The sequence below is a fragment of the Microcoleus sp. AT3-A2 genome (genome assembly GCF_036705685.1).
In the GTDB taxonomy this organism is placed as follows: Bacteria; Cyanobacteriota; Cyanobacteriia; order Cyanobacteriales; family Microcoleaceae; genus Microcoleus.
The window spans coordinates 1-56,533 of the sequence record NZ_JAUBVF010000008.1 but is presented as its reverse complement, the minus strand read 5'-3'; the positions used below and the strand labels follow the sequence as shown (position 1 = coordinate 56,533).

Sequence of the window (56,533 nt, the reverse complement as noted above, 5' to 3'; positions counted from 1 at the left end):
AGAATGCGATCGCCTCTCGGCAATTTCCGCATAAATCAGCGAGTCAATCTGCGCCATCTGCTGCAAAAACTGCCCCCACGGACTCCAAGATCCCAAATTTTGCTGCAACGGTTCAAAGAAAAATTGTATTGAGTACAGCTCAGAGGTAATCGCCTCTAAAAGGTTGCTGAGCAATTGTTTCAGGCGTTCGTAGCGCTCTCCCGGCACTAATCCAAACACGACTTGCAAGATTACTTGCAGCGAAATTTCTGACATTTCTTCGCGGACTGCGATCGCATCTGGGGCTTTCCAGTCGATCGTGTGCTTTTTCGTCAAATCAACAATCAAATGCCCTTGACTGTGCAACTGTTCCCGATGCAGCGCAGGCATTAATAGCTGTCGCTGTCGCAGATGTCGTGGCCCTTCATTCATAATTAGGGATTCATTTCCCACCAGGGGGCGAAATATGTTGGTCACTTTGCCAAACTCAAAGGCATCGGCTAACGTCGTAAACACCGCCTGAATCGCTTCTGGACGGCCCAGAAACACCACGGGGGGCGAAGAGGGGCCCAACACGCGGGCGGTAAATGTATCGCCGTATTTGGCCCAGGAGCGATCAAAAAATGCGATCGGGTCAGCTACCAGCGAAAGCGTTTGGAACAGAGCAGGAGAACGAGATCCGGTAGGCAGCGTCATTGCAAAACTGGCGATACACAATCTTTCTAGTGTATATCGATCGACCTTGCACCCTGAAATTTATCTGCGATCGATCGCGAAGGCAAGTAGCAAAAATAGTAATGCTATCGGGATCGATCGCAGATTGTATGGCTAGCTTCCCAGCCTAAACTGCTAAAAATTGTAGTTTTAGATGAAATGGATGCTAGCGATCATTTGTTTGGCATTCTGCTCACGAAAATCAAATGACTTTGGGATACAATTGTTGTAAAAGCTGGTAGCCAGTTGGCTGAATTTGTTATGACATTAACATCCCTTGTTGTTCATAGCGACCCCGAAATTCTGGGGGGAACCCCTGTTTTTGTTGGGACTCGTGTACCAATGAGAACCCTACTTGATTATCTTGAGGCTGGTGATTCATTAGACGTATTTCTAGACCATTTCCCTAGTGTCAGTCGGGAACAGACAATTGCAGCTCTTGAATTAGCAAAGGAAATGCTGACAGCCTATGCGAATCCTGCTTGATGAATGTGCCCCACGACCTTTAAAGCGTGAACTTGCTGATTACGAGATACGCACAGTTGTTGAGATGGGATGGTCAGGAAAAAAGAACGGTGAATTGCTGCGGCTTATGAGTCAAGAGGGCTTCACCATTCTGCTCACCACCGATCAAAATTTGCGCTATCAGCAAAACTTGCAGCAAGCTGGAGTCGCCGTTATTGTTCTTGTAGCATCGAGCAACAGACTTCCTGATTTACTTCCTCTAATACCAGATGCTCGTAACGTGTTGAATATCATTACTCCGGGGGAAGTGATTGAAGTCGGAGGTTCTTAAAAGTTTTTAGGCGACGCAGCACGACAACTCCCGCGCGCGATCGCACAGATGTTATGTGTTAGGAGCGGAGGTAGTCTGCTGCGGGTGATTGACACCGTTAGATCGCTCTATTCCTGCGAGGGTGGTTCTGCAGATTGTCTGGCTAGCCTCCCAACCTAACATGACTGTTTTACGCTCTACTCCCCAGCCATAGCCACCGAGTTCTCCAGATTCTCGAATGACTCGGTGACACGGAATTAGATAGCCGATCGGATTTTTACCGATCGCATTTCCTACAGCTCTAGCAGCAGTTGGGCGTGCTACCATTTGAGCTATAGTCTGATAAGTTGCGATCGCACCAAAGGGCAATTGCAAAAGTGCTCGCCAAACTTGGATCTGAAAGTTAGTGCCTTTTACCAACAGCGTTAGTGGTTTTTGCTCGCTGAAAGTTTCTGAATTGAAAATCCGGTCACGCAATGATTGAGTGGCTTGCTCATCACGAATGATTTCAGCGTTTTTCCATGCCAATCGCAGTCTTTGTTGGGCGGTTTGTTCGTCTGTTGTCTCCAAGAAATAAAGATTACAAATACCACGGGCCGTTGTAGCAATTAGAGATGTGCCAAACGGGGTATCATGAATGCCATAGCGAATTTGTAAACCTGCTCCGCCTGCTTTGAACTCCCCAGGTGACATTGCTTCCAAGTTCACAAATAAATCGTGCAATCGTCCGGGACTCGATAGTCTCACGTCCAATGTTAGGTCTAGAAGGCTTTTAGTCTGAGTGATTTTTGACTTGGCATATTCAACTGTCAGATATTGCAAAAACCGCTTGGGGCTAATGCCGGCCCATTGAGTAAATAGCCGTTGAAAATGATATTCACTAAGTCCTATGTGCTGGGCCACAGTTGCCAGATTGGGCTGGTTTAGGTGGTGTTGTCGCATAAAGGCGATCGCCCGAGCAATCCGGTGATAATCTTCGCTAGCATAGACACTCGCATTCTGCATCGAAATCATCTATCTAAGTCAAGGGAATTTTGATGTTTCCTTACTTTAGCCATAGAGTCGGCTCAAAGCCACCCGTTTCTTGCGGTGAATGCAATCAGTCGATTTTAGATTTTAGATTTTAGATTGAAGAGATTGAAGAGATTGAAGAGATTGAAAAAAGCGACCTCATATCGTTTCCGGTTGCATGGAAATGATCAAGTCAAGGTCGCGCAATTCCACATTCCCCCACGGATCACCTCCCACTCGCCATCATTCCGGTGTTACCGGAATTGATATCACCCTCCGCGCAACTGCGTCACCAAGTGAACTAATTCTGGTAAAATTAGCTTTTCCACAGCTAGTTTCACACCATTGCTAGAGCCGGGAAGAGAAAAGACTAACTTGCCTTGATACACGCCTGCAACTGCGCGAGAGGCGATCGCCCTCGAACCAATTTCTTGATAGCTCAAAAACCGAAATATCTCCCCAAATCCCGGTAAAATCCTGTCGAGCAAACTCTCCATCACATCATAAGTCGTATCTCGGGGAGCGATGCCCGTCCCGCCATTAAAAATGATTGCATCCACATCTTCACGCTGGGAAAAAGCCTGCATTTGCAATACAATTTTGGCCGCATCATCTTTAACAACAGTGTAAGCTACCACAGAGTGACCCGCATCTTTTAGCAACTTCTTAGTTAACAAGCCGCTACTGTCTGTTTCAGCCGAGCGCGTGTCGCTAACAGTAATGATAGCGCAATTTACGGTTATTTTAGATAAATCGGGGTGAGGAATTTGCGTCATATAACAGATGTTTAAGAAAAAAGAAAGAAGCAATAAGGAAGAGGAAATCAGGAAAAGGGAAGAGGGAATAAGTCATTAGTTAGTTGTGATTTGTTCGTTGTTAGTTATTCATTATCAAATAACTAATAACCAATAACCAATGCCCCCTGCCCCATTCCCCATGCCCTATTCCCCCTCAATTATGCCTTGCTAAATCCTAAGCCGTTTGTTTCCGAGTAGCGTTCCATGAAACGCATAAATCGATCCCATTCTGCGGAACTTTTCATTATATAAAGAGCTTCCAAACCTGCAGGCTGACCGTTGATGAACTTAGCATTAACCTCGCGAGTGATGAGTTCGCCTTCTTCGTCGATCATGTACATTCCAGTAATGTCTTCGGTACTGGTGCTGCTGAGAGCTTTGGGATTTTCAAAGATAAACGTGGCAGTGCCTTGCTCTCCGCTTTTAGAACGGGTTAGGCGCACTTCGGGCACAGCATCTTCGTCTATACCCCGAGAAAATTGAATTTTAGCCATAATCTGACAGTCGAACCTTAAGGATTGCTTAATTTCTTAATGTTTAATCATAAAACGATTCGGGTACTCGCAAATCAAGACTTGGGAGAGTGGGAGTGGGTGAGAGTGGGTGAGAGTGGGTGAGAGTGAGGGAATCGCAGACAAGGGCGAGGGGAGATGGGTTGATTTTTCTGAGATATTGCACCATTCTCAATAATCCTTTCAGGGCGGGCTCTCCTGCCCAACCCACAAGATAATCTAACCTGAGTTCGGGTTAAGCATAAGGGAGAAAAAAAGCATCGATATTGAGAGAAGGCTTCTTAGGATGAAGGCAATAAAGCGCACTTTCGCCGGGCTGGGTCGCAACCTGCCTCTGAGCAAAGATTATGAGGCGCTGCCGCCTAGCCCAGAAGCCTTCGTATATGTGTCCATGATCCGCCTCATGCTCAAGCGGCTCACCAAGCCAAAGCTGGCGAAACGCCAATTTCACGCCCTATGAAACACGCACTTATAGGGGTCGCCACAGAAAACCCAGAAAAAAAGTCAATTATAGGTATTGAACTATTATGTAGTGCGCTATATAATAGTGGTTGACTGGATTTAAAAATGGATAACAACTCGAACATCAACCAACGGCGACAGGTGGGGAGGCAGCTTTCGTTTGCCCTCTATAGTGCGTCGAACCGCGTCATTCGGCTCCATCGGCCCTTTCTTGAGCCTTTGGGCCTGACCTATCCTCAGTTTCTGGTCATGCTCGCTCTCTACGAGGGCACCCCGCGCACTGTTGGGGAAGTAGGGCAAGAACTCGGTATGGATAACGGAACCTTGACGCCGCTCTTAAAGCGCCTTGAGAGCGCGGGGTTGGTGACGCGCACCCGTGACCAACAGGACGAACGCCGCGTTCTTATCGATCTGACAGAAGCGGGCGAGGCACTCCGCGAGGCAGCGTGCTCGATCCCTGAAAAGATCGAGACGGCCTGCCGTCTCTCCGATGAAGACCTTGCTGAGCTTCGCGACACCTTGAACGGGCTAGGTCATCCCCGTTCGGCCAACGCCCCCGACTCGATTACCGAATGACCACATTTTTGGGATTCACCATGTCAAATACAACACCTGTACCAAGCAGCCCCATCGAATTAGCAAACGGGCCGTCGCAAACATTGTCTTTTAAAGAGACTGTGCGTGAGCGTCATTCTGTCCGGAGTTTCCTGCCAACCCCTGTCCCCGACGCTGTGCTCCGCTCGGTTCTGGAAGACGCACAACGCACACCCTCGAACTGCAACACCCAGCCCTGGCAGGTTCACATCGTCTCCGGCGCGACACGCGACGCGCTCAGCAAGGCTCTCCTTGCGGACGACGAGGCTGGTCGGATGACACCGGACTTCAGCTTCTCCACCGCCGATTTTTGCGGCGTCTACAGCGAGCGCTCAAAGGCGCAAGGGGCGGCTTACTATCAGGCGATTGGCGTCCCGCGCGAGGCGACCGAAGATCGTCGGCTCGCATCGCGATACAATCTGGAATTTTTTGGTGCGCCGCACGCCGCGTTGCTCTTCATGCCTTCCTTTGGCGACGATGTGCGAGTGGCTGGCGACATCGGAATGTACGGTCAGACGTTGTTGCTGTCGCTGACGGCGCACGGACTTGGCGGCATACCGCAGACGATGCTCGGCTTCTGGGCCGACACGATCCGCGAGCTGTTGGGCATCGATCCGTCCCTGAAGATGCTGTTCGGTATCTCGTTCGGCTATCCCGACAAGACGGCCACCGCCAATCGCTACCGGATCGACAAGGCCCCTATCGAAGAAAGCGTGACTTTCCACAATTAACAGACATTCACTAACAGACATTCACATTCAAAACGGAAGATTTACACGGAGGATTTACCATGAATAACACGAAGAAATTGAACATCGGAATCTTGGGCACTGGTCATATCGGGAAAACTTTGGCACGCAAACTCAGTGCGGCCGGACATGACGTGAAGGTGGCCAACTCTCGCGGCCCTGAGACGATCGAGGCCGATGTGCTGGCTTTCGGCGCACGCGCGGTCTTGACGGCCCAAGCGGTGGAGGACGTTGAGGTGGTGATCCTCTCGATCCCTCTCAACCGCATTCCCACAATCGCGCCGCTAATCGCCAACCTACCAGCCGAGACAGTCGTCATCGACACGTCCAATTACTATCCCCACCGCGACGACAAGATCGATGCCATCGAGGCCGGGCAGATTGAGAGCCTTTGGGTGGCCGAACAGCTAGGCCGGCCGATCGCCAAGGCGTGGAACGCGATCGGGTCTGGCTCCTTCGCCACCAAGGGCAAGCCTGCTGGAAGCCCTGACCGTATTGCCCTCCCTGTGGCTGCTGACCGCGAGAACGATCGCTCCGTGGCGATGGCCCTCGTCGAAGACACCGGGCTTGATGCTTTCGACGCGGGCACGATCGCCGATTCGTGGCGTCAGCAACCCGGCACGCCCTGCTATTGCACCGATCTCGCGCGCGAACAAATGGCGGCAGCGCTGGCATCTGCCGACGCATCGCGATCGGCAAAGCGCCGGGACTTGGCAGTTGCAGTGATGCAAGAGCGGCTTGGTGACGCCACGACAAATCCGGATGCCGATTTCGGGGTTCGTCTGAGCCGTGCGATTTATATGTAACGTGAGTTCGGGATAAGAAAGGGACAAGCAAGTAAGCTAAAAGTCATCACACCAAAGCTTTACAGGCTCGTCCCATGATTAGCTTAGAAGAACTATTTTGCGCTGTCGATGATTTCTGCCAAGTTTTTGAACCCAGATTGGGATTCAACTGATTACAAAGCCAAAGTGCAATATGAAAAATAAGCTGATGCCACTGATGGATAAGCTACTAACGCGCAAACGCTCCATCATTGAGACGATTATCGACCAACTAAAAAACTTCTCTCAGATTGAGCATTCTCACCCGTCGCAGTCCGGTCAATTTCTTAGTCAACTTGGTCTGTGGATTGATTGCCTATTGCCTTCATCCTAAAAAGCCTTCTCTCAATATCGATGCCTTTTTTCTCCCTTCTGCTTAACCCGAACTCAGGTTAATCTACTCTTTGTGGAACAGGCCGGAAAGCCTGTTCAGCGAGAATGGTGCAAGATGTGAGTTCACTCTAACAATTCTAGATTTTAAAGCGACAAAAAATTAAACACTACCAAAATATACTAGGGTGTCCTACCGGACGGGTGGCGGAATTTTTGCAGGGGCCGAATTATATATTTGGCACTTCGCCAGAAATCTTGCGGCCCCTGACAAAAACCCCGCGCTGGAAATTAGATTTTAGATTTTAGATTGGACAAGCTCGAGCACAAGTTCCTTGAAAAGTAGCTTGACAGCTTTGGCCGCTACACGCGATCGCACTAACCGCACCGGGCGACCGCTGAGTTTTTCCGCATCCATGATTTCTCCGAGCCGATCGCCTATGTCATTAGCAAGACGATTGCGAACAGGTTCAATTCTGGTGAAAATCCATTGCCAAAGCGCACGCCGACACAAATCACTACCGCCGCTAACTTTTGATTTATGCAAATCACCGCTAGATTCTTGAGATGGAGCATAGCCCAAAGCCTTACAAAATCGCCGAAGTGACAAATGCCGCTTGGTAGGTTTACCAGAATTTCGGCCTTTACGAATCTTCACATCTGGTTTACCATCCAACAAATAATTTTCAAACGGGTATATTTGCGACAATAAAAGAGCCTCAACGCGGCGACCAAACCCAAAACGGGCAAAAACTTTGCGGTAAGGCAAAAACTGCGGCTCTCCAACTAACTTAGAAAGTTCAAATTCTAAAACCATCTCTTCTCTCTGAATGTCACAGATGCGCGCAGCGTGTCGCCGAAGTTCGTCAGTAATTCCAAGTCCAATCGAGTTTTCCAACATCAAATCATACTTAACCGAATCTCGCTGTTCGCACAACCATCCCCAGAGGAGCGGAACTTTTTCGCCAGAACGCACCGATCGCACCAGAGCAACTTCAGGAAACTGCCAGGCTAAATCTTGGCGAGCACGGTTGATGATGGGTGATTGAACGCGATTGAGATGAGAAAGTCGCAAAACCAGGCGTCTAATTTCGACAATCGTTTGCGATCGCACTTGAACAAATCGCCGAGGAGCGTCAATGTAATCCCAACCATAAATCGCCAGGGCAAGCGCATCAGCATCATCATCTTTATCAGGCAGTCCAAGATGATGCTCACGAAATGACCGAAGTTCCTTGTGACCGACAAGCCGCACTTCTACACCAGCCCGTGCAAGCTGAGTTCCCCACAAAATTTGATAATTTACCCCCGTTGGTTCCATCACTGCGATCGTGTTATCTGTGTCACCACCAATCAATGCGAGCAGCCCAGTAATTCCAAAAGCCGTAGCTTCAAATTTGTGAAAGTCACAATCATAATAAAATTGTCGAGGTTCAGTTGGTTTCTCTGTTAGAAGACAAGCAGAAACTGAGGCCTTGCTAATATCAAGTCCAATAATTTGCATTAAGTTTTTTTAGGTGATAATTTTCCAAATCCCCATAGCAAAGCTTATGAATCACCCAAAGGCCAGAAGCCTAATTCACTCTTAAAGCTATAAATTGCAGGGGAAAATTGCAATCAATCAAATAGTAACCGAGCTTATGAACTCACAAAAGCCATTAGAGCTTGATTCTTTGTTAAAGCCCTAAGTTACAAACTGATTGACTGACGGATGATTTGGACTCAATCCGCTACTCAAAATGAGTTTCGGCCGCTAAGTCACACAGCCATCATCAGGCGGTTATTCAGACGAGAAAGGAATCGCACCAGCAAAACTGTGCCAAGCTTCAAAGGAATTTTGAGCTTGAGTCAAAATACCACCCGAACAACGATTATCCCAATCAAAATCACGAGGAATATCCGAAACATTAGGAGACTTAACCACTAAGAACTCCGCGAATAAATCCTCCAAAAACCAATCATCCAAGCACAAAATATCCCAAATCTGAGTAAGAGATTTGAACTTGCGGACACGCTGACCAAGACTAAGAAACCAACCGCCACCAGGACACTTGCACAAATCAAAACAAGCAGCTTGAGCAAGTGCTAAAACTCTTTTAAAACTCGGACGATTAACAGGATTAATGTCTTTAGCTCTGTTAATCATTTCAGTCTGAGCGCGAATGCGAGATTGCATCTGCTCATTATTCTCACGAAGCCGTGCAATCTCAGCTTGAGCAGCAGCCAATTGAGATTGCAAGTCAAATTGTTGTTCCATATCAAAACTCATGAGAAGTATCTTCAGAATCAAAAGGGATAGAGTCAATCTCTTCCTCCGCAACAAACAACTTCAGAAACAGATTTGAAAACTATAGGCTTATCACCGATAAGCAAAGAGCGAGAGGTAGGGTCAATATGCAAACGCCCTAAAAAGTTTTGAAGTTTATCAAGCTGTTGTGTTGCTATTTCTATTTTTTTCTCCAAAGAGTGAAGCGTTTCTTGTCTCCGGGAAATATGATTCTCCAAATCATCAAGCTTGAGAAGCATCTGATTTTCAGCAGCCGACTGGTGCAACAACTCATCAATCTGAGTCCTTAAAAAAGTATAGGCTTCAGAAAAAATCTCTGCATCAGAGGAAATTTCGATGTCGGCTTTACGGTCAAGCTGTCCCCAGGAATTGCGCTTGTATATAGGAGCGGTAATTTTAACGTTAATCATTGCAATAATTGGTAGTTGGTAATTGGTACGGAAAAAGCGATCGCCCTTTATGCTCCAAAAAGCGATCGCGCAAAGGAGCAAGATAGCAAGCTAGATGGAAACGAAAATCAAAAAGCATCACCTCCTGGAGGCGAACGAGCAGCGCCAACGCCATCAGCCAAGCGATGTTTGTAGCAAGGTATCGAAATAATGCGATCGGGAGCAATGTGAGTAACAGTGCTGCCATCACAGGCAATTGCAGGGACAGCACCACAAGGACAGCGCTTGACATCTTCAGCTAGCGGCCAATACCACTCTTCGGGGCAAGGTGCCCAGTAAACCATAGAATCTAAAGAAACTCCCAAAGGCTCAAAATTTTCAGCATCCCAAACAGACATCGCCTGACGAAAGTCATCGAGGCAATCAAAATCATCAGGGTCTGGCGGTTCATCAGTTGCCAGTACCTCGAAATCAAGCAAAGTCAGTTGCCCGTCGGCATCAGCTTGATAGTGGATTTCAGGCTGAGGGAGGAAGTAGCGAGCGAAAAATCTAGAAGAAAGAGCAACACCGGGGGGAGTTTTGGCCGCTGGTGCGATCGCCTCTTGAAATAAATCAGTTTCGACAGCGGGGAGATTTTCAATCAACGCCAGGAGCGGAAGCTCGACGCCAACAATCGCATCGATCCAAGTTTGGCGGCAACGCCGATCGCCCAACGGAACAATATCGAGCTCACAGGCGATCGACTTGAGTTCACCAAAGGTCTTTGCTTGAAGCTGTACGGCAGTGTAAGTGTACATAGGTTAAGGGAAAGGGCTTGAGCGTTGTAACACAAGCCCAACGAGATTTACAGGGGTATCTGAATGCAGTCATGGCAGACTAAACGCAGGAGAGTCCAGCGGGCAACTACCCGGAAGCTAGCTGGAGGCCTATGTTGTATCTACCTATCCATAGTTTAATATGGAAAGTCTGTATCTGTCAATATTAAACTATGGATTCATGCTAATATGAATCCAGAAACCAACAGTCAAAACAGCCAAGAAGTCACATTGAAGGGACTAATAGAGCAAGCTAAAACTACCCAAAGACAGTTAAGTAAAGATTGTGGCATCGCTGAAGTAACCATAAACTCATGGGTTGCCGGCAAAATCGTACCCAGATTCGATAACGCTGTCTTGGTAGGTCGCAGGCTAGGGGTATCTCTAAAAGTTCTAGCAAAGTCAATGCACATAGATGTAACGGGAGTGCCAGACGACTATAGCTTGATAGATCTCAAAAAAATCGCAACCAAGCTAGGCATTGAAAAAATAGAAGACTTACCTGAAAGCTATGAAATCTTGAAAAAAATGAACGATCGCAGCTAACCAACTCCCGCACCATCGGGACGAACATGAAAAGCAAGCTGCCGGATGGGGCAACGACAGCTTTTCTTTAAACACTTAAAACACCATGAACAAAATTGACCTAGAACAATATGCTGCTGAAATGAAAGAACTTGAAAAAGCAGATTTAGCAGCAGTTTACATTCATCCATTCGCAGCAATAGCCATAATCAGACAAATTCAATTAGCTACACGAATTCAATTAGCCTACGTTGATAATAGGGAATTAGAAAAAGTAAACAAAGCCTTGAATGAGGCTGCAATCAAGACAGCGAAAGGGCTTCAAGAATTATTTGATAAAAATTCAGAAGTGTACAAATCGCTAGAAATAGGATGGAATATAGAACGCAATCGCGCAATAAGACATGAACAGTAGCCAGCTTTCACTCTTTGACACAAGCGCCGCTACCGGAAGTGCATATAAAGCCGGTGACTGGGTAAAGTTGCGGAGAAAGCCAGCAGTCGCAGCATGGGTTAAACGCGGCGAAATTTTCCGAATCAGCCAAGTACACCCCATCAACGGCAGCCTGAAATTCTGGAATCCCCACATCAATCAGTGGGATTTTTTGTATCCAGAGGAAGTTAAATTAACTGTCGAGCCTGTTGTAGAGGAAATATCCCCCGCAGAGCAACCAATAGCAGAGCCTGTTGTAGGGGAAATTGCAGCGGCCAAGTTAATTGTCGAGCCTGTTGTAGGGGAAGTTAAAACGACGCAACTAACTGTCAAGCCTGTTGTAGGGGAAATTGCAGAATTAACTGTCGAGCCTGTTGTAGGGGAAGTTGCAGCGACCAAAAACTACTACAACTGTGACAAAGGATACAGCGGCAACGGCTGGCTCGAAAGCCACTACAAAATCCGAGTTAACGGCAAGCAACATTCCATCAACTGCCCTGAAACGGGATGCACGGGCCCTTACTACAGTTACCGCTGGATGGAAGGAAAGCGGCAACGGGCGAAATACTGTCCAGGAAGTAAATGCCCAGCAGTCAGAACAGCTCTCAGGAGCGGCGAACCAATTAGTAAAATCTTAGAAATTATCAACCAATGAAAATCTCAGAACTTCAAACTCGCTACGGTCTCGCCAGCAAACAGTCTGTGTACGATCGCATGAAGGCGCTGCAAATAAATCCAGTCAGCCGTGGGGAAATATCCAGTCAGGCAGTGGACGAACTGGACAAACTGCACAAGTTTATGAAAAGCAACCCAGGAGCTAAAATCTGGGAGTTTCCAAGGAATGTAGAATCTTTGTCTAGTGGACAACTAGACAATTCCACTGGACAAATAGACAAGTCTAGTGGACAACTAGACAACTTTAATGAAACGCTACAATTAGTTGAGGCGATCGCCCGCCACTTCGCCGCCAACCAAGACCCGCTGGCAAACTACAAAGCGCTGGAATATGCAGCCAATCACATAATCCTGCTACCGAGTTCCAAAATCAAAGAACTGACAGGGGCAAAACCTAGCAAAAGTCAGTTTCAAAGAGGAACTTTTATTTTTACCAAAACAGACAGCAAAATCGGGCGAGAAGCAGCTTGGAGGGTTCAGATGACAGCTAACGCATTCAGAGATGCAATGAGAAGCAAAACCGCAAACAATACCCGCTGGTTAGATCCTTAAGAGTCAGACACATCATCCCAATTGTCCCTACAACAAACTCTACATTAGCAGCTAGTAGCGACGCTGGTAAAACTTCAGAGCGCAAGCCAAGCACCGAGCTTGATAGCGATAAAAATCGCGTTCGCGTTTTAGCCGCGCAATACGCTGAAACAAAACACGGATAAAATATTGTCTCTTCATACAAAATATAAAACTAAATCAGACATATTATCACATTTGATGTTTTTTTATGAGTTATACCGGGTATCACTCACCCCGGTTGGCCTGCGGCGCCCTAAATCTTCACAGGCGCGGCCGGGAGGGCGGGCCATAAGCCGGCTCCCCCCCCGGCCCACGTTCTTAAGCGATCGGTTTATCACCGATTTAATTTTTTATAAGATATCTCTGCAATTCGTTTACAAGCTTCTTCGGCAATATAAGTAGGTAAGTTATCTATTTCTAGAAATGCAGATTTCAATATACGAGTTAACTTTTTCGTATAAACAGATTTTTTTTTCATCTCTTAATCATCAACTAAAGGACGAGCTTGAACAGGTGGATACTTATCAGTATATTCTAAATACCAATGAATCAAATCTGCTAAATCAATCATTTGTTGACGAGTTAAAGAAATATCAACAAATGAATATTTTTTTTCTTCGCTCTCAACTTGGCAACATAAAGTACCAATATACTGAGCAATCAAATTATCAGGAATTGCACAATTGCCAACCAAAACTCTAGAATCAGATTTCAAATAAAACATAGAAAAGAATATTTTTTACAAATTATAACTAATTCTGACCATCTTTCAACCCTCTTATCCCAGCCCACCATAAAGCAGTCGGGGTGCCGCTAGAATCAAACAGCTCATAATTTGAATCATAGTCAGAATCAATCTCACGCACAAACCAGGCAGTCTGCTGAATATTACCCCATTCTGTAAATCGCACGGCACCATGCTTTACAGACTCACGATGGACTATATAACTCCCATGAAGCACAACAGCACGACGAAGCCGACGAGGAATCAATCCCTCAATCTTATAAAAAAGGCGATCGGTAGCGCTACGACCTCGAATCCGACGCTTCCAAATTTGGTCATAAGTTGAAAATTCACTAACACCCCAGGGGTAATTATGAGTTTTAGAAAACTGAGATAACTCTTCTAATATCCAGTAATTCTTGAACCAAAACGCATCAGCCCACTGCAAGTGAATCTGCAATCCAATTTCAAATTTAAGTTGAGGATGTTGGGAGCGCAGCGCTAAAACCCATTCAGAAAACTTATCAAAAACTTGAGGGCGATCGAAAGTCGAAAAAGGTTCACTAATTATTACAGTCGAACCCAAGGGTAAATTCTTGAAAAACAAATCTAATCGTTTTAATTCTATATCAGGACGACTAAATATTAAATAATTATTGGTAAACCAATCATCAAGCGTAAACACTCTAAAGTGAGATTTGCGCTTATCACCATAATCAATTCTATGAGCAAAACAATTTGACTGCTTGCACCATTTAAGAAGCCGAGGATAAGGTTTCGCGTAATCAGACCTCAATTGATACTCAATAACAAAATAATTAAAATTATTCTCGATATTCAACCAAGATTTTCTCAACTTCATAGAAGGAACATCTTGGTCAAAAAGTCGAACAGAATCAACAACTGTACCTAACTCTAAAGGCAAATTAAATTTTTCAACAGGTTTAGTTAACCAATTTTCAATAGTTAACACATAAGCAATTAAGCCAGCAAATAAAATAATATTTAAAAATAAGCCAACTTTTAAGCCTTTAAAAAACAATTTTATCATTTTACTTTGTTACTCCAACCAGGACGCCAACCCCTGCACTCCACATCAGTAAATTCTGCATTCCAATAGCCTTTATCCCAGCCCGACGAACTTTCTAAATCCTTCCATTCTTCATCATTTAACTGCTTAAATCGATTGCCAGCAACTAAATGATGATACAAAGCACGAGATTGTAAAAAAGATTCAGAAATTTTAAAAGGATTATATTCAATCTTTAAACCATCAATATCACTGTAAGAATAGCCAATTAAAAAACACCCCTTAGATTGAGATGCAAACTCTGAAGGACTTGCCCAAATTGTTTGCAGCCAAACCTTTTTACCATCGCAATCTGGAGGAGTACAAGGTACCACTTCAGGAGTCCAAAAATTATAATGGCCACCATCTTCAAAACACCCAGAAGGAGCACCGCTGCCATTATTGCCCCAACAAAGCATATATGCCTCATAATTTTTTAAAGCATTTCTTTGAGAAATTTCATAAACTTGAGCATAATAATTATCACATTCCTCCTGAGAAGCAGGATTAATAATCCCTGCAATAGCAATAAGAACCGCAACAATTGGCCACAAAGTAGCCCCAATAGAACCGAGAGTAAACCCCACTAAATAAGCAGCAGACCTAGCACTCAACATCGAAGCTGAAACCACAACGAGCGGCGCAACTTCTGCAATCAACAATCTCAACCCACCAGCTAATTTTGCAAAGCGAAGCAACATAATTACCTCCTACTCGCTAACCGCCAAGCCTTGACTAAACCGGCGATGAGCATAACAGGTAATCCAGTGCTGTACATCACCACCGCAGCGTACCTCATAATCGGCGAATTCACCGAATCAATGGCACTAATCATTAATGCCGGAATCCGTATAGAATCAGGAGAACTTGGCATCAAATCGAGAACTTTATCAGACAAAGCAAGCCCACCACTTTTATTGAGCAAGCAATCATATTGCTCAAGTTCAGCAGCAGTCAGCGGTCGCCGCCAGGTATTAGCCAACCAAAAAGCATCAGGGTTAGCTTGTGACTGACTGCCGCTAGAACTGACAAGCTCCAGGGGCTTATCCTCAGCGCGTATATCACGAGTGTAAAAAGCCTGACAAAGACCAGTCAAATCAGTTCCAGGCGGCACATTCCCCATACCGTAAGCAGTGGAAATCATCTCACTGGTATTAGTCTGAATCATCTGAAAGGTGCACCAAGTGTACATTGGAGGCGGGGGTGCGGTAGCAATGTATAAAGGAAGAAGAAACATATTAATCACTAAATATAAATTTAATCCCAAGACCCATTATGACAAAAGGTTTAAGCGCATTTACGATCATCCCAGGAAGACAAATCCTTTCAAACTCCAAACCAGCATTAATTTGAAAACAGCCATCACCAATATTATCGAAATACGCTTGCTCGGCAGCGGTAGGGTTAACTATATCGATCGGGAACTTCTGGCTCATTTGAAATGAAAGCGGTACCGGCGCGGGACAAGTCAACCCACCAGCGATCGCCCCAGGAGTCTGAGCCAACATCAAAAAAACTCCGAAGGCAGTCACACCCAAAAACTTAGCATTTTCCAAAATAGTGCGGTGACGCGGCTTCATCCGCAACTTACCAGAAGCCAATTGCGATTGAATAAATTTATCAAAACGCTCTACACCCATAAACTCTTGAAGCATCGCCAAAGTAGCACAGTGGCGCCCAATAAACAAAATTGACTTTTCAATATCAAGATGAAGTATCAGGCGAGGAACCGTAATCGGCCCATATATATAACGTTTAAAAAATTCCACATCTTGACGTTGACGAACAAACTTTAATTCTCCAAAAACAAAACCATTAAGAAACTCAGGAAAATCAGAAACAGAACAATTAGCTAACTCTTTCATAATCGACTCAGCACGATCACGTTTGAACTCAACCTCAAGTCGATCATAATCTATCCCATTTATATTTTTCTCATAAATCCTAACAAAACGACTAGATTCGCGAGAGCCTAAATATACAGTTGTAAAATCTTTAGTGCTGCCAGTATTAGAAATCCTACGCACAGTACGATAGCCAAAAAGAAGACCATCCTCAACAAAAGATTCCCAGTTACGCATTGACAATCTAGGAACACCCAAAGGAAAATCTAAAGCAATGTCAATTCTATTGGCAATAAATTCTAACTCAAATTGACAAGAATATAAAAGTTCAGAAACTTGATGAAAATTCAAAGTAGAAACTAAAGAACCTTTCAAATCAACATAGTAAGCATAAGATTCATCAAAAGCACCGGAAGCAGGATAACGCATAGCCATTAAACTACCTTGAAATTCATAAGCTTCATGCCAAATCTTGTTTGCAAACATAAAATTAGTATCTCTAGGGTCTTTTGACTGTTGCTCTTTTTTTTCAAAAGGCAAACCAATAATTTCTTGAATTTGCTTAAGAATATTAGGACGATAACTTAAAACTTGAAAGCGCAGCCAATCAATACTAATATTACGAGGTAAGTGTTGCATACTACTTAAACATTTGAACGGGTAAATAAAACGAGCCTGCGAAACAAACAAACGCTATCAAAGGATTTCTAGGTAGAAACACATTAATCATTAATGAACTAATAAAACACAAAATTAGTCCGATAAACACCCTCCACATTATTTTATACCCATCTTTACTCTGTTTATCTAATTTATCCCATATTAAACACTCCCTAGTAATTCTCAAGTCTAATTTTTTCAATCCAGGGTAACTAGCGGCAGGAAGCATATTCCACAAAGGAATCAATTTCTTCTGAAAAATATGAGGCCCTGGAAAAGGAATGTCACCCTCTAACTTCCAAGCAACGAAAGGATAATTGTTACTAGCTTCATAAATCCGCTTCTTCTTGAATCTATCAGCTTTATAATATTGGTCTAGTTTCTCTTCAATTTCGTCGAAACTATGACCTTCATCAAGCAAATCCTGTGCAGAAAGTTCAACTGAGCAAGCAGAATCAATTATATAAGGCTGATAACCAAAAGACTTATCAAGCGACACTTTATCATCCTGTTTTTCCAACAAACCAAAACTGTCATAAATTTGAAAAGTTAAATTATCTAAAGCGCTGATAATTCCTTTCCAGTGTTTCGTAGCAAGCACCCAAACCTTAACAGGATTTTTGCGAACTTTAGGGTCTCTGAACCACACCTCAAACTCACTTGGCATGAATAAATGACAGTCCTTAAAAAGTAAACGCTCGTTACCTAATTCTTCACTCCAAATAGTAGTCCCCTCAGCGTATAAAATTTCTGAACAAATTTGATGAAGTGATGAATGCACCTGCGTAGGATATTGCGCCGCATACACTATATGCTGGCACATCTTGCGATTATTAGCTACTGCGTTAAAGGCTTCAGCAGGCAGAGTCCAGGACTGCGCGCTAGGAGCGTACAAACCCATCTCATCCAGCAAAATTACAGCCCTGCGAATCTGTAAAAATTGAGCAAAGTTTTTGTTGCTAGAAACGTAATAAATAATGCCTTTAGGAATGTTAGCCCAAAGCCATTTTAAATTGTTGATTTTACAGTAATAAGCTAGGGGCAATGGGTCGAGGTTAAAATTAGTCACTAACCGAAGCTTATATTTTTCGGCTATCCGCAATCCATGCTGTAACATCAACAAACTCTTACCCCGCCCAGGAAGTCCGTATATAGCGGTGAAAGGCAAAGTAACCTCCTTTAAATTAAAAGGCGATCGCCAAACACTCGCGATCGCCTTATCTAAATGGTTACGCTCCGAAATCTAAACGCGGCTTAAAACCATGTTTAGAACGCGAAGCGTAACCATAAACCCCATCGGGGCCAACGCGACCCCAAACGCCGCCAATCCAATACCATCAATGGCTTGAATCATCTCAATTGCATTGGTCACACCAGAAGCAATACTAGCAGCAGCAGCAGCAGCAGCATCACCACCAGGGTCAGCAAAAGCACCGCCAGCAGTTAAAACAGCCCCACCAACACCTAAAGCGGCACCAGAAACAGCAACAGATTGAGCTACTTTACTGTTCTGAGATTTCCAAAAAAGTTCATTAAGCTTACGAACTTGCTCAGGGTCAATAGATGAAAAAATCTCACCTGCAACCTCATCTTGAACTCGATCTTGAACTTGAACCATATTTACCACCCAAAAAAATTAATGAATTGAGAAAACCAGGGACTAAGCACCAATACCGCAGCCCTGAATCGGTATCTCGCAGCAGCATCAACTACTGAATCAATAAAGTCTTTCATAAGTCAATCAATAAACCTCTTGGCTAACACAATAAACGCATGGGTAGAGGTAGCAGCTAAAGCAGCTTTCATTGCCCAATCCATTGAGAACTCAATCACAGGCTTGATATCTTCTTTGATGAAATTCATCGCCTCAGCAGCACTACCTGCAATGCTGGGAGCAGCCATCAAGTAAACCGAAAGAAAAGCAGCGCTCCACATAGTTAAGACCTCATTCTTATAGCTATGCCAAAAGCACAGGCAATCGCCATACTGCCAAAGTGGTCGGCAATAAAATCTTGAGTTGACAACCGCATATTTTCAGCAAATTGTTCAGGCGAACCAAGAACAGTCGATATCCTCTCCACTGCTTGAGCTCCAGTAATCCGATCGCTTGCTAATGCAACGCTGTAAGTATCGCCCAAAAACCAAAAACCACAACCGAGAATAATAGAAAGTGCGGCCAAACGGCGAGAATGACAACCATTAAATCGATAGGCATTCATTGGCACCTCAATCAATAAACAGTCGAACTATCCGAAGAATCAACGCAAGGCAGAAAAACTGAGTTAGTAAAATAAAAAGGTTAGACCAAAGAAAGCTAACGATAAGTGATATCAAATCATCATTGCTGTACGTGGTCAGGAGTATCATCCAATTCCTCCTCTTCGTCGCCATCACGAGAAACTTTAATTTTCGACCACTGAGTTTTCGTGATATTAAACAATGCAAAGTAATCCTTGAAAACATCACTAGGAGTAGCGCCAACTGCCTTAATCCACCCATCCCAGTAAGGAGTAGGATTATTGCCATTGCCAACCGCAGCAGGTTTTAAAGCGAGAACAAAACTATAATATTCTCCCTCAATTAACTTACTAATATTGAGCGAAGGAGTGACGCCGACCTTACAGTTGTAGGGATTGGCAACTTCTGACATAACCATATCAAGCGGAGTCTCAACAGAAGTTGCACCGTTATATTTTGTCAACGGCATCTGACCCGTCTGTAAATATGGCAAAAACAGGAAGGCTTTATTATTGCCAGAAGCGTTCAACTCCGAACCGCCCCATCGAGCCCAACACAAAATCACAGGATAACCCGGGACGTTGGTTGTCTTCATTCCCTGACGAGCAGTTGTTTCAGGGCCAGTATCCCCAACGCGGAGAATACTGGAAATTAACTCACGACCTTCTTTAGTTACAGCCATTACTTAGCATTCTCCTTGTAGCGGCGCCACATTTTATCCCGCCAAGATTCTCTAGGAGCAGGTGAAGGAGTATAGGTAGGTTTGGGCAGAGGGGTATAGGTAGGTTTAGGCGCAGGAGTCGCAACCGGTGGCGGTGGCGGCATTGTCGTAGTGCTTGCGATCGAAACCGCTAAAATCAGTTCAATCATTTTATTGCCCAATCAATAAATCCATCTTCAGAGAGATACATAGTCAGCACAACAGTAATGCCACTTATCTTTTTGGCAACCCATTGCTTTAAATAAAGGTGTTTACTAAAATTTAAGTGACGAATTGAGAAAGATTATGAGGAGAGTTGATGTATTTGTATTGGCAGTGTTATCTCGAAAAAATAGACTATCTCTATCAAGCATTGTAGAAGAAGTAAGAGGAATCAATTTAAGTAAACCACCGTCACGAATTGGAATTTACAAAAGATTAAATGTGTTAAGAACTCAAAATTTAGTGAGCTTCGAGTGGAAGCAAGGAGAGAAAATCTACATAATTTCTGAAGAAGGTCAAGAAAAAATTAGTGAATTTATCAATCAATTAATAGGAATATCAGCATGAGTCAAAATAAAATCAAGTGGCTAGCAACGTTATTAATGGTGATTGACCATGTAGGTTTTTTGCTAGAAATAGAACCAATGCGTATTGTTGGTAGGTTAAGTTTTCCACTGTTTGCATGGGTTCTAGTTCAAAATTGGAAACGACGGGAGCTAAATAGTAGTGCTAAACCTTTAATTACGAGACTAATATTGTTTGGAATAATTAGCCAAGTTCCATACGTAATACTATTCAACAAACTAAAGTTTAATATATTAATTAGCTTTGCGCTGGTTGTAATAATATTCACACAAATCCACAAAGCTCAAGCAAATAGAAAGCTAATAATAATGATACTAGGATTAGCAGCAGCTCAGTTGTGGGGAGTAAGCTACGGCTGGTATGCAGTCGCTTGCCCACTGCTAATGATTAACCTCAAAGGCAAAGGCGATCGGATGTGGTGGATTAGTTGGTGTTTGGTCAACGGAGTGTATGCAATAACATCAGGTTACTTGCTTCAGATATTTGCAATGTTGACGCCGCTGATATTGGCTTACCACGACCCAGCCAAAGACAGAAAACCAAATGCGATCGAGAAAAGATTTTTTTACTACTTCTACCCCGTCCATCTGGCAGGATTGGCAGCACTGAGAACAATTCTGTAAGGAAAAACCCATCAAATCTATTTTTCTATAGGCTCTTTCTTTTTAGAAAAAGGATTAGACAAAGCTTCATGAATAGAAGTCAGACGCTCCAACCTAAATAGATAATCATCTAAAGCATCCTCACTCAAAGAAGATTTAGCATTTTCCAAACCATCTCTACAGTGCTGAAGCAAGAAAGATATCTCAGACTGTAAAAAAACATAGTCTATAAGTTTCATAAATTCTAACGCTAAATGAAGGGTTCAAGAATCGAACTTGAAATCACAGCTCCTGACCGTGCATCGGTATCCAAGTTTACATTCTCCCAGAGTCCCCCAGAATCCATTGAAGGATTAAACAGCACCAGCTCCCTTCATCAAAAGTATAACACTGGGGATTCTTTGTACCCCAAGTTCTCCTCTCCCTTGTCTCCCAATTCCCTTAGACGATGTAGGGAGAGTTAATTGGCTCGGCCCGCTTTGTGGCTACCAGAGTTTGGTAGATAAGGGCGGATATCTCGCCGCGGGTGATGTCGTGGGCGGGGGAAAGCTTTTCGCGCGCGGGATAGTTGACCACGATTTTGCGCTCTGTGGCGGTTGCTATCTCGTCGGTGGCAAAACTGGGAATCTGAGCTCGATCGACATAAACGCTCAAAGAATTGGGGTTGCCGCCCGCCAACTGCAAGCCGTTTACCAAAGATACGATCGCCTGAACTCTAGTCAAATTCTGCTCCGGGCGAAACGTGCTGTCGGGGTATCCAGCCAAAAAGCCAGCTCGATTAGCTTGGTCGATCGCTCCCTTAGCCCAAAAATCCGCCGCCACATCCTTAAAAACCGTCGTCTCACGGCGCGGCACCAATTCAAACGCCTTCGCCAACATAGCCGCATACTGAGCTCTAGTTACAATCTCGTAAGGTTGAAAAGTGCCGTTGGGAAACCCGCTAACAATATTCATCTTTGCCATGCGATCGATAAAATCCTTAGCCCAATGCGTGCTGATGTCGCTGAACTTTCCCCCCCCAGGAGTCGAAGTTGGCGTCACATTGCCCAAATCAAATAAACCTTTCACTCGCGAAGAATTGAGCTGATTTCCCACCGCAAAAATCTTCACCCCAGTCGCGTTTTGCAAGTCGAATTCGCCGTTATTCTGAAAGATATTGCCACCCAAATCTTGAGCCGTACCAATATCTGGCAGCGACTTCCCCACCGCAGTCAAACCATCTTCAGTATTTTTTTCAATGCGATTCTTGCGCAAAATCGGCTTCGATTCCCCCGCTACAGCTATACCGGAGTGATTTTCCAAAATTTGGTTATCAGCAATCAAAGGAGCCGACTGAGCTTGCAGAGAGATGCCCACAACCGTCTTTTGAAAAATATTGCGCCGTATTACTCCCTTAGCAGTTCCCGCCGTAGTTACGCCAGCCGCTGAGTTTTCCACAAATATGTTGTCGAGAATCGCAGGATTAGCGGTTCCTGTGGCAAAAACACCTTCGCGCTTGCAAAGCGTGAAAGTGCAGTTAGCCACAGTCGGAGAAGTTGACTCAATCCAGACTCCCGTGCCGCGACTATCGAGATTCGTGACAGTTACTCCCCGCAATTCGGAATTAGTTGCTAGCAGTATCGTGATATTTTGACCCGCAGCGGTGGGACTTACAAATTTGCCGCTGCCTTGAATCAGAATGCCTCTACCTTTGTTAGCTTCATTGCCAATAACTTTGACTCCCGATGGAATTTCCAAGGGAAATTTTTCGCCACTAGCAGCGCTATAAGTTGCCGGTGCTAACTGAATCGTAGTTCCTGATGCAGCGCGGGCAATGATCGCGCGGGCTATAGTTTTGAAGGGGGCTGATTGGCTGCCGACTGCGGCATCGCTGCCTGTTTGCGGGTTGACGTAAAGTGTTGTCATGTTTTTGGCCAAGAGATAATTGGCGATCGAGCTTTTGTGCAATTTCCATTGTCTGGGAACTTGACCCCGGATCTATATTCACCTTTGATTGCGAAGATTATTTAATTGCACGATATCTGCAACATCACCCATCAGGAGCATTTGTGACAAGTTAAGAAAAAGTGCAAATTGTCAAGGGGGTAGAGAAAAAAAGGTAAAATAGGCTGAAACATCTATCTGGCAGGCAGTTGAGCTATAGTTGAACCAGTTATGAGTAGCAAAAAAAGAATTAACCGAGATCATGCAAAGAAAAAAAATCGTCTCCAAGTAGAAAATGAAGCGATCGCGAATCACCTGGAAGATTTATGGTAGTGATAAATATGTAGTGATTAGATATTCATTGGCTCGAAACATAGTTGTAATGATGAATAAAATACCAAATAGCACCCATATGGTTTTCTAACTTTTTAGAAAATCAAAGAGTCTTTCTTACGAGACGAGAAACACGTTGGCGCAAAGTATTATTAAATCTTTCAATGTGATTATTTTTTCCACTGTCTTTACCAACAGGCAGATGGCATTTGCTTGGAAAAATACAAGCATAAGCCTGCCAAAAATCTGTATAGCAAACAGCGCATTGTCGATATACAGTAGGTAGAGAATTCCAGAATTGTTTTGCTCGTTCTTCGCTACGATTGCCAATATAAAAACCAATAATTTCTCTGCTTTCTCTATCCATTGCTAACCACACCCATTGCTTATTTTCTTTGTAATCTACAAATGACCACAGTTCATCAAATTCAATATTAAATCTGACTTTTTTTTAGGTTTAACCTTTACTATGCGTTCGATTGAGGCATATTTATTATTTACGTAATCCTGTAACCATTTTTGAGAAACACCCGTGCTTCTAGCTATACCAGCCAAAGAAATCTTCTCTAAAAGAAGTCGCTCTATTAAATCTTTTGTTTGTGAGCTAATTACTTTGTTTGTGATATTTTAGACAAATTGGCAACTGCAACTTTGACATTTTTATTTTGGTTTCTTATCATGAATTTTACCATTTTCAACTATGTGATTTGAACCACAATCATGGCAGTCTGGTCGTAAAAATAGCATATTACATGACTCAACTAATGTTGGCAGATATCAAGAATTCCAGCAATAGTTACTTCTGATAGCATAAGTGTAACTAAATCTACATTGCAGCGCGTAAGTAAATATTAAAATCACAAAATTTGATTGTGTCATTTATAAAATTATCCTATGTATTCAATTACTGTAATTAAACTTCACTACATATTTATTACTACCGACTAAAAATACCTTTAACTTCGTCATAACTCAATCCTTCTTCTCGCCTAATTTGTGAGATGCTCGACTGTTGAACACGCGCATCAATATTTTGTTCGTATCGTTGAGTATGTCGTCTTTTTTTGTCCACAAACTTTAATTGTTCTGTAACATAACGTTGACAGTTAGTACAATAAAACTGCCGACGACGCACTTGTAAATATACACTCGCGACCAAAAAATGATAAATCCCTGACTAATATAGGTCGATCTTGGTGCAGTTATTCTGTATAATTATTACAGTGAAGACAAACTATTTTTGAAGCCAAAGCACCCAGTTTAAACTAAATTTATCCTTCAATTTGAGTGCAAGTTTCAACCTTGACTCCAGGCAAGTCTAATAAATAGTCCAAATGAAATCTCATTACTCTAACTGTATTGGTTGATCTATTTTACACCATAAACTTAGAAGAGCCATTAATTCTCGCACCAACTTTGTAATGACGCGGGGATAAATTTTGTTTACTATTTAAATGTGATGTAATTTTACCGAATCCCAGTGCAGGTAAAAGCGGCCCAGTAAAAAGGGTGAGAGAACGGCTTTAATTCTTGACAATATTTCTCTAAATTATTGCGAGATAGATAAATTTGTTTACCAATCTTATCATACTTTTTGTATTCTTCATCCCATTGCTGATAGTCTGAGGAACCGGAGGAGCAAGCCTTTCGTTCTGCCTGGGAGCTTTTGCGGAGCGCGTCGGTTTCTTTAAGTTTCTGTTTCAAAAGTTCTGTGAGTTGGGGTTTATAAATAGCAGCTAAGGTATTGCCCGTAAGCTCTCGCAACTTAACTTGAGCTTGTCTCATAGCTTCTGGGCGATTCTTTCCCTGCTGCCACTCTTGATAGTAAAATATCGAGAAAAGTGCTGTAGCTAAATCATCGACAGCCCAAAGCGTACTGATAACACTTCTGGCTCCCGCCGACAAAAAAGCAGTTGAAAAAGTGAGGATATCACCAGTAATTTCACTCAATCCCAATCCTGTTTCGCAGCAGGAAAGAAATACATCCGACAACTGAGGGAGACGCCATGCGGGAGTCATTAGCTGACCTAAAGTAATGCAGCCATCTCCTAAAATTAATGTCGATTCAAAGGGATTGTCAAAGCGCGACTGGGCGTGGTGGCTAGAGTGGAGGATTTGGACGGTTTGCGCTAGTTCTCGATAGTTACTAACCGTGGCTTGATGGCGACCTTTTAGGCGTTGATTGTCTGGGATACTATAAAGGACTGCGAGTTGCTCTCCTTCAAAGCTGGCGCAAGGCAAGTCGCCCGTCGCATCTTCAATAGTGCCACAGTTTAGGTTATTGCCGGGGGAAGGGCGTTGCTGGCAGAATTCTAGGACTTGACAACTAGGTGCGTAACGAATGAGAAATTTGTCTCCTAAATATCGGTTGTCTCCGATGGGTAGTGCAGCGAAGGGGATTTGGTGAAGGGCATAATGAGGAACTATAATCATTTCAGAAATTCCTTCTAAATGCCATAAGATTAGATCGCTCAAATTTAACTGTTTTGCCAGTTCAGTTAGGCTCTCAACTAACTGTTTTTTCCAAGAAACTTTATCGTTAACATATTGTCCTAACCAATTTTGGGAAATCCATCCGTGCAAAGCCTCAAATCCTAAACTAGCACAGCTTTTCAGGGTAATCTCGCTTTGCCGCACGACGAAGATAAAGGTGTCGCTAACAGTGGTGTAAAAGCTAATAATTGCAGTGGTGGGTTTGTCGATAAGCTGCTGGATGGATGGGAATTTGAGAGGATTGACTCGAATTTGACCGGCAAGCACCGGATCTAGGCGGCGGAGTTGTTCCCAAATTAGGAGTTTTTCAGCTTCCAGATCAGCTATTGTTTGATTGTAAGCTGCTAGGGCTGCACGGCTGTTATCAAGTTTGCTATTATCAAAGTCGTTGCTAGGTTGATTGCGCCCTCGTTCCTTGTCAATTTGTTGCTGTAGGCGTTCAAAATCCTGTAAATACTCTTGAATTTCAGCAGGAATTTCTGCACTTGAGTAGAGATCATTGCTTGCCATTAAGTCTACGAGGCGTTTAGAGCGCGAGCGCTCTACGTATTCAACAGCTTTATCTAACTGCTTATTATTGATGCAAGCTTGCACGATGTTTGCATAAATGTCGATCGCCTCTGCTAAAATTTCTTGGCGGCGAAATTCAGAAGTTGCCCAAGTACGGCTGGTTTCTACGGCTTCGATCGCATTACCGTATCCCTCAATGGCTAACTGCCAATCTCCAGCTATAAATGATACATTTCCTAGAGTGGTGCCAGCCTTCAGGCAATCAACTGGGAAAGCAGTTGGCGTGAAGACTTCCATTGCTTTTCGATAACAGGCGATCGCCTCAAAGTTTCGATTAAGGTTAAGGTAGGCATTGCCCAAATTCATTTGAGCCATAGCCCACTCTCTAGGAAACTCATCCTGGTTAAAGATTTGTAAGGCAGCTTGATGGGCGGCAATAGCCATTTCTAAATTCTCATTTAGATCGCCATTGATTCGAGTCCTATAAGCATTGCCCAGATTCGTTTGCACTCCTGCCCAATCTGCGGGAAAAGCGTCTTGAGTGTAAACTTGTAATGCTGCTTTGTTAGCTACGATCGCCTTCTCAACATTTTCTACCCGATCGCCATGAAGTCGATGGCGGTAAGCAGAGGCAAGATTCGTTTGAGTTTGCGCCCAAAGTTCCGGGAATTCTTCGCGGGTGCGGAATAACAGGGCATTTTCATAACAGGCGATCGCTTGTTCCAAGTTTTCCGCCTTGTCCCCGCAGATGCGATCGCGATAGATAATACCCAAATTATTTTGTATTTTAGCCCATGTTTTAGGCTCTGCTTCGCGGGTGTAAACTTCCATTGCAGCTTTGGAAGCCTCGATCGCCAATTCTTCATTTTCTAACCGATCTCCTCGGATTCGGTTCCCATAAGCAATAGCCAAATTATGTTGGATTTCTGCCCACATTCTCGGACGAGATTCGCGAGTCAATACTTTTAGAGCATTTTGACAGCAGGCGATCGATCGTTCTAGATTTTCGGCGCGATCGCCCTTAAAACGGCGGTGATAAGCATTACCGAGAGAGTTTTGACAAGCTGCCCACTGTTCTGGAAAAGCTTCGTAGGTTAAGACGGTGACAGCAATTTCGTAACCTGCAATGGCAATCTCTAAATTATTGGCTTCATTTCCTTTTTTAAATTCATGGATGCAGTAGCTCAAAATCATAAGGCGAGCAGCGATTCCTTTTTGCCCTTTGGGTGGCACTTCCGATAGTATTGCAGACGAGTGATATCGCAACACCTTAACAAAGTGTTCATCAAGTTGCTCTTGGTTAGCTTCAAGCAAGAGGTTAATTTCTCGCGCTATCCTTTGGTCAACCGTTTGAAAATTCCTGTGACTCTCTGAAATAGCGTCTAATAATTGAAAGAATAAACGATCGCGAGTTTCCTCTTGGATGGAATCCCATTGTGATGTCTGGCGTTTTGTCGCTGGGGGAGTTTTCTTCTGGCCGAATCCTTTTGCCATATTCTTTACAGGTTACGAACGGGAGACTACATATATACATCAGCCATCCGCTCCAAAATTACGCAGCCTCCCTCCATATTTCTGCTAACTTTTCCAGCAGTGCTTCGGCTAAATCTTGTAAATCAGTGTCAGCGCGATCGGCACTTTCACGAGTAAATTCCCCTCCTGCGGTACTCCCAGCTAACATCTCTCCCCCTGCGTACCGCCACTCGTACTCGTCGCAAGTTCGATAAATACGCTCTAATTGGGCAACAATATTGCTCTGCGATTGAGTTTGGATCGTGGAGCGTACCTGTACCGCCACTGGATCGTCAGTTTCTAAGAAGGCGATCGCTTCTTCTAAACGAGTAATCAGTTCAATTAAAGTGTCGATCGGCATCAGTTCTGCTACTGCTATTTGTTGCGGTGGGTTTGAGCTATCTAAGCTGGGAACAAATCCCAATAGTTGCACGGAGTCAAGGCGATCGCTAAACTGTACTCCCACATATCCAATCCGATTTTCTATTACTTCTTCGGGTAAGAACATGGTTGTTTCACCAGGTAAAACTGGGCGGCATTCTAAGGAGCCAATGCCAGGAATTACCAAGTCAGCGACATTAGCTAGTGTCGTTTTTGCTGGATTGAAGCTATCAGAACCTTCCAAATGTGTTTCTATTTGCAGCCATTTTAAATAGCTGTGAACTGCGTAAACTGCCAGTGCATTCAAGTAAACTCGTTTTCCTTTTTGGACTGTACTTTGAACTGCTGCCAACTGTCGCGCAATTTCGTGAGCTTTTAATTCTATTGGTACTGTTAACAGAGGTATTTCTGCGATGTTCATGGTTGTGGTTCCTGTTTATATCCTAGAGTGCGGGCTATTTCTTGCAACGAAGGTTCACATTTTCTATCCCAGTGAGAATTCAGAGTTGTGTACTTAACGTTTAACTCTTTTGCTAAGTCTTTGAACTTGTCAGGAGGGTCTTTTAACACTCTTCTTTTGCTGAGAAATTGGCAGTTACACTCCGGGTAAGAACGAGGGTAGCTATTTTTTAGCTTGCCTTCTGGATCTTGCTCAATGTAAAGTTCTAGTTGGATAGCAATTCGCAGAGTCGTTTCTTTCTGAACACTTTCAATCATGCCATCCAACCCGCTGAGCGTAAAATCGGGTAATAGTTCGAGCCGAGTTGTTTCTCCAATATCAGCAGCGATCGGCGCATCTAAACTAATAGGAGCCTTTTTGTCAGGAGAATACAAATCTTGAATTCGCCGACGCAAAGTGCCGTTAATCCAGTTAACCAAACTTTTTGAAACAGAAGATTGGCGCAGCTCAAATTTAGCAATGTCGCGACTAACCCATTCAAAAGTACGATTGAGGGCTTCAGGATAATTTGGATGAGATGACTTTTTGAGTCCTGGTAGTTGTTGAATTTGCAATAACAGCTTGTTCATGGCTGTTCGCCATTTTTTGCTTGGGGCTGGGTGTTGGCGCACCTCTGCAATTAGAGCGCTTAACCGTCCATCTAGGTCATCCATGCGACTTTTTTGAGGGGCAAGTTAGTTTGTTTATTAGCTATGAAAATTCGCGATCGTGCGAAAATTCTAAGCTATTTTCTCATGTGGTTGAGCTCTTTGTGTGCGTAAGTTCTTGCCGGGAGGGGGGAACAGGCTATTTCCACGGGAATTATTGCAACTGAAGCAGGCTAAACGCAGGTTGGAGAGTGCGTTAGACCCGCCTCGGCTTTTCGGGAGTAAGTGTTCGATGGTTCTTTCTGATTTCTGCATCGACTTGTTGCACCAGTGGCAGCGGTTTCCGTACAGTTCCAGAAGTTGGCGTCTCTTGTTGCGTCTTGAAGCTGGGGACATAAAGCTTTCGGAGCCTCACGGCTGTTACGTGTTCATTTACGTATCAGCTCCCTGCTAAAAATTTACGCAGCAGTTTCTAACAGAGGGATAACATTTGCCTTAAGTCTTTTCATCACATTGAAATGAACTTAAATACCCAGCTATACGTCTGTCGCTTGTTGTATAAGAGAGTCGGTGACTTTGTGAGAAGTTAAATTTTTAATTTGATGACCATTGCTCAAAAGTTTGAAAAAGCGAGATCCCTTTCTTCCCACACTATATATAGTGTGCCTGCGTCCAGGACTGTAAATGTACGATCGCCCCGCAGTTTCAGCGCCCCGCATCCTGTTACACTGAAATCCTGCGGTTGTGTGCGATCGACTCTTCGGAAAAAAACATAAAATTCTGTAGCCTACAATACATTTATTTGGTTAATGATTGTTTAAACTCTCCAAGTGTAGATTGTGTACTCTCCATAATTCTCCAAAACCCCTAAACGAGTGCGTTGTTTGCTGGACTGCGATTTATCGATCGTCGAACCGTTAAAAACCATAAGTAGTTTTGACCTGAATTCATCGGAATTGATTTGCACAAAATTTTTGAGCTGACCAGGGTGAAGACTAGCTACTAAATCTGTGCAGCGCAGGCATCTATCATATTGACTCAAATTAGTACAGGCTCTTGTCATCTATTTTCTTGCTAATAACCGAAATCCAACCGCATCTCACACTGGATTGTCACGCCCGGTGGACGGCGAAGTGATTGAGCCTCGCTCCTCCAATCTTTTAGAGCCTGCCAAAAAGGGCATTCTCCCAAAAGTTAGCTTTGACAAAAATCTTGGGTTAATCCAACATATTCGTCAATCGTTAGACTTTTGCTAACATCTATTTTTTCTCAACTACTCGTCCTGCAACCCCAATAAAAATAACCATGAGTGGAAACGAATCGCGCGTTCAAGCAATTTCTCAAATCGTCAACCGCAAACTGATGCCATGCCGGCCTCCCAAGCGGCTAGAAGATATGTGGGCAACAGACGTTTTTAGTCTGAGCAAGATGCAAGAAAGTCTGCCCAAAAGCATTTTCAAATCAGTAAAAAACACCATTCAAACTGGCCAAAAACTAGATGATTCCGTAGCTGATGTAGTTGCAGCAGCAATGAAAGATTGGGCTATTTCCAAAGGAGCCCTGTACTACGCCCACGTATTTTACCCGCTAACCAACAGCACCGCCGAAAAACACGACGGTTTCATCTCAGTGCAAGGCGACGGTTCCGTCATCTCAGAATTTGCAGGCAAAGTTCTAGTACAAGGCGAACCCGATGGCTCCTCATTCCCCAACGGCGGCATTCGCTCCACTGCCGCCGCTCGTGGATACACAGCCTGGGATGTCACCAGCCCTGCTTATGTCATGGAAACAGACAACGGCATGACATTGTGCATTCCCACTGTTTTCATATCCTGGACAGGTGAAGCCTTAGACAAAAAAACGCCGCTTTTGCGTTCCATTTCGGCAATGAACAAAGCAGCAACCAGAGTGTTAAAGCTATTAGGAAATACCGAAATTGCTCCGGTCAATTCCAGTTGCGGTTCCGAACAAGAATACTTCCTGGTAGATGCCAATTTCACCACCAGCCGCCCCGATTTAATGCTAGCAGGTCGCACCCTTTTCGGCAAACCTCCTGCCAAAGGTCAGCAATTTGACGACCACTATTTTGGAGCGATTCCAGAGCGCGTTCAAGTCTTCATGCAGGAAGTAGAAGAAAGAATGTACCGGCTGGGAATTCCTGCCAAAACCCGCCACAACGAAGTAGCTCCCGGTCAGTTTGAAATTGCACCAGTTTTTGAAGCAGCAAACGTCGCCAGCGACCACCAACAGTTAACCATGACAATTCTTCGCAACACTGCGAAGAAACACGGTTTTATGTGTTTGCTGCATGAGAAGCCTTTCGCCGGCATTAACGGTTCCGGCAAACACGTCAACTGGTCAGTCGGCAATGCCACCCAAGGGAACTTATTAGACCCAGGCGATACACCGCACTCGAACATACAATTTCTAGTTTTCTGCGGCGCTGTGATTCGCGGAGTTCACAAATACGGGCCGCTGTTGCGCGCCGTAGTTGCTACTGCCAGCAACGACCACCGATTGGGTGCAAATGAGGCTCCGCCAGCAATTATTTCTGTCTATTTGGGTTCGCAATTAGAAGATATCTTCGGGCAAATTAGCCGGGGAGAAGTTAAGGACTCTAAATGTCGGGGAATTATGAACTTAGGTGTAGAAACACTGCCTACTTTCATGAAGGATGCTGGAGACAGAAACCGGACTTCGCCCTTTGCCTTTACTGGAAACCGATTTGAATTCCGTGCAGTAGGTTCCGGTCAGTCTGTTTCCGGGCCGCTGGTGGCGATGAATACAATTCTTGCAGATTCTTTGGACTGGATTGCTAACAAATTAGAAAGCGATTTGGCTAACGGAACTGAACTGAATGCTGCCATCCAAACACTTCTCAAAGAAGTGATGGACGAGCACGGTGCGGTTGTATTTGGCGGCAATGGCTATTCGGAAGAATGGCACAAAATGGCCGTTGAGGAACGGGGTTTAGCTAACTTGCGGACTACTGCCGATGCTTTGCCAGTGTTGAAGGAAGGATACATTGAAGACTTGTTTGAAAAGACAGGTGTTCTGACTCCCGTTGAATTGGAAAGCCGTTACGATGTTTATGCTGAGCAGTATTTGCTGGCAATTGAAGTCGAAGCAAAACTGGTAATAAGCATGGCAAAAACCATTATTTACCCCGCAGCCGTGAGGTATTTAGCTGAACTTTCCGGCACGATTTCTAAATTGAAAGAGATTGGGATTGAACTGGAAAAGGAAAGTGCCGAAAAAGTAGCGGTGCTGGTTAAGTCCATGATGGATACTGCGAGCAAATTGAGTGCTGCTTTGAGCAAGCACGATTTTGCTTCGACAGAAGACCATATGCAGTATGCTTCGCAAACAATTCGTCCTTTGATGGATGAGGTTCGCCAGTATGCGGATGCTCTGGAAGGTGAAGTGGCTGATGATTTGTGGCCACTGCCTACTTATCAAGAAATGCTGTTTGTTAAGTAATAGCAAACAAATTCGGTTAATTGCAGGTTAGATTTGTAAGGACACGGCAGTGCCGTGTCCTTGCTTGTTTTTGAGGTTAAATGAGTGGTACGCTGAATCGGCCAGAGTCATTAAATGCCAGCTACAGTAAGAGTTGTGAAGATTGTTGAGATACGCTTCAACAAATTTATCGGCGTAGAAAAACTAATATTGCTGCGAAAAGCTATTATGCGAATTCAATCTTTCTTGAAACAAATGACTCTGGCTGCTCTAGCTCTATTGTTTGCGATCAGTTGCAGTCGATCGACTCCGAACGTAAACTCTTCCCCTGAAGCAAGTACCTCTAGCAGCTTTAGAGTGGCGTTGGTCGTCACAGGCTCCAAAGACAACAACAGTTGGGCTCAAGCCTGCTTTGAAGGGTTAAACCTAATCAAAGATAAATTTAATAGTCAGGTAGACTTTACGAGTCTTGACGGTGAAGATAGTGAAGCTACCCTTCGCAAATATGCCCAGTCAGGCTATGACCTGGTAATTGCAGCCAGTGGTGGCTATATCAAAGCTGCCGAAAAGGTCGCTCAAGAATTTCCGCGAACGAAATTTGCCCTGATTACAACGCATCCAGGGAATAACCAAAATTTGGGGGCTGTTGCCTTTCGATCGGGTGAAGTGGGGTACCTCACAGGCGCTTTGGCTGCCATGAAGACCAAAAGCAATAAAGTTGGCTATATTGTGGGTGCAGCTTATCCGGTTTACAAAGAAGAAGAAGCCTTGTTTAGGCGGGGAGTGAAGGCAACGAATCCCTCTGTTCAAGCCTCGACTGCTTTTCTCAATTCTTGGGTTGATACGGAAAAAGCCATCAAAGTCGCAACGGATATGGTGGCCTCTGGAGTAGATGTTTTGACAATCAACGCGGATGAGGCAGGGTTAGCCGCGCTAAAAGTGGTTACGCAAAAGCCAGGAGTCCTTGTGATTGGTTGGGCCAAGGATCAGTACGAATTGGCTCCCGGCAAAGTCCTAACTAGCGTTCTGCAGGACATTCCCAATCTGGTGCTCAATGCGGCCGTATTAACCCAGGAAGGTCGCTGGGAAGGAAAACTTTACAAGTTTGGACTCAAGGAAAAAATCTACGACTTTGCCCCTTTCCGTGGTAGTCTCACGTCTCAGGAAGAGGACACTTTCAAGACCATCCGAAATGCTGTGACGACTGGCCAAATTGATGTTTCTCCTTAGTGCGCCGATTAATTGATTTACCAATATTGATCCTAAGTCCGATGAAAAATCAACGCAACGATCGCGCTCTGCCGATCGCCAGAAGCTCCCCTTCACATCCCTGGCAACGCTTCTTTTCTATTGCAAATCAGCTCCGCTATGGTTTGATATTTTTGGTTCTCCTGAGCTTACTGCCCACAGGTGGCTTGCTGATCTACCTCAGCTTTCAGGCGCAAATCCAGCAATCGCGATCGCTCCAAGAAGAGCGTAGTCAGACAGCAGCAGGGCAGATTGATAATTATCTAGATGACTTGAAACGAAAACTGAGCTATTTAGCTAGGGTTAAAGGACTCACAAACTTTCAATCTCAAGCGCAGCAGAGCCTGTTGGAAGGGTTGATTCGTCATCATGATGCTTATGAAGCCGTTGCCATTTTGAACCGGAAGGGACAAGTTGTCGCGTCAGTTTCACCCTACGAACCGCTCAAGTTAGAAAATCCAGCCAATTCGCCACTGTTTATTCGTGCCTTCAAACAACAGGAAGATTATGTGAGTCCTGTAGAAATTAATCCTCAAAGCAACCAACTAAGCACCATTCTGGCGGTTCCGATTCGGAATGAGCGAGATGAGGTGGATGGGGTGCTATTAGCACAGATAAATCTCAACTTTCTCTGGTTTATTGTTTCCCAAACGGAGGTTGGCAAGACGGGTTATGTCTATGTAGTCGATGAGCGTAATTTTCTCATTGCTCAAAAGGCTCGTAAGCCAGAAACGTTTCAACTTGAAGATATTTCTAAGCGCCCTTTCTTTCAATTCTTGAAAGCATCCGAAGATATTAAGCGCCTTAATGTTTATCAGGGTCTAAATCAGGTAGAAGTATTGGGAGCAAGTGCCTTAGTTCGGAGCGTGAATTGGACTGTAGTTGTAGAACTGCCAACGGCTGAGGCCTATGCTCCCGTTTACCAAATGCTCTCAGTTATGGGAGGCTCATTGATGCTGGTGACGATCGTTGCTGTTGGCATTGGCTTTCTATTTATTCGGCAAATTGTCGTGCCGCTACAGCGCTTAACCACGGCAGCTACTGAACTCAGTGCGGGGCAATTAGAGACACGGGTCAACATCCACAGCCAAAACGAACTGGGGACATTGGCGATCGCCTTTAACAATATGGCAACCCAGTTAGAGGAACTGATTACAGCAGTTGAAGTGGAACGCAATTTTGTTTCAGCCATTCTTGAAATTGCAGGTGCCCTGGTAGTTGTACTCGACCCGCAGGGACAAATCGTTCGCTTTAATCGAGCTTGCGAACAAATGACTGATTACTCGTTTAGTGAAGTGAAGGGGCGCTACATTTGGGACTTGTTCCCGAACTCAGACTTAGCTGGAGAAGCCAAAACTACTTTTGAGTCTTTACAATCTGGTAATTTTCCCCAGCAGTATGAAGGCAGTTGGGTGAGCAAAGATCAACAACTCAGACTGATTGCCTGGTCAGATACTGCTTTAGTGGATGATCGAGGTGAAATTGAGTACATCATCAAAACAGGGATTGACATTACTCAACGAAAACAGGCAGAAGAAGAACTCAAAACGTCGGAGCAGCGGCTATCTTTTCTATTCCGCCAAAGTGCACTGGCAGTTGTGGAATGGGATTTAAACTTTAAAGTCACTGCTTGGAATCCAGCGGCAGAGCAGATTTTTGGTTACACGCCTACAGAGGCGATCGGACACCATGCCGCAGAATTAATTGTGCCTGCGTCTGCCCGAAAGGTAGTCGATCGAGTTATGAACGAGTTGTTGAGTCAGGTTGGAGGAATCTACAGCGTCAACGAAAATATTACGAAAGACGGCAAAACCATTATTTGCGAATGGTTCAATACGCCTTTAGTAGGGGAGGCTGGAAAGATTGTTGGAGTTGCATCCTTGACACTGGATATTACTGAACGCAAGCAAGCCGAAGCTGCGTTAAGGCAAGCAAAAGAGGAAGCTGAGGTTGCACTCAAAACCTTGCAGCAAACTCAGGCACAACTCCTTCAGGCAGAGAAAATGTCAGGTTTGGGGCAACTGGTGGCTGGTGTTGCTCACGAAATTAATAATCCAGTCAACTTTATCTATGGAAATCTAAGCCATACTGCCGACTACACGCAAAATTTACTAAAGTTGATTCAGCTTTACCAGCAAACCTATCCAACTAATACCCAAATTCAGGAAAAAATTGAAGAGTTCGAGCTGGACTACATTAGTGAAGATTTGCCCAAAATGCTGACTTCAATGAAGGTAGGAGCCGATCGCATTCGTCAAATTGTCCTGTCGCTACGAAACTTCTCGCGGCTGGATGAGGCAGAAATGAAGCCAGTTGATATCCACGAGGGAATTGACAGCACATTGATGATTTTGCAAAATCGACTGAAGGCAAAACCGGATCATCCTGTTATTGAAGTTGTTAAAGAGTACGGCGACTTACCGCGACTAGAGTGCTATGCCGGACAGTTGAACCAGGTCTTTATGAATCTTCTGGCAAATGCGATCGATGCTTTAGAAAACTACGATAATCAGCGTTCTCGAAAAGATATCCAAACAAATCCCAGTCGCATCACTATTCGGACTAAGCTAGTCACAAACGAAACTGGGCCTGGTTGTTCTAAAAACGTGGTGATTCAAATTCAAGATAATGGGCCTGGGATGACAGAAACTGTTAGACAACAGGTGTTCAATCCCTTCTTCACCACAAAACCAACTGGTAAAGGAACTGGATTAGGGCTATCCATCAGCTATCAAATTGTAGTTGATAAGCACGGTGGCTTACTCCAGTGCTTCTCTCAACCCAATCAAGGAGCAGAGTTCCGAATTGAAATTCCTGTTTTGCAAAGCGGTGCTGTAGCAATTGTTGGTAAATAACTGCTATCACATTCCTCTATATATAGCGTTTTTTAAGTAGCTGGGAAACTGCTAGAGTGCGTCTGAATGATTTGTGTAAATAAAAGAAAAGTGGTCAGCTCAAATTCAAGAAAAAAAGGAGGTAGACAAGTAGTTAATGCTAGCAGCGGGCGCTCTGACTCTCCACAGCAGGCTTTAAGAAGTCGGGGATTTAACATAAGATTAGATCGACCTACTTAAAGCTAGATAAATGACAGTACCGCGTCTCGAACAATTTAGAGGTTGTCTGATCGGTCAGTGTCTCGGCGACGCTATAGGCTGTAGAGTAGAAGGCTATCCGCCGGAAGTTTGCCAAAACTTTGTCAGCTACGAAGTTAGACTCAAAAAAATCAAAGATCGCGATCGCTTCGGCTTTCCTTTTGGTCAATACACCGACGACTCCCAACTCGCCCGCGAACTCCTCCAAAGCTACGTCGCTTGTGGCGAATTCGATCCCAGCGACTACGCCGCCCGTATTGCTGACATTTTCGCTCAACAGCGCATTGTCGGGCGGGGTCGAGCGACAGAAGAAGCTGCAAACCGCCTGATTCGGGGCGTTGCTTGGCAAGAAGCTGGTACTCGTGCTCCCAGTGCTGGTAATGGCAGTGCTATGAGGGCTGCACCGATCGGCTTAATATTCTACGATGACCCGTCCCAGCTTGTACAAGCTGCTTGCGATCAAGGGCGCATCACCCATCAAGATTCGCGGTGTTCTGCAGGTGCTGTGGCGATCGCGGGGGCTGTGGCGATCGTCCTTCAATCTGACATGATGATTGAAACTGAGCCATTTCTCTGTCAACTGAGCGAATGGGTAGCAGAAGTTGATCCTTCCTTTGCTGCTTTGCTCAAAGATTTGAATGATTGGGTGAAATTGCCCCCAGAGTCAGCCGTAGAGTTCATTTCTAAAGCTGGACTCCCGTTAAACTACGAGCACTCTTGGCAAGGAATTTCCCCTTTTGTAGTCGGTAGCGTCTTGTGGAGTTTATATGCGTTTTTGAGAACGCCTCAAGATTACTGGGAAACTCTCTGCACTAGCATCGCCGTCGGTGGCGATGTGGATACCACCGCAGCAATGGCTTGTGCCATCAGCGGGGCATTTCTGGGTCTAGAAGCCATCCCGAATCAACTAGCGGAATGTTTGAACGATCAGGGTAGCTGGCGTCTGGGCGAACTGATTAAACTCGCTGACATTTGTTATCAGTTGAAAGTCAAGTTGTAGCCGCTTCTAACAACTTAGGACTTATGATTAGGGCTAAATAAATTTGGACGATCGACATTTGTTTCTAAGTCTGTCGATCGCCCCAGAGTCAAATTCCTTCAATCAAACGATTTGCTCGCTAGAAGGTTCGCCACTAGCAGGAGGCTCTACCGTATCCCCAAAGGCAACCCGCAGAAAAGGCGGAGCCAAAAAAGTCGTCAGAATCACCATGATAATAATCGAGACTTCTAACGGTTTATCCAAAACCCCACTCGCCGAACCGATGCCGGCAAACACTAACCCGACTTCGCCCCGAGGAATCATCCCGACTCCGATCGCCAATCGATTGATTCCCGGCAGACCAAACACCACCCAACCAGTCACCAGCTTGCCAAAAATCGCAACCACAATCAAAAATACGGCAATCAAAAGACCAGCCCGATTATCCGGCACTGTTGGGTTCAAAACCCCCAAATCCGCCCGAGCTCCCACGGTTACAAAAAATATGGGAACCAGGAAATCCGCGATGGGTTTCACCAGTTCATCCAACTCGTTGCGGGCATCGCTTTCATCCAACACCAAACCAGCCGCAAACGCACCCAAAATCGCTTCGAGATGAATTGCGTTGCCCAGAAAAGCCATGAAGAAAGCAAAGATAAAGGCGGGAATCACAATATTGCCGCGAGTTTTGAGTTTCTCCACCACTGCAGTGAAGCTTTTGTTGAAGATGCCGCCCAACAGAATAGAACCGAGCAGAAAGGCAGTTGCACTGACAATCAAATAGATGACATTAACAACATCAATCTCACCGGTTTTCGCTAAACTGGCAACAACAGCTAGGACAATAATTCCTAGCACATCATCAATCACCGCCGCACCAACAATGATTTGACCTTCTTTAGATTTGAGTTGTCCTAATTCCGACAAAACTTTGGAGGTAATTCCGATGCTGGTTGCCGTCAAAGCAGCCCCCGCAAAAATCGCCGGAATCGCCGCCGTGTGGAAAATGAGCATCAAGCCCGCAGTACCGGCGGCAAAGGGAAATGCCACGCCCACACAAGCGACCACGACAGCTTGAACCCCCACTTCCTTGAGTTGTCTGATATCCGACTCCAAACCAATTTCAAACAGCAGAACAATCACGCCTATTTCAGCCAGCACTGAAATGACTTCACTCTGCGATTCAAACACACTGGTGAGGGCGGCAGGAGACAGATGATTAATCGATTGCACAACTGTCATAATCCCTGAGTCTGAGGCTGACAGCCCTGCTTCGGGAAAAATGACCAGGTGTAAAGCAGATACGCCAACAATTACCCCTGCTACAAGTTCACCCAAAACCGGCGGTAAATCGAACTTTTTAGCCGCTTCCGCGCCTAATTTACTGGCGAGATAAATCACTACCAAACTGAGCAAAACTCCGCTCAGAACGATCGGCGAATTCTCTGCATCCACTGTTGCTAACAAAGGTATGGGAGCAACTAGGGATGCCATCCCAGAACTTAAAGCTGTAATTGTATGGTTCAAAAACATGGTTACGATGATGGTAAGAAAGACGATTCTACGGTGACTGTTGACTGTTGACTGTTGATTGTTGACTGTTGACTGTTGACTGTTGACTGTTGACTGTTGACTGTTGACTGTTGACTGTTGACTGATGACTGATGACTGATGACTGATGACTAATGACTAATGACTAATGACTGTTGATTGTTGACTGTGAGTCGAAAAATTGATAACTGTTACATATTGGGTAGCCAGTTAACTCAACATGACTATCAAGCAAAACTCGAAGAACCCAAATCTGGCGGTACATCCTGCCACCGCCCTTGTCCGACTGCTTGAATTGCTTCTTTTAGCAAGATATCGCCGGTATAAATTGCCCTACCGACGATCGCACTTTTGACACCAATTGGTTCCAAAGCCAGCAAACTCAACAAATCGGCGATCGAACTAACGCCACCTGAAGCAATCACCGGAATCGAAATAGCGTTAGCAATTTCGCGCAAAGATTCCAAATTCGGCCCTTCCATAGTACCGTCGCGGTGAATGTCGGTGTAAATAATTTCAGCCGCCCCTAACTCGGCCATTTTTTGCGCCAATTCTGCAGCTAAAACTTCCGAAGTTTCTAGCCAGCCTCTAGTCGCAACTTTACCATTTCTGGCGTCGATGCCAACCAGAATTCGATCGGGAAATTCGGCGCACAATTCGCCGACTAATTGCGGTTGTTCGACGGCGACAGTGCCGAGAATGACGCGCCGGACGCCTAAATTGAGGATACCAGCAACAGAGGCGCGATCGCGCATTCCCCCACCTACTTGACAGGGAACGTCTACTGATCGGACGATCGTTTCAATGGCTGCTTGGTTGACTGGATGACCTGCTTTGGCGCCGTCGAGGTCTACTAAATGCAGCATTGTGGCGCCTTCATTTACCCACTGTCTGGCGACTTCGACGGGGTTGTCGTTAAAAGTTTGAGACTTCGCGTAGTCTCCCTGATATAATCTGACGCATTTTCCATCCAATAAGTCGATCGCTGGAATTACATTCATGATTTTTGCTCAAATTGGTAATAATTATACCAGTTAACAAAAAGAATGCAACTTTAGGCAAGCTCCCAACCCATACATAATCATTCATTATAAATTTTATCACCTAAAATAAAGATATTATTACCATTCCCTAATACCATTTATTTGTGACATTCGCAACCGCTATTAAGATGAAACATAATCGCCGAAGAAAGCGTTGACCATAAAGGAGTGTTGACATCAGCTTTTTGCAAAGCTTCGGCAGTCCAGTCATTGCAAGTTCTCAAAATAGAGTAACTGCCTTTTGCTTCATAAAAACTATCGCTGTTGTCGTAGCCGTAGCTAATTTTAATTTTATTACCGGCTGGGTCTAATAGGAATGAATTTTTAATAAAATTTACCAGGATCAGATAATTTTCCCCGCTAATTTTCACACATTTGGTTTCTATACTTTGGGGAAAAGCCCGATAACTTTGAACGTGTAGGGTAGACGGAGTAGGGAGAAATAGAGCTTTGAAAGCTGTAACTGGGTTGATACTTGCTGATGTGGGAGTTTCCAACATAAAAGCTCGATCTCCCCAGCCAAAAGACAAATATTTATAATCAGAATTCGCCTCCCGCCCTATTTCTATTAGCGGTAAAAATTGATTCCAGTCAAAATATTTATTTTTAACTGGAACAATGATTTCGGTGTGAATGCCTTGGCTGGAAACGTATAGAGACATGGTGCAATCTGCTTGCGAGTAATTTCCCCACTTTGTGGGAGTGAGATAGCCAATTGTTAGGAAAGCGCTTAAAGATAAGATGACAATTCCTAAGCGCTGTATGCTTTTTCTCATTTTAACCGTGGGTTTCAAATTCTGGCTTCTGAGGGCGGGCGCTGCATCTTTGTGGGAAAGAATTCTTGCAAGGCAGAATTGCGCTGTTCCGGGGTTTCCTTCGCCCAATTCGACAAACTTTCGTAGAAAAAGAACGACACGCCAGCGAAATCTCTTTTTCGCACTTCTTGCACTTGTTCTTGAATTTGTTTGAGGGGAACAGAATTATTTTTAAGACCTGTTAAAATGCCGATCGCAGTTGGAATATTAAGTTTAGCCAGTTTAACTTCTTCCCGTTCCAGTTCGGCACTAAAACGCTTGATATCGCTGCGATAAACCTGCAACACAATTTCGTCGATGTAGCCGCGTCTTTCCCAGGTAAACCAGTCCTGCAAGTGGGCGGGTAAAGAAAAGTGAAAAGGGTTGGGAGATAAGCTGACAATACATTTTTCTTTGCGGGATTTGATGTCGCGGGAAACTCGTCCCACGAAGTCGTTGATTTTGTCAGCGCGCCAGCGCACCCAGAAGGTTTCGCGGGGGTCGTTGGAGGGAGGACTTTTGATTTGTTGCTGATACATTGACACGGTTAACGGCTCGTAGCCAAATTCTACGGGCAAGCCGAAATGGTCGTCAAATTGAATGCCATCTATATCATAATTATCGACAATTTCTAGAATTAAATCTGAGATGAATTGCTGGACTTCGGGATGAAAGGGATTCAGCCAAACTCGATCGTGTTTGCCTTCTTTCCAAATAGTTGAACCGTCGCGCCGCTGCGCCAGCCAGTCGGGGTGAAGTGTGGCTAATTCCGATTCGGCGGGAGCCATGAAACCAAACTCAAACCAGGGGATTACTGCTATACCTTTTTGGCGGGATTGTGCTATAATTTCTTTGAGGATGTCTCGGTCTTTCAATCCGGGCGAGGGGTCGATCGACTGTCCGAATACTCGTTGGGCTGCATCGCTGGGATAAAGCGTATAGCCTCCTTGCCACACCGTGGGATAGATGGTATTAAAATTGAGTTGATCCAGTCGATTTACAGCGTCAATGATGTTGTTGCGGGAGAAAATAACGTCGCTGTCAATGTTCGTCAGCCAGACGCCGCGCAATTCGGTTGTTGGGGCTTTGGGCGGGGTTTGAGCCAAAAGACGCGGAGATAAAATCGCGGAGGAGGTAAGGGCGATCGTAAAAACAACTATTAAAGCCAGTATCCGCTGCCATTTGTGCAGTTTAATCATCAATTTGTCGCAAATATGATTATTGTGAGAGTTCTATTTTACCTCACTCAAGAGCACCATTCTCAGCAACAGGCTTTCCGGCCTGTTCCACAAGAGTGAATTTTTTTCTTGTGGGCCGTTGCTCCTCGCCGGCCCTTAAAAAGCTTATTCAAAATGATGCAATATCTCAGTTTTACCTCACATCTTGCACCATTCTCAATAATCCTTTTATGAACAGGTAAGATGCCTGTTCCACAAGAAAATTTATCTTTTGTGGAACAGGCCGGAAAGCCTGTTGCTGACAATGGTGCAACATCTCAGTTTTACCCTACTAAGAATAACCTTGCAGTTTCATCACTTGCCGATAGTGCGCTTCAATCTCGCTCACCGTTTGCGATTGACGCTTGCTCGTCCACTCGCTGCGATCGAATAATTCCCGCCTCAAAGCATCAACATCGATCGTTTTCACCTTACCTTCGGCGACAATTTGCTTGCCGTTTACCCAAACGCTGTCTACCGCATTAGTCGGGCGCCCCAAAATTAGCAAGCCAATCGGGTCGGTGCGCGGCAGCAATGATAAACTGGTTAAATCATACAGCACAAAATCTGCTTTTTTACCCACTGTCAGCGAACCCATTTCATCGGCGAGATTCAAGCCTTTTGCTCCTCCCAGGGATGCCATTTCTACAGACTGGCGCGGTGTAATCCATTGGCGGTAATCCAAATCCGTGATATTGTGCAAAATTGAACCAATTTTAATCGCTTCCAGCAAATCTTGAGAGTCATTGCTAGCAGCGCCGTCGCAGCCAAAAGATACGTTGACTCCCGCTTGACGGTATTTCAAAATCGGTGCAATCCCGCTTCCTAGCCGCAAGTTACTGAGGGGATTGTGTACAACAGTCGCTCCCGTTTCTGCCATAATTGCAATGTCGGAATCGTCCAGCCAAACGCAGTGCGCTAAAGAAGTTCGGGGACTCAAATAACCAATTCTTTGCAGGTGTTCGACAGCGCTACAGCCGTATTTTTCGTAAGCTAACTGTTTTTGAGCGGGGGTTTCCAAGAGGTGGGCGTGCCGACAAAGATTGTAGCGATCGCTCAAATCGATGCAGCCTTCAAACAAAGCATCGGAACACAGTTGAATTCCCGTCGGCGCCAATAATATATTAACACCTTTTTCGGGATTGTGAAACTGTTTTATGGCTGTTTCCATTAATTCCAAAGTGGCCTTAGTCGATCGAATGTAAGCCGCGTGTTCGATACCGCTATCGCCCGCAGGCATTCCCGCCGTCAGGGATTCATCTTGAATTAACGGCCCGATAAAAGCGCGGATACCGATTTCTTGATAAGCGCGAACTGCGGCGGCGATCGTCTCTAATTCTTGCCCCGGAATCAAAACTAAATGATCGACTACGCTTGTACCGCCCGACAGCAAAGTTTCTACCGCAGTTCCCAAGGCGCTCAAATAAACTTGTTCGGGATCGAGAGGTGTAAAATCGTATAATTCGGCAATCCACAACTCTAGGGGCAAAGGCGGAATGATGCCTCGTTGCCACATTTCTGAAGAGTGAGTGTGCGCGTTGACAAAACCGGGCAGCAGCAGCTTATTTTTGCCGTTAATAACTGTTTGACCCCCCCTATCCCCCCCTTGGTAAGGGGGGGAATTAGAGGTGGAGTTATTGGGCGCGATCGCACTTATGCAATTATCCACCACTTGCACATCTGCGGTTTCATAACCGCTATCAACCGGAATTAAAGTATTTTGAATTGTCAAGCTCATAGATTTACCCTTTTTGTAAATTTACATTGATTTTTATTGTATGATTCCCTGGCGCTAACATTGGCGATCGCCCAACGAGAATAAAGTTAATAAATCCTAAACTTTCTCAAAAAGTTACCCCGGATACTTAATTATAACAAAGATTTAAGATATGACAAGTTAGTAACAATCAAATAGTTATAAGATTGAAATTGTTTTTGAGTCACAATCATATGAATCCTGATTCTCTTCGCACCTTGGGCGTACCGCCGAATGCTTGGAAAGTTGATGCCAAAATTGCCGATATCACTCGATCGCCGATCGCGCCTGCACCTGTTACCCTGGAAACAGAAACTAAAACCCTGCGTTTAGACTTAGCAAAAGCAGCGATGTTGGTGATAGATATGCAAAACGATTTCTGTCATCCCGACGGTTGGCTAGCACATATTGGCGTAGATGTAACGCCCGCCCGAACTCCAATTAATCCTTTAAAAAATTTGCTGCCAAAATTGCGATCGCACGCAGTACCAATTATTTGGATAAACTGGGGGAACCGCCCCGATTTGCTCAATATTAGTGCAGCTTCCCGTCACGTTTACAATCCCACAGGATCCGGCGTAGGTTTGGGAGATCCGCTGCCAAAAAACAACGCACCTGTACTGATGGCAGGGAGTTGGGCGGCGCAGGTTGTCGATGAATTAAAACCCAAATCGGAGGATATTTGCGTTGATAAATATCGGATGAGCGGCTTTTGGGATACTCCTTTAGATAGTATCTTGCGGAACCTCGGCAGAACTACACTTTTCTTTGGAGGAGTAAACGCCGATCAGTGCGTCATGGCTACGCTGCAAGATGCTAATTTCCTCGGTTACGACTGTATTTTAGTCAAAGATTGTACAGCTACGACATCTCCCGAGTATTGCTGGCAAGCTACTCTTTATAACGTTAAACAATGTTTTGGTTTTTTGTCGGATTCTCAGGCTATGTTAGAAGCAATTAAATAGCAGTCATCAGGGGAGTATCTCTCTGGAGTATAAAAAGCGTTTTTGAGGAGTGCGAGAGTCCTGCATAGCAAAGCCTATATCTTGCTTCCTGCTCTGACAGCGAACTCTCCTGTGAAATCCATAAACTTTGGAGGTTGAACGGCGGACTAATGACTCTGGATTTACCACTAATGACAGCAGAAACATAACCACTGACAACTAACAATAAAAAAATGACAAACCACTGCATGATTCCTGTTATAAAGTCTCCCAAAGACTACCAAGCATTTCGCATCAGTCCGGGCGATACTAATAGATTAGCTATCGTCTTCGATCCGGTAATAGCTAATGTTTCATTAACAGTTTGCGTGGAGATTTTCGATGTGGGCGGCAAAACTCCTCCCAACCGCCATCAATTTGCAGTAGAAATGTTTTTTGTACTCAAAGGAACTGGGCAAGCAACCTGCGACGGCAAAACAGTTAGTATTCAACCGGGAGATAGTTTGTTAGTGCCTCCAACAGGCACTCACGTAATTGAGAATACGGGCAGTGGACGTTTGTACACTTTGTGCATCATGGTGCCGAATGAGGATTTTGTAGAACTAATTCGCAGCGGCACACCAGTCGAACTCGATGAGGAAGATATGAGAGTTCTCAGGCGATCGGATGTACTCGTACCGTGTTAGGTTTGTAGTAAGCTGTTACGCATTTAAATTGAAAATTCGGGACAGGCTAGAAGCCCGTCCCACAAGAGTTTTATGGATTTTTGACACACAGTTTAAATGTAAAACAGCTTATAGCAGTTTTTAATTGGATGAAATACAGGACATGGCAGTGCCCAAAGCGTGTCAACTTAAGCTATCAGTCCGCCAGTCCTCCCGCGCACCCGCCATTCCGCCAGGGACTGAAGTCCCTGTCTAATAGCTAAAGTCCTCTCAAGAGGACTAATGAGTTGAAAAGTGTTTTTCTTAGTCCTCTTAAGACGACTTTAGCTTTGAGGCAGGGGTTGAAACCCCTGCCGGACTATGGGTTGTACGTTAATTTGACACCAATGGGCAGTGCCGTGTCCCGACGAACAATCATCAGGTTTGTAGTAAGGACTTGAGTCCTTTATCAGAACTTTTTTAGTTGATGTTTTTTAGGATTTATGCTGAAACTTTGTCCGAAAGAAACAGCGTCTATGCTAACTAAAGATGGGGTTCGTTTAGATGCTGACATCTACCGCCCCGATGCGGAGGGTGAATTTCCAGTATTATTAATGCGGCAACCTTACGGAAGGGCGATCGCCTCTACATTAGTATATTCCCATCCCGCATGGTACGCCAAACACGGCTACATCGTTGTCATCCAAGACGTGCGGGGACGCGGCACTTCCGAAGGCGAATTTAACCCATTTGTTAGCGAAACACAAGACGGTTTTGATAGCGTCAATTGGGCAGCTAATTTGCCGGGAAGTAACGGCAAAGTCGGAATGTACGGTTTTTCCTACCAAGGCATGACTCAACTCTACACTGCTGCTGCTAAACCGAGCGCATTAATCACAATTTGTCCGGCAATGGTAGGCGGCAATTTATACGCAGATTGGGCCTATGAAGGCGGCGCGTTTTGTCTGCAATCAAATCTCGGCTGGGCAATTCAGCTAGCGGCAGAAACCGCTCGCTTAAAAGGCGATATTTCTGCCTATCAAGCCTTTTATGCAGCTTCGAGAAATCTCCCGCTATACGATACCGTGCCGGCGCGTCCTGAAATTATTAAAAATCTGGCACCAGACTCATATTATCACGATTGGTTGGATAATTATCGACCGAGCGAGTATTGGGAAAAGTTATCGCCAAACATCAAAGATTTAGACTTGCCAATGCTGCACGTTGGCGGTTGGTTTGATACTTATTTGCGGGGAACAATCCATCTTTACAAGGAAATGGTGAGCCGGAGTTCCTGTCCGCAGCATTTGATAATTGGCCCTTGGGCGCATTTACCTTGGGGGCGAAAAGTTGGAGTTCTGGATTATGGTTTAGTAGCTTCAAATCCTGTGGATGAGTTGCAAATTCGCTGGTTCGATCGCTTTCTCAAAGGAGTTGATACAGGAATATTAGACGAACGGCCGATTTCGCTATTTGAGATGGGGAGGAATGATTGGCGGAAATTTGATAAATGGCCTAATAATAATCATAAATCTTATTTTTTAGCAAGTACCGGACTTGCCGCGATGAGAGAAGATGCGGGTATTTTAACAGAGAGTTGCGCGGATGTTTGCACTGATGATATATTCGTACATGATCCTTGGCGGCCGGTGCCATCCTTGGGAGGCCACGCTGCATTTCCTGCAGGTGCGATGGAGCGATCGACTATTGACTGCCGCACCGATGTGTTAACATACACTTCGGCACCGCTAACAGCCGATTTGCACTTAGCTGGAGATATAATTTTAGAAGTATTTTGTACCGCCGATGCGCCGAGTTTTGATTTGTGTGCGATACTTTCTGAGGTCAAAGATAGCGGCAGTGTCTACAATTTTACTCAAGGTTACGTCCGGGTGAATTCAGGTGAAACACCTGTAATAATTGTGCTGCAAGCAACTTGTATGCAAATTGGTAAACGTAATGCGTTGCGTCTGAGTTTGAGTGCTGCTTGTTTTCCCGCTTACGACGTGAATCCGGGAACGGGTGCGCCGGGCGGTGAAGCGCGGGCGATCGATGCTAAAATTATCACGCTGACAGTAAGTTGTGGCGGAAATTGTCCCTCTCAAATTTTGCTGCCAATTGTCAATTAAACCTAAAACCTATCTAACTATGAGCATTATTTTTCACATCACCCGCAGCCAACAGTGGGAAGAAGCAAAACAAGTTCAATCCTATCGCGGAGATACGCTAGATACTGAAGGATTTATCCACTGTTCGACACTCCCGCAAGTTGTTAGAACTTCCAACAAATTTTTTGCTGGACAAACAGGATTGCTGTTGTTGTGGATTGACTTGGAAAAAGTGGAAGCAGAAGTTAAGTATGAACCTGCTGCTGGAGATTTTTATCCACACATTTACGGGCCGCTGAATGTTGATGCTGTGTTGAAAGTTGTTGAGTTTGAAGCGGGTGCAGATGGCAAGTTTGAATTGCCGGAAGAATTAAAAAATCTTGTTTAAGATTCTGATTTTTTAGCATTTTAAACTAACTTTTTAGGGCGGCCTAGAAGCCAACCCCACGGGAAAGTTGAATTTTGTGGAACGGGTATCTTGCCCGTTTCTAACATTAGTGGAAAATTTAAACTTCAACTGATTTATCAACCAACTCGGCCGCCAATTTCAGCGCCTCTTCGCGAGTCGCAATTCTCCCCTCAACCCGCGCTAATTGAATCTCCATTAACAATTGACCGATGCGTGGACTTCTGGGCAATTTCAAATATTCCATTAAATCATTGCCACTAACTAATTGGGTAGGATGAGCAATAATATCATCCCTATCCAGATAGCGATTAATTAACAGTGAAATATCCTCAACCGCAACTCCCGCAGCCACTGCCAAAACCGCTAAAACTGGAAATACTATTCCTACATCCCTAAACAAAAAATACTGTTCTCGCAAAGACATTTCCGCGATAGGTTTTGCTTGCAATTTGGGCAAGTATTTCAAAAGCCCGATCGCACTTTTAATCTCCGCATTGCTGTACTTCAACCGCAGCAACTGAGTTTCAGCAATTGTCGGGTCAGAATCTGCCAAAATAGCCAATTTCGCGACAGCCAACAAAGGCGTTTTAATCGTATCTCGAATCGAGCGCGAAAATTCTCTCCCCAAATCTGGATAAATTGCCGCTAACTTGTCAGCAGACGCATCAATTTTTGTCAAAATATCAAAATGGTCGATCGCACTTTCAAACCAAATCGAAAACAAACCGTCTTCGCAACCGCGACAAATCCAAGGAACACCGTTAGGATTGCTCAACAAATAACCCAATTCGGTCCGCACCCGTTCCACCGCTACCCGACTCAACAGCGGCGCCAATTCCCGAATCGCCGATTGAGTTTCAGCTTCGATCGCAAAACCCAACTGCGCCGCTTGGCGGTAAGCTCTTAATAACCTTAGCGGATCGTCCTCCAAATTTGACCGCGAAACCATCCGCAGCAAACCCAACCGCAAATCAGTTTGACCGTCCAAAGGATCGATGATTTCTCCTGTAAAAGGATTGCACGCGATCGCATTTATCCGAAAATCCCGGCGCAGCAAATCCCCCTCCAGACTCCCCCCTTCCGCCTGCGCCAAATCCACCGTACCGCCCGCAAACACCACCCGCGCAATTTGGCGTTCCGCATCCAACAAGACAAATCCAGCTTGCGTGCGATCGGCAATTTTTCGAGCAGTCTTCACGGCCCGTGTTAGCATAACGAAATCCAAATCAAAATAGTGCGATCGCCTCCCCAGCAGCGCATCCCGTACCGCACCGCCCACCAGATAAGCAGGCGGTGTCAGCAGTTCCAAATCAAACGGCCAAGAATCAGGAGATAATGAAGAGGGCAAATTAATCGGCATCGCAACAAAAATCTACTTTCCTTACAAACAATTAAACTCTTGCTACGCTAGATTAACAGAAAGCTCAAATTTCACCAATCTTTTTGAAATGCACAGAGGATATCAAGAATGTGTATTTGTATTAACTGCCACTATGTAGACCGCTGCTTCACCTACCACGCCGTAGAAGAACAGCACGAACAGCTTCACCTCACCGAAACACCCGATTTCGACCCCGTAGAACCCACCATCAACGTCAACATCCGCCCCCGTCAAGACGAAATTGAAATGGAATGGGATGTAGTCGGGTGTCAGAGTTTTAAGCAAGAGACCGGCAAATGGGCAAAATTGCGGCCAGGCGAACTCGTCCCGACTTAAGGAAGAAGTCATTAGTCAGTAGTCATTAGTCATTAGTCATTAGTTATTTGTTGGTTGTTGGTTGCTATTTGTTGTTTTTTATAGGTTTTTTGTGAGTTGTTGGCGATAACAACCAATAACCAATTCCCAATTCCCGATGCCCAATTCCCGATGCCCGATGCCCAATTCCCGATGCCCGATGCCCAATGCCCGATGCCCAATTCCCCATTCCCCATCTAAAATCTAAAATCTAAAATCTAAAATCCAATGTGCTATTGCTTAAACCCAACTTGTCAGAATCCGCAAAACCCAGGGGATGCAGAATTGTGCCAAAGTTGCGGCTCAAAATTGTTGTTAAATCTTGATTCAGAAACGCCATCAGCATCTCGCTACCGAACCATAAAGCCGATCGGGCAAGGAGGCTTTGGCCGAACATTTCTAGCAGTTGATGAAACCAAACCCCTGATTTTTTCGCAGTGCGTAATCAAGCAATTTTTGCAGCAAAATACCGCAGCCGAAAAAGCCGCTCAACTATTTTACCAAGAAGCAGCCCAGCTAGAAACCTTGGGAAAACATCCGCAGATTCCCGAATTAATCGCGCATTTTGAACAAGATGGGAGACAGTATTTAGTACAAGAATTTATAGACGGCAAAAACCTAGCCAGAGAATTAGAACAAAAAGGAGCATTCACCGAAACTCAAATTCGGCAAATCCTCAACGATTTATTGCCCGTGCTCCACTTCGTCCACAAATCCAAAGTTATTCACCGCGATATCAAACCCGAAAATATCATTCGCCGCCGGCTAACTCCAGCCCCTTTACCCGCCTTAGAAAATTCCTATCAACCCTCTCCTTTCCAAAAAGATATTGTTTTAGTAGACTTTGGTGCAGCCAAGAAAGTAACAGCAACCGGGTTGCCGCAAACTGGTACAATCATCGGCAGTGCTGCTTATACAGCCCCAGAACAATTGATGGGGAAAGCAGTTTTTGCTAGTGATATCTACAGTTTGGGCGTTACCTGCATTCACTTGCTGACGGAAATTCCTCCCTTCGATTTGTTCGACAGTACAGAGGATTCTTGGGCTTGGCGAAATTATTTGAAGACTGCTGTTAGCGACGATTTGGGCCGCATCCTCGACACCATGCTCCAAAGTGCCACCAATCGGCGCTACAGTTCAGCATCAGCAGTCATCCGGCACTTGAACCCCAAACCGGTGTATTTAGACGCACAGCCGGTGCTAGACGCGCCGGAAACGCCCGCAGAGCGGGTGGTTACACCTGCGCCCGGTGTGTCGCTTTTTACTCGCCAACAGCAAGCCGAAATTCAGCAAGCTTTGCAAGAGGATCTCGCCCCGTACAATGTTACAATCCAAGTCAGTCAAGCCAAGCAACAGCTCAATATCGTCATCAACAGAACCGAAGACAACCCCGTTTACTATCCGCACTTATCTCAAATAATTGCCACCAGACTCACCGATTTGCAGTTAAATAAAGTCGCAGCCGTGAAGCTGTTGGGAAGACTCAACAATTCTCGCCGCCCGGAGTGGAAGCAAATATTGCAAATCGATCCCAAGATTAAATTGAGAAACAAACTGGTGCGGCTGCAACACAATCAATTACTAAAGAAAGCCGCCTCTGTTACTACCCAAGAATTTTGGCTGCCCAAGTTGAAAACTCAGGATTTTTGGATAGATGCGCTAATGTTTGCCTTAGTTTGGTTTATCTTTGGCTCTCAAATAGTCATTTTTAATTCTTGGTTTGCGCTAATAGTTACGTCGGGTTTTATGACGGTGAAGCATCAAGTTTCCCAACACAAAGAATTTGCCAATAAAAATTTATTTGCAAGTTTAGTAGTGCTGTTTTTGGTGACTGGTGGCATGGGGAATTCCAGGATTTTAAATACGGGAATATTTGGCATTCTTTTGGGTTGCTTAGTTGTGGCTTTGCCGCTGTTTTTTGTTAAGGAAAATTATCAGTAATCGTGAATAGCAATCCCCAAGACGGAACATCCGTTAAAAAATACGGCTTAGCCCTGCACACAGCTAGTCGCGAACTCGGTTTAGCCATCAGCAATTTTGTCGGGGATTCTCGCTGCCAAACTTGGAATTTGGATCGGGATTTAGCAATTCATTTGCATCAGTATTTAGTCGAGTTTATTCAGCCCCAAACTTGGGCAGATTTGGCTTTTATTGCTGTGGCGAAGGGGCCTGGAGGTTTCACTGGGACTCGGATGGGTATGGTGACGGCGCGGACTTTGGCTCAACAGTTGGATATTCCGGTTTTTGCGGTTTCAACTTTGGCGGCTGTCGCTTGGGCGGAACCCCCCCAACCCCCCCTTGCTAAGGGGGGGCTTTTGAGTCCAGAACCTTCCCTTGCTAAGGGGGGGCTTTTGAATACGGAACCCCCCCAACCCCCCCTTGCTAAGGGGGGGCTTTTGAGTGCAGAACCTTTCCTTGCTAAGGGGGGGCTTTTGAATACGGAACCCCCCCAACCCCCCCTTGCTAAGGGGGGGCTTTTGAGAGATGATATCGCGCTGCAAATGCCTGCACAGCGGGGACAATTGTTTGGGGCGGTTTATTCAATTAACAGTAATTCTGGTGTAATTGAGTTGTTTCCTGAGACGGTGATGACTCCTGAATCTTGGCAAGAAAAGTTGGATAATTGGGGTAATTCTTATCAGTTAATTGAAGTTGGCAGCGAGTTGGGTTGGTCGGTTTCGAGTGTGTTGGAATTGGCTTATTTGGAGTGGCAAATGGGAAGTCGTCCTGATTGGTCGGATGCTTTGCCTTTTTACGGTCAACATCCGGTTAAGGGACACTGAATATTGGGAATAGGGAATTGGTAATTGGTAATTGGTAAATTGTTTATTTAAGGGCGATACAAACTTCGAGGCAAAAAGTTAATGTTAGGGGGTCTGGGCTTTCGGTTCGCAATCGATCGATCTCAGCTCGATCGCAGCCGCGAGATTCCATAAAATCGAGCATCCAGTTCGTTATGGTAGCGAGATCGATGTATTTTGCTCCGAGACAAACAGGGCAAATTTCTGGGCTGAGGGTACCGGTGCCGCCGCATTCGGGGCAATCCCAGTGGCTGGTTACGGGATCGGGGGTAGTTAGGATGTTGTTCATGCTGGGAAAAAGTACGCGCGGCGTAGCTATGCGGCAGGGAATCGCACTACTCGTTCACTCTAGCAAAAATGCCGATCGCCCTGACTTCTTCCTGCCTTTACACTAAGGGGGTTAGTGATTAAAATTGACAACAATACAAAAGGGGTGGCTATGTTCGATCGCACTCAATGGTTTTTAGCTGGAATGTCGATCGTACTTTCGGTTCAGCTAAGTCAGCCAGTTGCAGCAGCCGTGCCCGTTGGTAAAGTCGTACAAACAGCACAAACTAACAGTAACGAAGCTGCTGCAAAAGCATTAAACGAAGGACTACAACTCTACCAGCAAGGAACGGCGGAAGCAAAAAGAAGTGCGATCGTCAAGTGGGAAGAAGCATTAAAGCTGTATCGGGAAGCGGGCGATCGTCGCGGGGAAGCTACCACCCTCATCGGCATCGGCAAAGTATACTCAGATTTGGGAGAAAAACTCAAAGCGCTAGAGTATTACAGCCAGTCCCTTCCCCTATTTCGGGCCGTGGGCGATCGCTCTGGGGAAGCTACCACCCTCATCGGCATCGGCGCTGTCTACTCAGATTTGGGAGAAAAACAGAAAGCGCTAGAGTATTACAGCCAGTCCCTTCCCCTATTTCGGGCCGTGGGCGATCGCTCCCTTGAAGCTACCACCCTCAACAACATCGGCTTAGTCTACTCACAATTGGGAGAACAACAGAAAGCGCTAGAGTATTACAGCCAGTCTCTACCCCTGCGTCGGGTAGTAGGCGATCGCTCTAGGGAAGCTGGCACCCTCACCAACATCGGCTTAGTCTACTCAGATTTGGGAGAACAACAAAAAGCGCTAGAGTATTACAGCCAGTCCCTTCCCCTATTTCGGGCAGTGGGCGATCGCTCCCTTGAAGCTACCACCCTCAACAACATCGGCAGTGTCTACGATAAATTGGGAGAAAAACTCAAAGCCCTAGAGTATTTTAGCCAGTCGCTGCCTCTATCTCGGGCAGTGGGCAATCGCTCAGTGGAAGCTGTCACCCTTTACAACATAGCTAATGCCAAACGCGATCGAAACAATCTTACCGAAGCCCTCAACGACATTGAATCCTCTATCAAAATTATCGAAAACCTCCGCACCAAAATAGCCAGCCCAGAACTCCGCAGCTCATACTTTGCCACCGTACAAAACTACTACGAATTCTACATCGATTTGTTAATGCAACTGCATAAAACTAATCCTAAATCCGGTTATAATACAAAAGCCTTAGAAGCCAGCGAACGTTCTCGCGCCCGCAGCCTCCTCGAACTCCTCCAAGAAAGTAACGCTAACATTCGCGAAGGCATTTCCCCCGATTTACTGCAACAAGAAAAGAGCGTGCAACAGCAACTCGATGCCATTGAAAAGCAGCGCATTCAAGAACTCAGCAGCCCCAATCCCAATCAAACTAAAATCGCTGAAATCGACTCTGGGCGCCTCGCACTTTTGCAACAATATCAGCAACTTCAAACTCAGGTTCGTACCGCCAGCCCCCGCTATGCAGCCCTCACCCAACCCCAACCTTTAACGCTGCCAGAAATTCAAAAACAGATTCTCGATGAAAACACGATTTTATTGCAGTATTCCCTCGGCGAAGCTCACAGTTATTTGTGGGTTGTGACATCAACAGGACTAACTAGCTATGAATTACCAAAACGCGCCGACATTGAAACAGCAGCCCGCAATTTCCGAGACGCAATAACTAGCCCAATCCAGAGAGATATTCCCCAAAAAGTTGCTGAAGCAAGTGCAAATCTGGGTCAATTAATTTTACAGCCCGCAGCAGCCCAATTAGGCAATAAACGCTTATTAATTGTTCCCGACGGCGTGCTGCACTATACCCCTTTCCCGGCTTTAACTCTTCCCCAACCCGCCGGACCAAATACCAATGTTCCCTTAATTGCCGAACATGAAATTATCACTCTGCCTTCCGCCTCAACTCTCGCCATTCTTAGGCAAAATTACGGAGATAGAAAACCACCAAGCCGAAATTTAGCAATTTTAGCCGATCCTGTTTTCAGTCCAGACGATGAAAGAGTCAAAGGAAAAATCACCCAAGCAACAACAGAAAAATTAGAAGCAAATAACCTCGGTTTAAATCGCTCGCTTCGTGCTTCTAATCGGCAATGGCCGCCCGAACGCCTCGCATTTACCCGCCAAGAAGCCCAAACAATATCCAGCTTATTTCCCTCAGCTTCTAGCAGTCAAAAGATTGATTTTGATGCCAGCCGCACTACTGCCACCGACGGCAGTTTAGCTAATTATCAAATCGTTCACTTTGCCACCCACGGCCTTGCCAACAGCAAAAATCCCGAACTGTCAGGAATTGTGATGTCGATGGTAGATGACAAGGGCAATCTCGTCAATGGTTTTTTGCGCCTCACGGATATTTTCAACTTGAAACTGGCGGCAAATTTAGTGGTTTTAAGTGCTTGTCAATCGGGCATGGGACAGAATGTTAAAGGCGAAGGAATGGTGGGATTAACAAGGGGTTTTATGTATGCGGGGGCGCAGCGGGTGGCAGTGAGTTTGTGGAGTGTAGATGATGAAGGAACTGCTGTGTTAATGCAAAAGTTTTATCAGAAAATGCTGCAACAAAAGTTAGCGCCGGCGGCAGCTTTGAGGGCGGCGCAGATTGAAATGATGCAGCAGGAAAAATGGAAATCTCCCTATTATTGGGCTGCTTTTACCTTGCAAGGGGAATGGAAATGATATAATAGTTAAAGGTTATCAGAGGTAAACCCCATGAAAATTACTCTCAAGCCTGAGCAGCAAAAATTCATAGAAGCACAAGTTACAAGTGGCAGATATCCTTCGGCGGAGGAGGTAATCGCAGCGGCATTAGAACTCCTAGCGGACAACAGTGATCCCAAAGAGAGCAACAGCTATCACAAATGGGTAGAAGAAACGCGACCAAAAGTATCAACAGGAATAGCTCAACTCGATCGCGGTGAAGGAATTGATGGAGAAATAGTCATAGCCAGATTGCAGGAAAAATTTCGCAAAATGCGGGAGAACTAAAGATGAGTCGCTACATTGTTTCTCCAGAAGCGAGTCGCGATTTAGATGAAATTTCGGATTACTTTGCAGCTAGAAATATTGAATCTGGAGAACAGTTCGTCGAGGAGTTCAATCGAAAGTGTCGCAATTTAATTAACTTTCCTAATATGGGTCGTAGTTACGAGGAACTAGTACAGCTCGGCGTAAGTACACAGACTATATTTATGGTAGAATAACATAGTTAGCTGAGACCCGTTTAGGTGGGTGATCGAGGAGTCAGAGATGGCCTGATTAATGCCTAAAATATTAAAGTTAAGCGATGGCGAGCGTCATCAACTTCAGAAGTTGATCGACAAACACAAAACGCCCCAACAGCTA

General features: G+C 45.0%; 60 protein-coding genes and 2 pseudogenes (1 of these 62 cut by a window edge). 27 read left to right on the top strand and 35 right to left on the bottom strand.

Annotated features, from left to right (window positions below; all coding sequences use genetic code 11):
* Positions 1–675 carry the beginning of a cytochrome P450 gene (locus QUB37_RS07355; RefSeq protein WP_333160511.1) on the bottom strand. 678 nt of this gene lie to the left of the window's left edge, so only the first 675 of its 1,353 coding nucleotides appear in the window; its start codon is at positions 673–675; its stop codon lies off the left edge, out of view.
* Here QUB37_RS07355 and QUB37_RS07350 point away from each other — a divergent pair.
* The 3 genes from QUB37_RS07350 (at position 675) to QUB37_RS07340 (ending at position 1,489) form a co-directional block, all read left to right on the top strand.
* Entirely contained in the window at positions 675–824 is a 150-nt protein-coding gene (locus tag QUB37_RS07350) for a hypothetical protein (protein ID WP_333160509.1), read from the top strand. The two genes, QUB37_RS07355 and QUB37_RS07350, sit on opposite strands and share 1 nt — an antisense overlap.
* A 130-nt stretch (positions 825–954) precedes the next feature.
* Positions 955–1,179, top strand: coding sequence for a DUF433 domain-containing protein (locus QUB37_RS07345; protein ID WP_333160507.1), 225 nt, complete (start codon positions 955–957; stop codon positions 1,177–1,179).
* Positions 1,163–1,489 (top strand): DUF5615 family PIN-like protein, encoded by a 327-nt coding sequence (locus QUB37_RS07340; RefSeq protein WP_333160505.1) that lies wholly within the window; start codon positions 1,163–1,165, stop codon positions 1,487–1,489. Before QUB37_RS07345 ends, QUB37_RS07340 begins: the two co-directional genes overlap by 17 nt.
* Positions 1,490–1,540: 51 nt before the next feature.
* On the opposite strand, the gene QUB37_RS07335 is transcribed toward QUB37_RS07340, so the two are convergent.
* The 3 genes from QUB37_RS07335 to psb28 form a co-directional block, all read right to left on the bottom strand.
* Positions 1,541–2,473 carry a methylated-DNA--[protein]-cysteine S-methyltransferase gene (locus QUB37_RS07335; RefSeq protein WP_333160503.1) on the bottom strand — a complete coding sequence of 311 codons (933 nt, stop codon included), beginning with the start codon at positions 2,471–2,473 and terminating at the stop codon, positions 1,541–1,543.
* A gap of 275 nt (positions 2,474–2,748) precedes the next feature.
* Complete coding sequence (locus QUB37_RS07330) at positions 2,749–3,255, bottom strand: MogA/MoaB family molybdenum cofactor biosynthesis protein (protein WP_333160501.1); 507 nt, start codon at positions 3,253–3,255, stop codon at positions 2,749–2,751.
* Positions 3,256–3,434: 179 nt separating this feature from the next.
* Positions 3,435–3,770, bottom strand: a complete 336-nt coding sequence (gene psb28, locus QUB37_RS07325; RefSeq protein ID WP_333160499.1) for a photosystem II reaction center protein Psb28 — start codon at positions 3,768–3,770, stop codon at positions 3,435–3,437.
* 585 nt (positions 3,771–4,355) lie between these two features.
* Between psb28 and QUB37_RS07320 the strand changes: the two genes are divergently transcribed.
* The 4 genes and pseudogenes from QUB37_RS07320 to QUB37_RS07305 all read left to right on the top strand — a co-directional run.
* On the top strand, positions 4,356–4,826 hold the full coding sequence (locus QUB37_RS07320) for a MarR family transcriptional regulator (RefSeq protein ID WP_333063918.1): 471 nt from the start codon (positions 4,356–4,358) through the stop codon (positions 4,824–4,826).
* Between the two features lie 20 nt (positions 4,827–4,846).
* Positions 4,847–5,575, top strand: a complete 729-nt coding sequence (locus QUB37_RS07315) for a nitroreductase (protein WP_333160496.1) — start codon at positions 4,847–4,849, stop codon at positions 5,573–5,575.
* Between the two features lie 59 nt (positions 5,576–5,634).
* Positions 5,635–6,399, top strand: coding sequence for an NAD(P)-binding domain-containing protein (locus tag QUB37_RS07310; RefSeq protein ID WP_333160494.1), 765 nt, complete (start codon positions 5,635–5,637; stop codon positions 6,397–6,399).
* A 139-nt stretch (positions 6,400–6,538) separates the two neighbouring features.
* A pseudogene (locus QUB37_RS07305) lies at positions 6,539–6,797 on the top strand (transposase); the annotation flags it as partial.
* Between the two features lie 248 nt (positions 6,798–7,045).
* On the opposite strand, the gene QUB37_RS07300 reads toward QUB37_RS07305, so the two are convergent.
* The 4 genes from QUB37_RS07300 to QUB37_RS07285 all read right to left on the bottom strand — a co-directional run bounded on the left by QUB37_RS07300 (position 7,046) and on the right by QUB37_RS07285 (position 10,220).
* Positions 7,046–8,251, bottom strand: a complete 1,206-nt coding sequence (locus QUB37_RS07300) for an IS110 family transposase (protein ID WP_333160492.1) — start codon at positions 8,249–8,251, stop codon at positions 7,046–7,048.
* A gap of 276 nt (positions 8,252–8,527) precedes the next feature.
* The gene (locus QUB37_RS07295; protein WP_333160490.1) at positions 8,528–9,004 is read right to left on the bottom strand and encodes a hypothetical protein; all 477 of its coding nucleotides are present in this window, start codon (positions 9,002–9,004) and stop codon (positions 8,528–8,530) included.
* Positions 9,005–9,048: 44 nt separating this feature from the next.
* Complete coding sequence (locus tag QUB37_RS07290) at positions 9,049–9,444, bottom strand: hypothetical protein (RefSeq protein WP_333160488.1); 396 nt, start codon at positions 9,442–9,444, stop codon at positions 9,049–9,051.
* A gap of 107 nt (positions 9,445–9,551) precedes the next feature.
* On the bottom strand, positions 9,552–10,220 hold the full coding sequence (locus QUB37_RS07285; protein ID WP_333160486.1) for a hypothetical protein: 669 nt from the start codon (positions 10,218–10,220) through the stop codon (positions 9,552–9,554).
* 207 nt (positions 10,221–10,427) lie between these two features.
* Between QUB37_RS07285 and QUB37_RS07280 the strand changes: the two genes are divergently transcribed.
* From QUB37_RS07280 to QUB37_RS07265, 4 genes are all read left to right on the top strand, one after another.
* Positions 10,428–10,784, top strand: coding sequence for a helix-turn-helix transcriptional regulator (locus QUB37_RS07280; RefSeq protein ID WP_333160484.1), 357 nt, complete (start codon positions 10,428–10,430; stop codon positions 10,782–10,784).
* Positions 10,785–10,869: 85 nt separating this feature from the next.
* Positions 10,870–11,178: a hypothetical protein gene (locus QUB37_RS07275; RefSeq protein WP_333160482.1), complete on the top strand. Its 309-nt coding sequence runs from the start codon at positions 10,870–10,872 to the stop codon at positions 11,176–11,178.
* Entirely contained in the window at positions 11,168–11,851 is a 684-nt protein-coding gene (locus QUB37_RS07270; protein ID WP_333160480.1) for a hypothetical protein, read from the top strand. Before QUB37_RS07275 ends, QUB37_RS07270 begins: the two co-directional genes overlap by 11 nt.
* Positions 11,848–12,423: a hypothetical protein gene (locus tag QUB37_RS07265; RefSeq protein ID WP_333160478.1), complete on the top strand. Its 576-nt coding sequence runs from the start codon at positions 11,848–11,850 to the stop codon at positions 12,421–12,423. Before QUB37_RS07270 ends, QUB37_RS07265 begins: the two co-directional genes overlap by 4 nt.
* 502 nt (positions 12,424–12,925) lie before the next feature.
* On the opposite strand, the gene QUB37_RS07260 is transcribed toward QUB37_RS07265, so the two are convergent.
* From QUB37_RS07260 to QUB37_RS07210, 11 genes are all read right to left on the bottom strand, one after another.
* Entirely contained in the window at positions 12,926–13,168 is a 243-nt protein-coding gene (locus tag QUB37_RS07260; RefSeq protein WP_333160476.1) for a hypothetical protein, read from the bottom strand.
* 28 nt (positions 13,169–13,196) lie between these two features.
* A complete protein-coding gene (locus tag QUB37_RS07255) occupies positions 13,197–14,219 on the bottom strand; it encodes a hypothetical protein (protein ID WP_333160475.1) in 1,023 nt (340 codons plus the stop codon).
* A complete protein-coding gene (locus QUB37_RS07250) occupies positions 14,216–14,938 on the bottom strand; it encodes a hypothetical protein (RefSeq protein ID WP_333160473.1) in 723 nt (240 codons plus the stop codon). Before QUB37_RS07250 ends, QUB37_RS07255 begins: the two co-directional genes overlap by 4 nt.
* A gap of 2 nt (positions 14,939–14,940) precedes the next feature.
* A complete protein-coding gene (locus QUB37_RS07245) occupies positions 14,941–15,405 on the bottom strand; it encodes a hypothetical protein (protein WP_333160471.1) in 465 nt (154 codons plus the stop codon).
* A gap of 70 nt (positions 15,406–15,475) precedes the next feature.
* Positions 15,476–16,720: a replication initiation factor domain-containing protein gene (locus tag QUB37_RS07240; RefSeq protein WP_333160469.1), complete on the bottom strand. Its 1,245-nt coding sequence runs from the start codon at positions 16,718–16,720 to the stop codon at positions 15,476–15,478.
* Between the two features lies 1 nt (position 16,721).
* Complete coding sequence (locus QUB37_RS07235; protein WP_333160467.1) at positions 16,722–17,858, bottom strand: hypothetical protein; 1,137 nt, start codon at positions 17,856–17,858, stop codon at positions 16,722–16,724.
* Positions 17,859–17,984: 126 nt separating this feature from the next.
* On the bottom strand, positions 17,985–18,359 hold the full coding sequence (locus QUB37_RS07230) for a hypothetical protein (protein ID WP_333160464.1): 375 nt from the start codon (positions 18,357–18,359) through the stop codon (positions 17,985–17,987).
* Between the two features lie 119 nt (positions 18,360–18,478).
* Positions 18,479–18,676, bottom strand: coding sequence for a hypothetical protein (locus QUB37_RS07225; RefSeq protein WP_333160462.1), 198 nt, complete (start codon positions 18,674–18,676; stop codon positions 18,479–18,481).
* A gap of 2 nt (positions 18,677–18,678) precedes the next feature.
* The gene (locus QUB37_RS07220; protein WP_333160460.1) at positions 18,679–18,960 is read right to left on the bottom strand and encodes a hypothetical protein; all 282 of its coding nucleotides are present in this window, start codon (positions 18,958–18,960) and stop codon (positions 18,679–18,681) included.
* 119 nt (positions 18,961–19,079) lie between these two features.
* A complete protein-coding gene (locus tag QUB37_RS07215; RefSeq protein WP_333160457.1) occupies positions 19,080–19,661 on the bottom strand; it encodes a hypothetical protein in 582 nt (193 codons plus the stop codon).
* Positions 19,661–19,849, bottom strand: coding sequence for a hypothetical protein (locus QUB37_RS07210; RefSeq protein WP_333160455.1), 189 nt, complete (start codon positions 19,847–19,849; stop codon positions 19,661–19,663). The genes QUB37_RS07215 and QUB37_RS07210 overlap by 1 nt, the downstream gene beginning before the upstream one ends.
* 136 nt (positions 19,850–19,985) lie before the next feature.
* Here QUB37_RS07210 and QUB37_RS07205 point away from each other — a divergent pair, with 136 nt between their 5' ends.
* A complete protein-coding gene (locus tag QUB37_RS07205) occupies positions 19,986–20,249 on the top strand; it encodes a hypothetical protein (protein WP_333160453.1) in 264 nt (87 codons plus the stop codon).
* Positions 20,246–20,890 carry a TraX family protein gene (locus QUB37_RS07200; protein ID WP_333160451.1) on the top strand — a complete coding sequence of 215 codons (645 nt, stop codon included), beginning with the start codon at positions 20,246–20,248 and terminating at the stop codon, positions 20,888–20,890. The genes QUB37_RS07205 and QUB37_RS07200 overlap by 4 nt, the downstream gene beginning before the upstream one ends.
* A 17-nt stretch (positions 20,891–20,907) precedes the next feature.
* Here the strand turns inward: QUB37_RS07200 and QUB37_RS07195 are convergent, their stop codons facing one another.
* The 8 genes and pseudogenes from QUB37_RS07195 to QUB37_RS07165 all read right to left on the bottom strand — a co-directional run bounded on the left by QUB37_RS07195 (position 20,908) and on the right by QUB37_RS07165 (position 29,464).
* The gene (locus tag QUB37_RS07195) at positions 20,908–21,108 is read right to left on the bottom strand and encodes a hypothetical protein (RefSeq protein WP_333160449.1); all 201 of its coding nucleotides are present in this window, start codon (positions 21,106–21,108) and stop codon (positions 20,908–20,910) included.
* 202 nt (positions 21,109–21,310) lie between these two features.
* The gene (locus QUB37_RS07190; RefSeq protein ID WP_333160447.1) at positions 21,311–22,774 is read right to left on the bottom strand and encodes a DUF1565 domain-containing protein; all 1,464 of its coding nucleotides are present in this window, start codon (positions 22,772–22,774) and stop codon (positions 21,311–21,313) included.
* A gap of 376 nt (positions 22,775–23,150) precedes the next feature.
* Positions 23,151–23,872 (bottom strand): annotated as a pseudogene (locus tag QUB37_RS07185) (IS1 family transposase).
* 190 nt (positions 23,873–24,062) lie between these two features.
* Positions 24,063–24,197: a transposase family protein gene (locus tag QUB37_RS29795; protein ID WP_445300008.1), complete on the bottom strand. Its 135-nt coding sequence runs from the start codon at positions 24,195–24,197 to the stop codon at positions 24,063–24,065.
* A gap of 395 nt (positions 24,198–24,592) precedes the next feature.
* Positions 24,593–27,622, bottom strand: a complete 3,030-nt coding sequence (locus tag QUB37_RS07180) for a CHAT domain-containing protein (RefSeq protein ID WP_333160445.1) — start codon at positions 27,620–27,622, stop codon at positions 24,593–24,595.
* Between the two features lie 58 nt (positions 27,623–27,680).
* Positions 27,681–28,442, bottom strand: coding sequence for a DUF1822 family protein (locus QUB37_RS07175; protein ID WP_333160443.1), 762 nt, complete (start codon positions 28,440–28,442; stop codon positions 27,681–27,683).
* A complete protein-coding gene (locus tag QUB37_RS07170; RefSeq protein WP_333160442.1) occupies positions 28,439–29,134 on the bottom strand; it encodes a hypothetical protein in 696 nt (231 codons plus the stop codon). The genes QUB37_RS07175 and QUB37_RS07170 overlap by 4 nt, the downstream gene beginning before the upstream one ends.
* 66 nt (positions 29,135–29,200) lie before the next feature.
* The gene (locus QUB37_RS07165) at positions 29,201–29,464 is read right to left on the bottom strand and encodes an HNH endonuclease (protein ID WP_333160440.1); all 264 of its coding nucleotides are present in this window, start codon (positions 29,462–29,464) and stop codon (positions 29,201–29,203) included.
* Between the two features lie 909 nt (positions 29,465–30,373).
* Here QUB37_RS07165 and QUB37_RS07160 point away from each other — a divergent pair.
* The 4 genes from QUB37_RS07160 (at position 30,374) to QUB37_RS07145 (ending at position 37,867) form a co-directional block, all read left to right on the top strand.
* A complete protein-coding gene (locus QUB37_RS07160) occupies positions 30,374–32,548 on the top strand; it encodes a glutamine synthetase III (protein ID WP_333160438.1) in 2,175 nt (724 codons plus the stop codon).
* Positions 32,549–32,662: 114 nt separating this feature from the next.
* On the top strand, positions 32,663–33,757 hold the full coding sequence (locus QUB37_RS07155; RefSeq protein ID WP_333160436.1) for a BMP family protein: 1,095 nt from the start codon (positions 32,663–32,665) through the stop codon (positions 33,755–33,757).
* Between the two features lie 41 nt (positions 33,758–33,798).
* The gene (locus tag QUB37_RS07150) at positions 33,799–36,630 is read left to right on the top strand and encodes a PAS domain S-box protein (protein WP_333160434.1); all 2,832 of its coding nucleotides are present in this window, start codon (positions 33,799–33,801) and stop codon (positions 36,628–36,630) included.
* A 229-nt stretch (positions 36,631–36,859) separates the two neighbouring features.
* Positions 36,860–37,867 (top strand): ADP-ribosylglycohydrolase family protein, encoded by a 1,008-nt coding sequence (locus tag QUB37_RS07145; RefSeq protein ID WP_333160432.1) that lies wholly within the window; start codon positions 36,860–36,862, stop codon positions 37,865–37,867.
* A 102-nt stretch (positions 37,868–37,969) separates the two neighbouring features.
* On the opposite strand, the gene QUB37_RS07140 is transcribed toward QUB37_RS07145, so the two are convergent.
* The 5 genes from QUB37_RS07140 to QUB37_RS07120 form a co-directional block, all read right to left on the bottom strand.
* Complete coding sequence (locus QUB37_RS07140) at positions 37,970–39,379, bottom strand: cation:proton antiporter (RefSeq protein WP_333160431.1); 1,410 nt, start codon at positions 39,377–39,379, stop codon at positions 37,970–37,972.
* 245 nt (positions 39,380–39,624) lie between these two features.
* Positions 39,625–40,398 (bottom strand): 1-(5-phosphoribosyl)-5-[(5-phosphoribosylamino)methylideneamino]imidazole-4-carboxamide isomerase, encoded by a 774-nt coding sequence (gene hisA / locus QUB37_RS07135; protein ID WP_333160429.1) that lies wholly within the window; start codon positions 40,396–40,398, stop codon positions 39,625–39,627.
* A gap of 140 nt (positions 40,399–40,538) precedes the next feature.
* Positions 40,539–41,216 carry a TIGR02117 family protein gene (locus QUB37_RS07130; RefSeq protein ID WP_333160427.1) on the bottom strand — a complete coding sequence of 226 codons (678 nt, stop codon included), beginning with the start codon at positions 41,214–41,216 and terminating at the stop codon, positions 40,539–40,541.
* A gap of 14 nt (positions 41,217–41,230) precedes the next feature.
* Positions 41,231–42,433: a glycoside hydrolase family 10 protein gene (locus tag QUB37_RS07125; protein ID WP_333055546.1), complete on the bottom strand. Its 1,203-nt coding sequence runs from the start codon at positions 42,431–42,433 to the stop codon at positions 41,231–41,233.
* Positions 42,434–42,743: 310 nt separating this feature from the next.
* Entirely contained in the window at positions 42,744–44,189 is a 1,446-nt protein-coding gene (locus QUB37_RS07120) for an amidohydrolase (protein WP_333055545.1), read from the bottom strand.
* Positions 44,190–44,401: 212 nt separating this feature from the next.
* On the opposite strand from QUB37_RS07120, the gene QUB37_RS07115 reads away from it, so the two are divergent.
* From QUB37_RS07115 to QUB37_RS07100, 4 genes are all read left to right on the top strand, one after another.
* Positions 44,402–45,172, top strand: coding sequence for a cysteine hydrolase family protein (locus QUB37_RS07115; RefSeq protein ID WP_333160425.1), 771 nt, complete (start codon positions 44,402–44,404; stop codon positions 45,170–45,172).
* A gap of 227 nt (positions 45,173–45,399) precedes the next feature.
* The gene (locus tag QUB37_RS07110; RefSeq protein ID WP_333160423.1) at positions 45,400–45,837 is read left to right on the top strand and encodes a cupin domain-containing protein; all 438 of its coding nucleotides are present in this window, start codon (positions 45,400–45,402) and stop codon (positions 45,835–45,837) included.
* 494 nt (positions 45,838–46,331) lie between these two features.
* A complete protein-coding gene (locus tag QUB37_RS07105; protein ID WP_333160421.1) occupies positions 46,332–47,924 on the top strand; it encodes a CocE/NonD family hydrolase in 1,593 nt (530 codons plus the stop codon).
* Positions 47,925–47,943: 19 nt separating this feature from the next.
* Positions 47,944–48,291, top strand: a complete 348-nt coding sequence (locus QUB37_RS07100; RefSeq protein ID WP_333160418.1) for a DUF952 domain-containing protein — start codon at positions 47,944–47,946, stop codon at positions 48,289–48,291.
* A gap of 118 nt (positions 48,292–48,409) precedes the next feature.
* Here the strand turns inward: QUB37_RS07100 and QUB37_RS07095 are convergent, their stop codons facing one another.
* Positions 48,410–49,672, bottom strand: a complete 1,263-nt coding sequence (locus tag QUB37_RS07095) for a CCA tRNA nucleotidyltransferase (RefSeq protein ID WP_333160416.1) — start codon at positions 49,670–49,672, stop codon at positions 48,410–48,412.
* A 108-nt stretch (positions 49,673–49,780) separates the two neighbouring features.
* Between QUB37_RS07095 and QUB37_RS07090 the strand changes: the two genes are divergently transcribed.
* On the top strand, positions 49,781–50,029 hold the full coding sequence (locus QUB37_RS07090; RefSeq protein ID WP_006632635.1) for a Ycf34 family protein: 249 nt from the start codon (positions 49,781–49,783) through the stop codon (positions 50,027–50,029).
* A 32-nt stretch (positions 50,030–50,061) separates the two neighbouring features.
* Here QUB37_RS07090 and QUB37_RS07085 read toward each other — a convergent pair whose 3' ends face one another.
* The gene (locus QUB37_RS07085) at positions 50,062–50,244 is read right to left on the bottom strand and encodes a hypothetical protein (protein WP_333160414.1); all 183 of its coding nucleotides are present in this window, start codon (positions 50,242–50,244) and stop codon (positions 50,062–50,064) included.
* Between the two features lie 31 nt (positions 50,245–50,275).
* Between QUB37_RS07085 and QUB37_RS07080 the strand changes: the two genes are divergently transcribed.
* Positions 50,276–51,988, top strand: coding sequence for a serine/threonine-protein kinase (locus QUB37_RS07080; protein ID WP_333160412.1), 1,713 nt, complete (start codon positions 50,276–50,278; stop codon positions 51,986–51,988).
* Positions 51,989–51,990: 2 nt separating this feature from the next.
* Positions 51,991–52,830 (top strand): tRNA (adenosine(37)-N6)-threonylcarbamoyltransferase complex dimerization subunit type 1 TsaB, encoded by an 840-nt coding sequence (gene tsaB, locus QUB37_RS07075; protein WP_333160410.1) that lies wholly within the window; start codon positions 51,991–51,993, stop codon positions 52,828–52,830.
* Between the two features lie 43 nt (positions 52,831–52,873).
* Here the strand turns inward: tsaB and QUB37_RS07070 are convergent, their stop codons facing one another.
* Positions 52,874–53,137 carry a hypothetical protein gene (locus QUB37_RS07070; protein ID WP_333098599.1) on the bottom strand — a complete coding sequence of 88 codons (264 nt, stop codon included), beginning with the start codon at positions 53,135–53,137 and terminating at the stop codon, positions 52,874–52,876.
* 150 nt (positions 53,138–53,287) lie between these two features.
* Between QUB37_RS07070 and QUB37_RS07065 the strand changes: the two genes are divergently transcribed.
* Genes QUB37_RS07065 through QUB37_RS07055 form a run of 3 tightly spaced genes read left to right on the top strand, consistent with a single transcriptional unit; the run spans position 53,288 to position 56,391 of the window.
* Positions 53,288–55,867, top strand: a complete 2,580-nt coding sequence (locus QUB37_RS07065; RefSeq protein ID WP_445300010.1) for a CHAT domain-containing protein — start codon at positions 53,288–53,290, stop codon at positions 55,865–55,867.
* Between the two features lie 33 nt (positions 55,868–55,900).
* Entirely contained in the window at positions 55,901–56,176 is a 276-nt protein-coding gene (locus tag QUB37_RS07060; protein ID WP_333160406.1) for a type II toxin-antitoxin system ParD family antitoxin, read from the top strand.
* A 2-nt stretch (positions 56,177–56,178) separates the two neighbouring features.
* Positions 56,179–56,391: a type II toxin-antitoxin system RelE/ParE family toxin gene (locus QUB37_RS07055; RefSeq protein ID WP_333160404.1), complete on the top strand. Its 213-nt coding sequence runs from the start codon at positions 56,179–56,181 to the stop codon at positions 56,389–56,391.
* The last annotated feature ends 142 nt before the right edge of the window (positions 56,392–56,533 follow it).

Bases quoted from the DNA above. Each gene is read 5' to 3' on its own strand.
- QUB37_RS07345 (WP_333160507.1), top strand. From the start codon at position 955: ATGACATTAACATCCCTTGTTGTTCATAGCGACCCCGAAATTCTGGGG.
- QUB37_RS07340 (WP_333160505.1), top strand. From the start codon at position 1,163: ATGCGAATCCTGCTTGATGAATGTGCCCCACGACCTTTAAAGCGTGAA.
- QUB37_RS07335 (WP_333160503.1), bottom strand. From the start codon at position 2,473: ATGCAGAATGCGAGTGTCTATGCTAGCGAAGATTATCACCGGATTGCT.
- QUB37_RS07330 (WP_333160501.1), bottom strand. From the start codon at position 3,255: ATGACGCAAATTCCTCACCCCGATTTATCTAAAATAACCGTAAATTGC.
- psb28 (WP_333160499.1), bottom strand. From the start codon at position 3,770: ATGGCTAAAATTCAATTTTCTCGGGGTATAGACGAAGATGCTGTGCCC.
- QUB37_RS07320 (WP_333063918.1), top strand. From the start codon at position 4,356: ATGGATAACAACTCGAACATCAACCAACGGCGACAGGTGGGGAGGCAG.
- QUB37_RS07315 (WP_333160496.1), top strand. From the start codon at position 4,847: ATGTCAAATACAACACCTGTACCAAGCAGCCCCATCGAATTAGCAAAC.
- QUB37_RS07310 (WP_333160494.1), top strand. From the start codon at position 5,635: ATGAATAACACGAAGAAATTGAACATCGGAATCTTGGGCACTGGTCAT.
- QUB37_RS07300 (WP_333160492.1), bottom strand. From the start codon at position 8,251: ATGCAAATTATTGGACTTGATATTAGCAAGGCCTCAGTTTCTGCTTGT.
- QUB37_RS07295 (WP_333160490.1), bottom strand. From the start codon at position 9,004: ATGGAACAACAATTTGACTTGCAATCTCAATTGGCTGCTGCTCAAGCT.
- QUB37_RS07290 (WP_333160488.1), bottom strand. From the start codon at position 9,444: ATGATTAACGTTAAAATTACCGCTCCTATATACAAGCGCAATTCCTGG.
- QUB37_RS07285 (WP_333160486.1), bottom strand. From the start codon at position 10,220: ATGTACACTTACACTGCCGTACAGCTTCAAGCAAAGACCTTTGGTGAA.
- QUB37_RS07280 (WP_333160484.1), top strand. From the start codon at position 10,428: ATGAATCCAGAAACCAACAGTCAAAACAGCCAAGAAGTCACATTGAAG.
- QUB37_RS07275 (WP_333160482.1), top strand. From the start codon at position 10,870: ATGAACAAAATTGACCTAGAACAATATGCTGCTGAAATGAAAGAACTT.
- QUB37_RS07270 (WP_333160480.1), top strand. From the start codon at position 11,168: ATGAACAGTAGCCAGCTTTCACTCTTTGACACAAGCGCCGCTACCGGA.
- QUB37_RS07265 (WP_333160478.1), top strand. From the start codon at position 11,848: ATGAAAATCTCAGAACTTCAAACTCGCTACGGTCTCGCCAGCAAACAG.
- QUB37_RS07260 (WP_333160476.1), bottom strand. From the start codon at position 13,168: ATGTTTTATTTGAAATCTGATTCTAGAGTTTTGGTTGGCAATTGTGCA.
- QUB37_RS07255 (WP_333160475.1), bottom strand. From the start codon at position 14,219: ATGATAAAATTGTTTTTTAAAGGCTTAAAAGTTGGCTTATTTTTAAAT.
- QUB37_RS07250 (WP_333160473.1), bottom strand. From the start codon at position 14,938: ATGTTGCTTCGCTTTGCAAAATTAGCTGGTGGGTTGAGATTGTTGATT.
- QUB37_RS07245 (WP_333160471.1), bottom strand. From the start codon at position 15,405: ATGATTCAGACTAATACCAGTGAGATGATTTCCACTGCTTACGGTATG.
- QUB37_RS07240 (WP_333160469.1), bottom strand. From the start codon at position 16,720: ATGCAACACTTACCTCGTAATATTAGTATTGATTGGCTGCGCTTTCAA.
- QUB37_RS07235 (WP_333160467.1), bottom strand. From the start codon at position 17,858: ATGTTACAGCATGGATTGCGGATAGCCGAAAAATATAAGCTTCGGTTA.
- QUB37_RS07230 (WP_333160464.1), bottom strand. From the start codon at position 18,359: ATGGTTCAAGTTCAAGATCGAGTTCAAGATGAGGTTGCAGGTGAGATT.
- QUB37_RS07225 (WP_333160462.1), bottom strand. From the start codon at position 18,676: ATGTGGAGCGCTGCTTTTCTTTCGGTTTACTTGATGGCTGCTCCCAGC.
- QUB37_RS07220 (WP_333160460.1), bottom strand. From the start codon at position 18,960: ATGAATGCCTATCGATTTAATGGTTGTCATTCTCGCCGTTTGGCCGCA.
- QUB37_RS07215 (WP_333160457.1), bottom strand. From the start codon at position 19,661: ATGGCTGTAACTAAAGAAGGTCGTGAGTTAATTTCCAGTATTCTCCGC.
- QUB37_RS07210 (WP_333160455.1), bottom strand. From the start codon at position 19,849: ATGATTGAACTGATTTTAGCGGTTTCGATCGCAAGCACTACGACAATG.
- QUB37_RS07205 (WP_333160453.1), top strand. From the start codon at position 19,986: ATGAGGAGAGTTGATGTATTTGTATTGGCAGTGTTATCTCGAAAAAAT.
- QUB37_RS07200 (WP_333160451.1), top strand. From the start codon at position 20,246: ATGAGTCAAAATAAAATCAAGTGGCTAGCAACGTTATTAATGGTGATT.
- QUB37_RS07195 (WP_333160449.1), bottom strand. From the start codon at position 21,108: ATGAAACTTATAGACTATGTTTTTTTACAGTCTGAGATATCTTTCTTG.
- QUB37_RS07190 (WP_333160447.1), bottom strand. From the start codon at position 22,774: ATGACAACACTTTACGTCAACCCGCAAACAGGCAGCGATGCCGCAGTC.
- QUB37_RS07180 (WP_333160445.1), bottom strand. From the start codon at position 27,622: ATGGCAAAAGGATTCGGCCAGAAGAAAACTCCCCCAGCGACAAAACGC.
- QUB37_RS07175 (WP_333160443.1), bottom strand. From the start codon at position 28,442: ATGAACATCGCAGAAATACCTCTGTTAACAGTACCAATAGAATTAAAA.
- QUB37_RS07170 (WP_333160442.1), bottom strand. From the start codon at position 29,134: ATGGATGACCTAGATGGACGGTTAAGCGCTCTAATTGCAGAGGTGCGC.
- QUB37_RS07165 (WP_333160440.1), bottom strand. From the start codon at position 29,464: ATGTCCCCAGCTTCAAGACGCAACAAGAGACGCCAACTTCTGGAACTG.
- QUB37_RS07160 (WP_333160438.1), top strand. From the start codon at position 30,374: ATGAGTGGAAACGAATCGCGCGTTCAAGCAATTTCTCAAATCGTCAAC.
- QUB37_RS07155 (WP_333160436.1), top strand. From the start codon at position 32,663: ATGCCAGCTACAGTAAGAGTTGTGAAGATTGTTGAGATACGCTTCAAC.
- QUB37_RS07150 (WP_333160434.1), top strand. From the start codon at position 33,799: ATGAAAAATCAACGCAACGATCGCGCTCTGCCGATCGCCAGAAGCTCC.
- QUB37_RS07145 (WP_333160432.1), top strand. From the start codon at position 36,860: ATGACAGTACCGCGTCTCGAACAATTTAGAGGTTGTCTGATCGGTCAG.
- QUB37_RS07140 (WP_333160431.1), bottom strand. From the start codon at position 39,379: ATGTTTTTGAACCATACAATTACAGCTTTAAGTTCTGGGATGGCATCC.
- hisA (WP_333160429.1), bottom strand. From the start codon at position 40,398: ATGAATGTAATTCCAGCGATCGACTTATTGGATGGAAAATGCGTCAGA.
- QUB37_RS07130 (WP_333160427.1), bottom strand. From the start codon at position 41,216: ATGAGAAAAAGCATACAGCGCTTAGGAATTGTCATCTTATCTTTAAGC.
- QUB37_RS07125 (WP_333055546.1), bottom strand. From the start codon at position 42,433: ATGATTAAACTGCACAAATGGCAGCGGATACTGGCTTTAATAGTTGTT.
- QUB37_RS07120 (WP_333055545.1), bottom strand. From the start codon at position 44,189: ATGAGCTTGACAATTCAAAATACTTTAATTCCGGTTGATAGCGGTTAT.
- QUB37_RS07115 (WP_333160425.1), top strand. From the start codon at position 44,402: ATGAATCCTGATTCTCTTCGCACCTTGGGCGTACCGCCGAATGCTTGG.
- QUB37_RS07110 (WP_333160423.1), top strand. From the start codon at position 45,400: ATGATTCCTGTTATAAAGTCTCCCAAAGACTACCAAGCATTTCGCATC.
- QUB37_RS07105 (WP_333160421.1), top strand. From the start codon at position 46,332: ATGCTAACTAAAGATGGGGTTCGTTTAGATGCTGACATCTACCGCCCC.
- QUB37_RS07100 (WP_333160418.1), top strand. From the start codon at position 47,944: ATGAGCATTATTTTTCACATCACCCGCAGCCAACAGTGGGAAGAAGCA.
- QUB37_RS07095 (WP_333160416.1), bottom strand. From the start codon at position 49,672: ATGCCGATTAATTTGCCCTCTTCATTATCTCCTGATTCTTGGCCGTTT.
- QUB37_RS07090 (WP_006632635.1), top strand. From the start codon at position 49,781: ATGTGTATTTGTATTAACTGCCACTATGTAGACCGCTGCTTCACCTAC.
- QUB37_RS07085 (WP_333160414.1), bottom strand. From the start codon at position 50,244: ATGGGGAATGGGGAATTGGGCATCGGGCATTGGGCATCGGGCATCGGG.
- QUB37_RS07080 (WP_333160412.1), top strand. From the start codon at position 50,276: ATGTGCTATTGCTTAAACCCAACTTGTCAGAATCCGCAAAACCCAGGG.
- QUB37_RS07070 (WP_333098599.1), bottom strand. From the start codon at position 53,137: ATGAACAACATCCTAACTACCCCCGATCCCGTAACCAGCCACTGGGAT.
- QUB37_RS07065 (WP_445300010.1), top strand. From the start codon at position 53,288: ATGTTCGATCGCACTCAATGGTTTTTAGCTGGAATGTCGATCGTACTT.
- QUB37_RS07060 (WP_333160406.1), top strand. From the start codon at position 55,901: ATGAAAATTACTCTCAAGCCTGAGCAGCAAAAATTCATAGAAGCACAA.
- QUB37_RS07055 (WP_333160404.1), top strand. From the start codon at position 56,179: ATGAGTCGCTACATTGTTTCTCCAGAAGCGAGTCGCGATTTAGATGAA.